This is a genomic window from Paenibacillus sp. URB8-2 (assembly GCF_013393385.1).
Taxonomy (GTDB): domain Bacteria; phylum Bacillota; class Bacilli; order Paenibacillales; family Paenibacillaceae; genus Paenibacillus_AQ.
On record NZ_AP023239.1, the window covers coordinates 4,898,943 to 4,956,613 of the forward strand.

General features: G+C 51.7%; 54 protein-coding genes (2 of these 54 cut by a window edge). 11 read left to right on the forward strand and 43 right to left on the reverse strand.

Annotated features, from left to right (window positions below):
- The 9 genes from PUR_RS22665 to PUR_RS22705 form a co-directional block, all read right to left on the reverse strand.
- Positions 1-196, reverse strand: partial view of an ABC transporter ATP-binding protein gene (locus PUR_RS22665; protein ID WP_179037200.1) — the beginning only. The gene continues 581 nt to the left of window position 1, outside the view; only the first 196 of its 777 coding nucleotides appear in the window; its start codon is at positions 194-196; its stop codon lies off the left edge, out of view.
- A 324-nt stretch (positions 197-520) separates the two neighbouring features.
- A complete protein-coding gene (locus PUR_RS22670; RefSeq protein WP_179037201.1) occupies positions 521-1,765 on the reverse strand; it encodes a radical SAM protein in 1,245 nt (414 codons plus the stop codon).
- On the reverse strand, positions 1,716-3,116 hold the full coding sequence (locus PUR_RS22675) for a nitrogenase component 1 (RefSeq protein WP_179037202.1): 1,401 nt from the start codon (positions 3,114-3,116) through the stop codon (positions 1,716-1,718). Before PUR_RS22675 ends, PUR_RS22670 begins: the two co-directional genes overlap by 50 nt.
- Before the next feature lies 1 nt (position 3,117).
- Positions 3,118-4,521, reverse strand: a complete 1,404-nt coding sequence (locus PUR_RS22680) for a nitrogenase component 1 (RefSeq protein WP_179037203.1) — start codon at positions 4,519-4,521, stop codon at positions 3,118-3,120.
- Between the two features lie 11 nt (positions 4,522-4,532).
- Positions 4,533-5,399, reverse strand: a complete 867-nt coding sequence (locus tag PUR_RS22685) for a nucleotide-binding protein (RefSeq protein ID WP_179037204.1) — start codon at positions 5,397-5,399, stop codon at positions 4,533-4,535.
- 67 nt (positions 5,400-5,466) lie between these two features.
- Positions 5,467-6,693, reverse strand: coding sequence for a methionine adenosyltransferase (gene metK / locus PUR_RS22690; protein ID WP_179037205.1), 1,227 nt, complete (start codon positions 6,691-6,693; stop codon positions 5,467-5,469).
- 336 nt (positions 6,694-7,029) lie between these two features.
- A complete protein-coding gene (locus PUR_RS22695) occupies positions 7,030-7,974 on the reverse strand; it encodes a phosphotransferase family protein (RefSeq protein WP_179037206.1) in 945 nt (314 codons plus the stop codon).
- 220 nt (positions 7,975-8,194) lie between these two features.
- Positions 8,195-9,058 (reverse strand): fumarylacetoacetate hydrolase family protein, encoded by an 864-nt coding sequence (locus tag PUR_RS22700; protein ID WP_179037207.1) that lies wholly within the window; start codon positions 9,056-9,058, stop codon positions 8,195-8,197.
- Positions 9,059-9,090: 32 nt separating this feature from the next.
- On the reverse strand, positions 9,091-9,864 hold the full coding sequence (locus tag PUR_RS22705; protein ID WP_179037208.1) for a Cof-type HAD-IIB family hydrolase: 774 nt from the start codon (positions 9,862-9,864) through the stop codon (positions 9,091-9,093).
- Between the two features lie 180 nt (positions 9,865-10,044).
- On the opposite strand from PUR_RS22705, the gene PUR_RS22710 reads away from it, so the two are divergent.
- Both PUR_RS22710 and PUR_RS22715 read left to right on the forward strand, forming a co-directional pair.
- Positions 10,045-11,139 carry an LLM class flavin-dependent oxidoreductase gene (locus PUR_RS22710; RefSeq protein WP_179037209.1) on the forward strand — a complete coding sequence of 365 codons (1,095 nt, stop codon included), beginning with the start codon at positions 10,045-10,047 and terminating at the stop codon, positions 11,137-11,139.
- 333 nt (positions 11,140-11,472) lie between these two features.
- Positions 11,473-12,702 (forward strand): N-acetylmuramoyl-L-alanine amidase family protein, encoded by a 1,230-nt coding sequence (locus PUR_RS22715; RefSeq protein ID WP_179037210.1) that lies wholly within the window; start codon positions 11,473-11,475, stop codon positions 12,700-12,702.
- Between the two features lie 104 nt (positions 12,703-12,806).
- Here the strand turns inward: PUR_RS22715 and PUR_RS22720 are convergent, their stop codons facing one another.
- From PUR_RS22720 to PUR_RS22730, 3 genes are all read right to left on the reverse strand, one after another.
- Positions 12,807-13,838 (reverse strand): NADH:flavin oxidoreductase/NADH oxidase, encoded by a 1,032-nt coding sequence (locus PUR_RS22720; RefSeq protein ID WP_179037211.1) that lies wholly within the window; start codon positions 13,836-13,838, stop codon positions 12,807-12,809.
- 157 nt (positions 13,839-13,995) lie between these two features.
- Positions 13,996-15,132, reverse strand: coding sequence for a Ger(x)C family spore germination protein (locus PUR_RS22725; protein ID WP_232101609.1), 1,137 nt, complete (start codon positions 15,130-15,132; stop codon positions 13,996-13,998).
- A complete protein-coding gene (locus tag PUR_RS22730) occupies positions 15,129-16,532 on the reverse strand; it encodes a spore germination protein (protein WP_179037213.1) in 1,404 nt (467 codons plus the stop codon). The genes PUR_RS22725 and PUR_RS22730 overlap by 4 nt, the downstream gene beginning before the upstream one ends.
- Positions 16,533-16,649: 117 nt before the next feature.
- Between PUR_RS22730 and PUR_RS22735 the strand changes: the two genes are divergently transcribed.
- Complete coding sequence (locus PUR_RS22735; protein WP_232101610.1) at positions 16,650-17,750, forward strand: GerAB/ArcD/ProY family transporter; 1,101 nt, start codon at positions 16,650-16,652, stop codon at positions 17,748-17,750.
- Between the two features lie 158 nt (positions 17,751-17,908).
- On the opposite strand, the gene PUR_RS22740 is transcribed toward PUR_RS22735, so the two are convergent.
- The 15 genes from PUR_RS22740 to PUR_RS22810 all read right to left on the reverse strand — a co-directional run bounded on the left by PUR_RS22740 (position 17,909) and on the right by PUR_RS22810 (position 33,491).
- Positions 17,909-21,151 (reverse strand): cellobiose phosphorylase, encoded by a 3,243-nt coding sequence (locus PUR_RS22740; protein ID WP_179037215.1) that lies wholly within the window; start codon positions 21,149-21,151, stop codon positions 17,909-17,911.
- A 222-nt stretch (positions 21,152-21,373) separates the two neighbouring features.
- A complete protein-coding gene (locus PUR_RS22745) occupies positions 21,374-22,381 on the reverse strand; it encodes a LacI family DNA-binding transcriptional regulator (RefSeq protein ID WP_179037216.1) in 1,008 nt (335 codons plus the stop codon).
- Positions 22,382-22,567: 186 nt separating this feature from the next.
- On the reverse strand, positions 22,568-23,185 hold the full coding sequence (locus tag PUR_RS22750; protein WP_179037217.1) for a hypothetical protein: 618 nt from the start codon (positions 23,183-23,185) through the stop codon (positions 22,568-22,570).
- 114 nt (positions 23,186-23,299) lie between these two features.
- On the reverse strand, positions 23,300-23,647 hold the full coding sequence (locus PUR_RS22755; RefSeq protein ID WP_179037218.1) for a hypothetical protein: 348 nt from the start codon (positions 23,645-23,647) through the stop codon (positions 23,300-23,302).
- A 127-nt stretch (positions 23,648-23,774) separates the two neighbouring features.
- Positions 23,775-23,996, reverse strand: a complete 222-nt coding sequence (locus PUR_RS22760) for a hypothetical protein (RefSeq protein ID WP_179037219.1) — start codon at positions 23,994-23,996, stop codon at positions 23,775-23,777.
- Positions 23,997-24,208: 212 nt separating this feature from the next.
- Positions 24,209-25,108, reverse strand: a complete 900-nt coding sequence (locus PUR_RS22765; protein ID WP_197970108.1) for a dihydrodipicolinate synthase family protein — start codon at positions 25,106-25,108, stop codon at positions 24,209-24,211.
- Positions 25,109-25,148: 40 nt separating this feature from the next.
- On the reverse strand, positions 25,149-26,351 hold the full coding sequence (locus tag PUR_RS22770; RefSeq protein ID WP_179037220.1) for a pyridoxal phosphate-dependent aminotransferase: 1,203 nt from the start codon (positions 26,349-26,351) through the stop codon (positions 25,149-25,151).
- Positions 26,352-26,377: 26 nt separating this feature from the next.
- Entirely contained in the window at positions 26,378-27,553 is a 1,176-nt protein-coding gene (locus tag PUR_RS22775; protein WP_179037221.1) for a M20 family metallopeptidase, read from the reverse strand.
- On the reverse strand, positions 27,550-28,335 hold the full coding sequence (locus PUR_RS22780; protein WP_179037222.1) for an SDR family oxidoreductase: 786 nt from the start codon (positions 28,333-28,335) through the stop codon (positions 27,550-27,552). The genes PUR_RS22775 and PUR_RS22780 overlap by 4 nt, the downstream gene beginning before the upstream one ends.
- Positions 28,332-29,507, reverse strand: a complete 1,176-nt coding sequence (locus tag PUR_RS22785) for a M24 family metallopeptidase (protein WP_197970109.1) — start codon at positions 29,505-29,507, stop codon at positions 28,332-28,334. Before PUR_RS22785 ends, PUR_RS22780 begins: the two co-directional genes overlap by 4 nt.
- Before the next feature lie 32 nt (positions 29,508-29,539).
- A complete protein-coding gene (locus PUR_RS22790; RefSeq protein WP_179037223.1) occupies positions 29,540-30,343 on the reverse strand; it encodes a nitrilase-related carbon-nitrogen hydrolase in 804 nt (267 codons plus the stop codon).
- Between the two features lie 22 nt (positions 30,344-30,365).
- Positions 30,366-31,082 carry an amino acid ABC transporter ATP-binding protein gene (locus PUR_RS22795; RefSeq protein WP_179037224.1) on the reverse strand — a complete coding sequence of 239 codons (717 nt, stop codon included), beginning with the start codon at positions 31,080-31,082 and terminating at the stop codon, positions 30,366-30,368.
- Between the two features lie 29 nt (positions 31,083-31,111).
- A complete protein-coding gene (locus tag PUR_RS22800; protein WP_124697114.1) occupies positions 31,112-31,828 on the reverse strand; it encodes an amino acid ABC transporter permease in 717 nt (238 codons plus the stop codon).
- Between the two features lie 95 nt (positions 31,829-31,923).
- Positions 31,924-32,805: an ABC transporter substrate-binding protein gene (locus PUR_RS22805; RefSeq protein ID WP_197970110.1), complete on the reverse strand. Its 882-nt coding sequence runs from the start codon at positions 32,803-32,805 to the stop codon at positions 31,924-31,926.
- Positions 32,806-32,810: 5 nt separating this feature from the next.
- A complete protein-coding gene (locus PUR_RS22810; RefSeq protein WP_179037225.1) occupies positions 32,811-33,491 on the reverse strand; it encodes a GntR family transcriptional regulator in 681 nt (226 codons plus the stop codon).
- 510 nt (positions 33,492-34,001) lie between these two features.
- Here PUR_RS22810 and PUR_RS22815 point away from each other — a divergent pair.
- From PUR_RS22815 to PUR_RS22830, 4 genes are read left to right on the forward strand one after another with little or no spacing between them, the layout of a single operon-like run.
- Entirely contained in the window at positions 34,002-35,135 is a 1,134-nt protein-coding gene (locus PUR_RS22815; RefSeq protein ID WP_179037226.1) for a mandelate racemase/muconate lactonizing enzyme family protein, read from the forward strand.
- A gap of 7 nt (positions 35,136-35,142) precedes the next feature.
- Positions 35,143-36,081: a hypothetical protein gene (locus tag PUR_RS22820; protein WP_332107919.1), complete on the forward strand. Its 939-nt coding sequence runs from the start codon at positions 35,143-35,145 to the stop codon at positions 36,079-36,081.
- A 13-nt stretch (positions 36,082-36,094) separates the two neighbouring features.
- Positions 36,095-37,783: a vWA domain-containing protein gene (locus tag PUR_RS22825; protein WP_179037227.1), complete on the forward strand. Its 1,689-nt coding sequence runs from the start codon at positions 36,095-36,097 to the stop codon at positions 37,781-37,783.
- 24 nt (positions 37,784-37,807) lie between these two features.
- Positions 37,808-38,950 carry a toxic anion resistance protein gene (locus PUR_RS22830; protein ID WP_179037228.1) on the forward strand — a complete coding sequence of 381 codons (1,143 nt, stop codon included), beginning with the start codon at positions 37,808-37,810 and terminating at the stop codon, positions 38,948-38,950.
- Positions 38,951-39,130: 180 nt separating this feature from the next.
- Here the strand turns inward: PUR_RS22830 and PUR_RS22835 are convergent, their stop codons facing one another.
- The 14 genes from PUR_RS22835 to PUR_RS22895 form a co-directional block, all read right to left on the reverse strand.
- Positions 39,131-39,607 carry a VOC family protein gene (locus tag PUR_RS22835; protein WP_179037229.1) on the reverse strand — a complete coding sequence of 159 codons (477 nt, stop codon included), beginning with the start codon at positions 39,605-39,607 and terminating at the stop codon, positions 39,131-39,133.
- A 166-nt stretch (positions 39,608-39,773) separates the two neighbouring features.
- Complete coding sequence (locus tag PUR_RS22840) at positions 39,774-40,499, reverse strand: hypothetical protein (protein WP_179037230.1); 726 nt, start codon at positions 40,497-40,499, stop codon at positions 39,774-39,776.
- Entirely contained in the window at positions 40,496-41,209 is a 714-nt protein-coding gene (locus PUR_RS22845; RefSeq protein ID WP_179037231.1) for a fluoroquinolone export ABC transporter permease subunit, read from the reverse strand. The genes PUR_RS22840 and PUR_RS22845 overlap by 4 nt, the downstream gene beginning before the upstream one ends.
- Positions 41,206-42,060 carry an ABC transporter ATP-binding protein gene (locus PUR_RS22850; protein WP_179037232.1) on the reverse strand — a complete coding sequence of 285 codons (855 nt, stop codon included), beginning with the start codon at positions 42,058-42,060 and terminating at the stop codon, positions 41,206-41,208. Before PUR_RS22850 ends, PUR_RS22845 begins: the two co-directional genes overlap by 4 nt.
- A 34-nt stretch (positions 42,061-42,094) precedes the next feature.
- Positions 42,095-42,259 (reverse strand): hypothetical protein, encoded by a 165-nt coding sequence (locus tag PUR_RS26335; protein WP_269474684.1) that lies wholly within the window; start codon positions 42,257-42,259, stop codon positions 42,095-42,097.
- 28 nt (positions 42,260-42,287) lie between these two features.
- Positions 42,288-43,454, reverse strand: coding sequence for a TrkH family potassium uptake protein (locus tag PUR_RS22855; RefSeq protein ID WP_269474685.1), 1,167 nt, complete (start codon positions 43,452-43,454; stop codon positions 42,288-42,290).
- A gap of 26 nt (positions 43,455-43,480) precedes the next feature.
- On the reverse strand, positions 43,481-43,849 hold the full coding sequence (gene mnhG, locus PUR_RS22860) for a monovalent cation/H(+) antiporter subunit G (protein WP_179038040.1): 369 nt from the start codon (positions 43,847-43,849) through the stop codon (positions 43,481-43,483).
- The gene (locus tag PUR_RS22865; RefSeq protein ID WP_179037233.1) at positions 43,833-44,126 is read right to left on the reverse strand and encodes a Na(+)/H(+) antiporter subunit F1; all 294 of its coding nucleotides are present in this window, start codon (positions 44,124-44,126) and stop codon (positions 43,833-43,835) included. Before PUR_RS22865 ends, mnhG begins: the two co-directional genes overlap by 17 nt.
- Positions 44,126-44,602: a Na+/H+ antiporter subunit E gene (locus PUR_RS22870; RefSeq protein ID WP_179037234.1), complete on the reverse strand. Its 477-nt coding sequence runs from the start codon at positions 44,600-44,602 to the stop codon at positions 44,126-44,128. The genes PUR_RS22865 and PUR_RS22870 overlap by 1 nt, the downstream gene beginning before the upstream one ends.
- A gap of 7 nt (positions 44,603-44,609) precedes the next feature.
- On the reverse strand, positions 44,610-46,085 hold the full coding sequence (locus PUR_RS22875) for a Na+/H+ antiporter subunit D (RefSeq protein ID WP_179037235.1): 1,476 nt from the start codon (positions 46,083-46,085) through the stop codon (positions 44,610-44,612).
- Positions 46,082-46,417: a Na(+)/H(+) antiporter subunit C gene (locus PUR_RS22880; protein ID WP_179037236.1), complete on the reverse strand. Its 336-nt coding sequence runs from the start codon at positions 46,415-46,417 to the stop codon at positions 46,082-46,084. The genes PUR_RS22875 and PUR_RS22880 overlap by 4 nt, the downstream gene beginning before the upstream one ends.
- A 1-nt stretch (position 46,418) precedes the next feature.
- Entirely contained in the window at positions 46,419-49,274 is a 2,856-nt protein-coding gene (locus tag PUR_RS22885) for a Na+/H+ antiporter subunit A (RefSeq protein ID WP_179037237.1), read from the reverse strand.
- 44 nt (positions 49,275-49,318) lie between these two features.
- Positions 49,319-49,957 (reverse strand): universal stress protein, encoded by a 639-nt coding sequence (locus PUR_RS22890; protein WP_179037238.1) that lies wholly within the window; start codon positions 49,955-49,957, stop codon positions 49,319-49,321.
- A 498-nt stretch (positions 49,958-50,455) separates the two neighbouring features.
- Positions 50,456-51,613, reverse strand: coding sequence for an acyltransferase (locus tag PUR_RS22895; protein ID WP_232101611.1), 1,158 nt, complete (start codon positions 51,611-51,613; stop codon positions 50,456-50,458).
- Between the two features lie 243 nt (positions 51,614-51,856).
- Here PUR_RS22895 and PUR_RS22900 point away from each other — a divergent pair, with 243 nt between their 5' ends.
- The 3 genes from PUR_RS22900 (at position 51,857) to PUR_RS22910 (ending at position 55,880) form a co-directional block, all read left to right on the forward strand.
- On the forward strand, positions 51,857-53,674 hold the full coding sequence (locus PUR_RS22900) for a LysM peptidoglycan-binding domain-containing protein (protein ID WP_179037240.1): 1,818 nt from the start codon (positions 51,857-51,859) through the stop codon (positions 53,672-53,674).
- Between the two features lie 89 nt (positions 53,675-53,763).
- A complete protein-coding gene (locus tag PUR_RS22905) occupies positions 53,764-54,663 on the forward strand; it encodes a radical SAM protein (RefSeq protein WP_179037241.1) in 900 nt (299 codons plus the stop codon).
- A 29-nt stretch (positions 54,664-54,692) separates the two neighbouring features.
- Positions 54,693-55,880, forward strand: a complete 1,188-nt coding sequence (locus tag PUR_RS22910; RefSeq protein WP_179037242.1) for a pyridoxal phosphate-dependent aminotransferase — start codon at positions 54,693-54,695, stop codon at positions 55,878-55,880.
- A 147-nt stretch (positions 55,881-56,027) separates the two neighbouring features.
- Here PUR_RS22910 and PUR_RS22915 read toward each other — a convergent pair whose 3' ends face one another.
- The gene (locus PUR_RS22915; protein WP_179037243.1) at positions 56,028-56,519 is read right to left on the reverse strand and encodes an LURP-one-related family protein; all 492 of its coding nucleotides are present in this window, start codon (positions 56,517-56,519) and stop codon (positions 56,028-56,030) included.
- Between the two features lie 156 nt (positions 56,520-56,675).
- Between PUR_RS22915 and PUR_RS22920 the strand changes: the two genes are divergently transcribed.
- Entirely contained in the window at positions 56,676-57,131 is a 456-nt protein-coding gene (locus PUR_RS22920; protein WP_179037244.1) for an AraC family transcriptional regulator, read from the forward strand.
- Positions 57,132-57,642: 511 nt separating this feature from the next.
- On the opposite strand, the gene PUR_RS22930 is transcribed toward PUR_RS22920, so the two are convergent.
- Positions 57,643-57,671, reverse strand: partial view of a class I SAM-dependent methyltransferase gene (locus PUR_RS22930; RefSeq protein ID WP_179037246.1) — the 3' end only. It continues 262 nt past the right edge of the window; the window shows 29 of its 291 coding nt (coding positions 263-291); its start codon lies off the right edge, out of view; it ends in the stop codon at positions 57,643-57,645.

Genomic DNA, 57,671 nt, shown 5'->3' on the forward strand with positions numbered 1-57,671 from the left:
CCGTCCCGCTGTATCCGCCGTCCAGACCGGCGACGATGCGCAGCAGCGTGCTTTTGCCGCAGCCGCTCGGGCCGATCACCGTAATGAATTCCCCTTCCTCCACATGGAGCTCGACATTGTGCAGCGCCTGCACCGGACCGCCCGCGGTTTCGAAAGATTTGTTCAGATTGGAAATGTCCAGCAGCGTTTCTCCCATACCCGTTCCTCCTTTTCACTCAAGCCGCAGCTTATCCATCTTGCACAAAAAAACAGAGGTATCGCGTCTTCAAAGCGCAACACCTCTGTCTGAACAGTCGGTATACTGTGATTTAATTCATAGTATTTTTATGTGAATTGTGATTATTAAAATATCACCGATTTGCAAGGCTGTCAACGAAAAAATAAAATTCGCAGCGACGGCTTCCTCTGTTGCAAGAAGAAACATCAGATTAAGGATAAACGCGAAGCTTATACTTTCTGATATTTGGAAAAAGACCGCCCGATTTCGATCAGGCAGTCCTTTTCGTTCAGCAGTTAACCGCTATGCTATCCGATCGCTCTCTTTCGCATTCTCTCCGGCAACCTCGCCGAACGCGGGAACAATCTCCTCGTCGATCGCAAACAAATCGTGAATCAGGAAATTCGGGCTTGGCGCAATATCGAAGTAGTCCTTGTAAGAGAACCCGTACTTCTTAAAGATCTCATGGCATTTATAGGCCATGTCCAGATGCCATTCCGCATGCGGCGTCCGGTGGCCTTCCAGCGCCGATCCCGGGTTCGGCGTCCAGGCCCCGGTCAGGGACAGCACGCCGATGGAAGCGAAGTACTCTACACCCTCAAGCGTCGCCTTCTTCGGTTCGATACCCGCAACAAAGCCCGATCTCACCTTGCCTTTGCCGAACACCTTGGCCGCGTACTCGATCGCTTTGATCCAGTGCTCCCGGCCGCCGCATTCTGCCACCTTGCCCGGAAGAATCGCCGCGTAAAAGTTCGGGTCCCACATCTCCAGGTTCATTGCCAGAGTCCGAAAGCCCGCTTCCTTGTAGCGGTCGATAATCTCCAGATCCAGCGGCGCTCCAATAACCGCGGTACCGTTGAAATCCCGGAGTCCGGTGCTCTCCTGAATCGCCTCGGCGACGTCGATGTAATAGTCGACCTCCCGCCGCTCAGGAACAAACCCTCCGGTCAGGTTCGTGTGCGTCACCCCGTCGAGCCGGTAAGCGGCGGCTACCGCCTCCCCGATCTGCTTCGGATTTTTCCATTTGATGCCCTGAATTTCCGAGTACGTGTCCTTGGTCGCGTTAATATTGCAGAACAGGCAATCCTGCCCCTTTTCTTTCAGCGAGCATTCATTGCTGTAGGCGATGGAAACCGTTCCTCCCCCCGTATACCCGGGAGCGTACCCGGCAATCCGCGAGAATGGCGTGCCATCGGAAGCGCTTAGCGCATAATATTTGGGCCGCTTGTCGAACGATACGGGAAACAGCTCTTTGCCTTTATGCGTCAGCACGTACTCGCCGCCGTCATATACAATCCGGAAGTCCGATCTGCTGTCCCAGTGGAAGGCGAACCGCAGACCTCCGGGTGTGGTGTAGCCGGTGGGCAGGTCGAAGCCCTCGTGGGTCTCGTGGTCCATTTCAAAGCATAAATGAACCTGCTCCTGAACCGCTCCTCCCAGATCAAGATGCCGGAATATGGCCGGATCAGCCGCCACTCCCTCGATATTCACTTCATTTTTAATTTTCAATTCCTGATAAAGCCGGCTTTTGATCTGCTCCCTGCTCATTCTTCTCACTCCCCGCATCCGTTTGATATAGTAAATGCGCTGAATCCACACTCAAAATGCCGCTCCCCAAATCCTCCAGCAGCGTGAACGCGCCGTCAAAGCCGGCGTACCCTTTCGTAAGTACGATTCGGTCCGCAACCGGAAAAGATACGGGAATGAACGGAATTCCTTTGCGCTCCGCCGCGCGTCGCTCAATCGAGCTTCCGAGCAGCAGCTCAATATCCTCCGATATCACCAGTTCCTCAATGGCCTTGGCGTCACTCTCAAATACAATTCTGGCTTCCGATCCCGGCTGCCGTTCATTCCACTGACGGACAATAGCGCTGCGGGCCGGCTGCGGAATGTCGTCGGTGGAGACAATCAGAGAAGGCAACAGGCCAAGCGGATCGGTCAGGAAGCGGGCCGTACCGAGCACGGCTGCGCTGTCGCCGACCAGGGCGAATTTTTTCTGAAAGCCGTACTTGTAGTATGCGTCCAGAAACTGCACAATGTAGTACCGCTCTTTTTGTTCTTTGAGACCGATCCATGCCTCAACCTTTTCCTGATCCAGATCCAGCTGTTTCCCGATGCACCGCAGCCATTCTCCTGTCTGCAGAGCGCCAACCGGATACCCGTCGAAGTGAACATAGGGGATACCGGCGTTTCTTTCCAGCCACTCACAGATCGGAAGGCTGTGCGAGGAGAAAGAGACATTCAAAGCCGCATTAAAAAGGGTTGTCCATTCTCCCTTATCCGCATCCGGCCCAAACAGCACATTCACGTCCGCGCCAATACCCTCCAGGCTGTCCTTGAGACCCTTCAGATTTCCGCGCCAGTACACATCCTGCTCCGGAATAATGCCGAACAGATTCACAAGACGGCTGTTCTTCACGCTAGCGGGCACGGCCAGCTTATCGAATTGACGCAGTATCCCGGTCACCGCCGCCGTATATCCGTTATGGACGCTTCCTTTAAAGCCGGGAGTACTGACGTGAATCGCTTTAAACTGCTGCTCCTGCAGCTCCTTGGTCATCGCCGGCACATCGTCGCCGACAAGCTCGGGCGTGCACCCGGTCAGCACCACGTAGAAGTCGCCTTCCTTAATCTTCACTGTATTTTTGAGCTGCTCCCTGAGCCTTGAGCTTCCCCCGAACACAACCTGTCTTTCCAGAAAATTGGTTGACGGAAGGCCGAGGCCGCCCGTATAACCGGAACCTCCGCCTCCGCTAAGGCTGCTGATTCCGGCATACTGCTGTACGCCGCAGCCCAAGGTGGAATGGATGATCGGCACAGCGCCTTCAATCGACTTAATCGTCTGAACCGCTCCATGCAGCATACAGCTGTTCCGGTTTCCCGCCGTCGTGTTTCCCATCCTATTTCACCTCCTGCTTGATATGCCAGTTGACGCTTTTGCTCAGCCAGCCCGCCCGGTAAGAGGTGCTTCCGGGGCTTAAATAGCGGCTAAGCGACGGGTTGCGCAGCGCTTTGGCAAAAAGCGGGGCAAGTTCTTGAACGCCACCGAAACCGTACACATCCACGGAATCGACAGCCGCAGCCGCGATCCCCGCTCTGGCCGCCCATACGGCCGCTTCTCCAAGCCCGATATACAGTCCGGGTTTTAATTTCCCCAGTGCGTTGATCTTCTCGAAAGGCTGCCCCGGTTGGATAAGTACCTGCGGATTACTCCGGCCAGCCCATTCCCTGAGTCTGGAGACATGCGAACTGTCGGCGTGGGTCAAACTTAAAGCCGCCACTTCTCCCCCCAGCTCTTCCACGAATTCCGCTATTCCGAACGCTTGTTCCGGAGGAAGGTCGATAAAGACGGAGACGCCATCCAGCCGCAGCTGCTTAAGGCCTATCGCCGCCGCAGCCCGTTTCTCTTCAATATAAGCCCGCGCCTGTTCGGTGGAGCCGCTGGCTCCGGCGGCGGCAAGCAGCCACCGCTCCGTCCCGGCAAGGCCGATCGGCGCCGTCTCCTGTAAGTGGACGACACCGTGCGCCTCTTCCAGCCAATCCAGCAGGTAACGGGAATCATCCTTATCAATGGCAATGGAGGCTAAGGCGTTCAGTGATTGCTGTAATGCAGCAATCGTTAATCCCTCCGCTACGTTGTTATACGAAATCCCCGCTCCATTCAAGTCTTTGACAATATGGTTCGTTCTCGTTCCGGCTGTGCCAATCACGTTAACGGCCGGGAGGGGGAGCGCATCGGGGTCTTCTTTCAATACGTATTTGGCCAACGCATGAAATACCAGATCATACCCGTACACGGCGGTTTTGGAGCGAAAGCCCGAGGCAAATACCGGGACTACGGGAATACCGTACTGATCTTCCTTCTCCGTCGCAGCGGACTGGATATCGTCATTGTTAATGGCGACGACCGGCGTTGATAGAATAAAAACAATCTCGGGACGCCATGTCCGGTACGCCCGATCGACCGCTTCCCTCAGCTTGTCGTCTGCGCCCAGAATTGAATCGTTTTCTTCAATATTAGTGATCAGCCAGGGACTGCCTCCCGCCCTGAGCTCATCCTCAAGCTTGATCGCGCCGCAGCCCGGCGGACTGTGAATAATGGTGACGCTGCCGCGAATGCGGCCCAGAAGCCGAATCGCGCCAATCACTTCGTCGTCGCCAGTTTCCGAATAGGTGCGGATTCTTTGTCTCGGCTCTTCCTTCTCCAGTTCATCCGCTAAAGAAGCGCTGTCGCCGTAGAAAGCGGTCAGCGCCCCCTTTCGCTTTTCCCTCGTCCGGGGAAGCCTTTGTCTGATTTCGTTCATGGTTCGTCTCCTTAGCGCGCAGCGGCGGAGAAGGAAGCCGCCTCCTGGTTGATAGCATCTCCCCAGCTTCTGGCCCAATCGCGAAGATCGGTAACATTCAGCGGATTCGGAATGGTTAAGTTCTCATTGTTTGCAACATGCGCGGCCAACTTCCGGTACACATCGGCCTGTTCCGAGCCGGGGCTGGCTTCAATCACTGTTTTGCCGTACAGTTCACTCTGGGCGACTACCGGCGAACGGGGGACAAAACCAGCTACGGCAGTACCTGTTCGGCTCGTGAAATCCGTAATCAGCGACTCGGGATACCCGGGCAAAATACTGTTTCCGATGACGCCGCCGAGCTTCGCTCCTCCGGATGGCGCGTATTTGCCGATCGCCTTGAACAGATTGTTGGCTGCGTAGATCGCCATGAAGTCTGAGGAGCTGACCACATAAGCTCTGTCGGTAATTCCGTCGCGGATCGGTACGGCGAAGCCTCCGCACACCACGTCTCCCAATACATCATACAGCACGTAATCGGCTTCGTATTCTTCGAAGACATTCAGCTCTTGCAGCAGACCGACGGCTGCGTTGATGCCGCGCCCCGCGCAGCCGACGCCCGGCACAGGGCCGCCCGCTTCGATGCAGAGCACGCCCTTAAAGCCAACTGCAGACACATCCTGCAGTTTCACATTGGCGCTGTCTCTCAGGCTGTCAATTACCGTCGGCAAATAGTCGCCGCCCCTAAGTGTGTTGGTGGAATCGCTCTTGGGGTCACATCCGATCTGGATCACCCGGTAGCCCGCTTCTGCGAGAGCGGCGCTGATATTGGACGTGGTTGTCGATTTGCCAATGCCGCCCTTGCCGTAGATTGCAATATGCTTTGCCGTTTTTGCCATTCTTTATTTCCTCCTGTCTGCATATCCTCTTGGTCTGCCGGTTGTTACTCCGGCTTTAGCTTAGTGATTATTTGGCGGAAGACGATTCGGCCGCCCGGTCAACCTGTTCAGCGGCTGCGGTTTTTAATGCCTCCGCCTTATCCGTGCGCTCCCACGGCAAATTCAGATCGTTTCTTCCAAAATGTCCGTAGGCCGCCGTCTGTCTGTAGATCGGCCGTTTGAGATCTAGCGCCTTGATGATGGCTCCTGGTCTCAGGTCAAACGTCGCCTTCACGATTTCCGAGATCCGGTCATCGGGGACGATTCCGGTGCCGAAGCTGTTCACTGTTACGGAAACCGGGCTTGCCACTCCGATCGCGTAGGCGAGCTGGATTTCAGCTCTGCGCGCCAAACCGGCTGCCACAATGTTTTTAGCAACATAACGAGCGGCGTAAGCGGCGCTTCTGTCCACCTTCGTCGGGTCCTTCCCGCTGAACGCGCCCCCGCCATGCCGGGCATAGCCGCCGTAAGTATCCACGATGATCTTTCTTCCGGTCAGCCCCGCGTCACCGTTCGGCCCGCCCACGACGAACCGTCCTGTCGGATTTATATAATATTTGGTATTCTCGTCCAGCAGGTCTTCCGGAACCGTCGGCTCCACTACGTGCTGAACAATATCCTTCCAGATCTGATCCAGACCGATTTCCGGGTCATGCTGAGTCGAAACGACAATGGTATCGACCCGGACGGCCCGATCCCCGTCATATTCCACCGTCACCTGCGTCTTGCCGTCCGGCCGCAGATAAGGCAGCAGACCGCTCTTTCTTGCTTCTGTCAGTCTTCTCGCCAGGCGATGGGCAAGGGAAATCGGCAGCGGGAACAGTTCCGGCGTTTCATCCGTCGCATAGCCGAACATCAATCCCTGATCGCCCGCTCCAATCTCGCCGTCGTTCTCTTCGGCGTTCTCAAGCTGTCTGGTTTCCAGCGCGTTGTCCACGCCTCTGGCGATATCGGCCGATTGTTCGTCAAGCGAACTGAGAATGCCGCAGGTGTTGCCGTCGAAGCCGAGAGCGGAATTGTCGTAGCCGATCTGCACGATCGTCTCTCTGGCGATCGCGGGAATATTAACGTTCGCCGAGGTCGAGATTTCTCCGGCAATCAGTACGAGACCCGTAGTTACCGCCACCTCGCAGGCCACTCTTCCGTCGGGGTCCTGCTCCAGGATCGAGTCCAATATGGCGTCCGAGATTTGGTCGCAAATTTTATCCGGATGCCCTTCCGTTACGGACTCCGATGTAAACAGATATTTTGTCATTGCTTCAACCTCATTTCATTGTGATATAATTCACACTCAAGGGCAGCAGTCTCACTTCGGACATGGATCAAACAAATAAAGGCTCTGAAGATTACAGCAGCAGTACCCAAGAGTACAGCGCCGTGTCTACAGAGCCTCCGGTGATCCGGTCAACTTTTCCAACTAAGCTTATAGGATTAATCCATATATTAAGTGCGTCCGGTAAAGTTTGTCAATAAGATTATTTACACCCCGGATTCACTTTCAGGTTGTCCGGACCAACAATAAAAGCCCTCCCCTGTCCGTCAGGGAAAGGCTTGCGGCAGCTGAGGATGGCATATCCTCCATACTTCCTTCTCATTCCTGTTGTCCACCCAATCGCTTCATCAGGCTAGCTTGATAACGCTCAATCCGCTCCGTCACGATCCGGTCGGTCAAACCGGTCATCCCGAAAGCCGCCCAGCCCCCATACACCTGCGGAGGACCATCGCACAATCCGTCGAACAGGGACAGCAAATCCCAGTAAGGATGATAGGTGAATGAGGCGCCCGCATGATCAATATAAGCCTGCAAAAAAGCGTCTGCCGCCTCCACGCCGTACAGCTGCGCCAAATTCAGCCGGCAGTGGCCCACGTCGGCTCCCGCCGGCCCCCGGCATGCGTTCGGCCAATCTACGATCCCGCTGACGGCGTCTCCCAGCCACAGCACGTTGGCCGGATGGTAATCACGGTGAATAAACCGCGGCTCGTACTGCGGCCAGCTATTTTTGACGAAGCTTACCGCTTTCCCCCAACTGTCCGTCCGCGACGTCCAAACGGGAGGCTCCAGAGCGTCGATATCGGTATACGAGAAATGAGTCCAGGGAAAATCACCGGCCGGAACGGCATGCACCTCCGCCAGCGCTTCCGCCAGTCCCCCCAGCCAGCTGTGCATATCCTGCGGCTTCAGAATCACCTCTCCGGGCAGCATCGTCATGAGCACGGCCGGCAGCCCGCAAGCTCTGCCGTCATTATCGACACCCAGAAGCTTTGGTGAAGACACCCGCCCCAAGCCGGACCGGATAAGCGCTTCCGACTCATGGGCAGCGAGATCGGGTTCCTGGCTCAACCATCGCTCATTGTCGTACAGACGGACTACCGCATCTTGTGACTGCGCGCCGTCTTCCAGCCTGACTTGATATAATGAACAAGACGTGCTGCCCGGAAGACGCCGGATTTCCCGGACGTGAACGGGCTGGCCCCCCAACCCGGCAATCCATTTCAGCACGCGCTCCGGCAGGCTGCCCGAGTGTCCCTTCTCCATTGTCTCCATCCTTTCTTCATGCGGCAGGCCCGAATCTCAAACCGCCTGCATTCAGGCCGTTTAATTTTAACGCCGTTAAAGCTTCACTCCGTTAGTAGCACATAAGAGAACCACTCCCGGCTGCGAATCCGCCGCCTCCGCAGATGGAGCATGAATATCCGCGTCCGAGGCAGCGAAGATGCAGCATAGATACCATTTCACCGATTACCGTTACTCACAATTACTCAAGCCGGTTCTCCAGCGTGCCCAGTCCTTCGATTGTAACCGCCAGTTCGTCCCCGGACCGCAGCCACGTCCGCTCTCCCTCCGGCTTGCCGAGAATCACGCCCTCCGGCGTACCGGTAAAGATCAAATCTCCGGGTTCAAGCGTCATGTATCCCGAAATATAGCTGACCAGCTCCGCGCAGCCGAAGATCATGTCCCGCGTGTTCGCCGACTGGCGCAGTTCCCCGTTCGCCCGGCACTCGATGTTCAGGCTGGCGGGATCTACTTCATCAGAAGTAACCACGTAGGGGCCAACCGGAGCAAAACCATCCAGCGATTTGCCGAGCAGCCACTGGCTTGTGCGGAACTGCAAATCTCTCGCAGACAGATCATTGCCGACTGTATAGCCGAACACGCTGGAAAGAGCCTCCTCCTTCGTCACCCGGGATGTCCGCTTTCCGATGACCAGCACAAGCTCCGCTTCATAATCAAACTGCGACGTGCCGTCCGGCAGGGCAATCGTCTCCCGGTGAGCAGCAAGACTATTGTTAAATTTACTGAACAGCACCGGAACAGAGGGCGTTTCAAGCCCCGATTCCTCCGCATGGCTCCTGTAGTTCAATCCGACACAAATGATTTTTTGAGGACGCGTAACGCAAGGCGCATACACGATCTCCTCTTCCCTCAGCCACTGCGAATTGCCGCGAACAAGTTCTTGAAGCAGGGGGATTGCCACGGCGCTGTCCCTGATCACTTCCTCCATAAAAAAAGGAACCTCCAGCCCGCTGCCGCGGGCCGTTAATTCCACGTCCATAACTCCGTTTGCAGTCTTCACGCCAAGTCTTGCCTGTCCGTCCTTCATGAACTGAAGCAGCTTCATTGCAAACCCTCCCTCGTTTATGTATCGGCCAGCTAAATTAAACCCGCTTTGACCAATCCGTTATAAATGCCGCCTTCGTCCACATGGTCAGTTACGTAATCCGCATAGGGAATGAGTTCTTCATGCGCGTTCCCCATGGCGATGCCCAAACCGGCCGACTCCAGCATCTCCTTATCGTTCAAGCCGTCGCCGAATGCTACCGACTCCTCGCGGCTTATGCCCAGCCTGTTCAGCATCGCTTCCATGCCCTTGGCTTTGGAGCTTCCCGGCGGGAGCACATCCATTGCGAGCGGATGCCAGCGGATCAGCCGAAGCCGGGACAGCAGTTCTTCATACAAGGCTTCCTCATGGCTCTCACAATGGAGGAACATCTGGTAAATGTCGTTGCTTTTCCAAAAGTCGGGGTCGCAGCCCGGATGGTCCACCTTAAGCGTATTCACGGATTCGGTTACATAAGGATGGCCCTCGCTGTCCGCGAAATAGGTATGTTCGCCCTGGAACACCAGGGAATGCTTGTGCCGGGCCGCCAGCGCGATCAGCGCCTCAATCGTTCCCTTGTCCAGGGGCTGCTTGTGCAGCGTCTTGCCTTTGTACACGGCATAGGCCCCGTTCAGGCATACATAGGATTCGATGCCCAGCGCTTCCGCCAAAGGTTTGATAAAATAAGGCGCGCGGCCCGTGGCAATTACCGGCTCCACGCCATTTTCCTTTAACCTGGAAACGGCCTCTAGCGTATCCGCCGGAATCTCCTTCTCCTCGTTGACCAGCGTTCCGTCGATATCGAAAAACACAATTTTATAAGCCATCTGTTCCTGCTCCTATCGTTTCGCCGTACTATATTCCCGGCGTTTTTTTCCGCTTCTTTCACCTCCTAAACTTATCACGATTTATTTGCAGCGGGCAAGAAACTTGAGGCGTTTCGCACGGAAACTGGTATAATAATCAAAACTATTCATGTTCACAGACCGTTAAAAGGAGCCTTTTTCATGACCAATCCAAACCATGAACCGACGCTGCCCGGCGGCAGCTTTGAATTCGGGGTATATACGCTCGGAGATATTGTTGCCGATCCCGTATCGGGACAAGCCGTAAGCCAGCACCGCCGGCTTCAGGATATTGTAGCCGCCGCCAAGCTGGCGGACGAGGCTGGACTCGACGTATTCGGCGTAGGGGAGCATCACCGGCTGGATTTTGCCGTCTCCTCAGTCCCCGTCGTGCTTGCCGCGATTTCCCAGGTAACGAGCCGGATCAAGCTCTCCAGCACAACCATGGTGCTCGGCACTCTCGATCCTGTGCGGCTGTTCGAGGATTTCGCCACTTTGGACCTTCTGTCGGATGGGCGCGCGGAAATTATGGCCGGACGCGGCGCGTTTACGGAATCCTTTCCTCTATTCGGTTATGACCTGAACGACTACCAGCAGCTGTTCGCCGAGAACCTCACTCTCCTTCGGCAGCTTGGCGAGCAGGAAATCGTGAACTGGCAGGGCGCCTTCCGCCCGCCGCTGAAGGACGCCGAAATTTCGCCCCGTCCCCTGCAGCCGAAGCTTCCGCTCTGGATCGGCGTCGGTGGCACTCCGGCAAGCGCGGAAAGAGCCGGAGTGCTTGGAACCGGAATGGCAATCGCCATCCTTTCCGGCAGTCCGGACCGGTTCCGGCACTTGGCCGACCTTTACCGCCAGGCGGGAGCCCAATCCGGCCATTCGCCAAAATCCCTAAAGTTAGCCGTAACCAGCCACGGATATGTCGCCAAGACCTCCAAGCAGGCGCTTGACGATTTTTACCCTTATTATCTGAACTATCTGAACGGCTTCATGGCCCAGGCGGGAAACGAGTTCCAATTCACACGCGAAGATTTCGAGGCGTACACCCGGCCGGGCGAAGCGCTGGCCGTAGGAAGTCCGCAGCAGATCATCGAGAAGATTCTGTACCAGCATGAGCTGTTCGGGCATACCCGCTTCATGGCCCAAATGGATGTCGGCGGTATGCCTTTTTCCAAAGTCGCCTCGGCCATTGAGCTGCTTGCGGCGGAAGTGGCCCCCGTCGTCCGCCGGGAGATCGCCCGCAAGAACGGTACTTCTTGATCTTCGTTCGTTCATACGGAAAATCATCCCGTTAGCAGCGCTGGTGTACAGGCCTTCATCCATCTCCGTCACCGACCTGAAATCGGCGGAAACGAGAGTGAAGGCCTGCTTTATTCCCACCGTCTCCGAAGTCGCAAATAAATGCTCCCTCACCGCAGCAGGCCGAGCTAAATCAAAAAAGAAAGAGTTTCGGCTGCAGGATATCGCTAATCCCTAAGGCCCGCTTTTTTAAGACGCAGGCATCAATTTGACACACTACGGGTTTTCTTTTGCCCCGGGACGGGTAAAGGGTGAAGGATCAACAGGAATTTCATCATAAAGCGAGGCCTAAATATGAATAAGCACATACATAGTATTCCCGGGCCTGGCCCGGTTAAGCGGAATAAAGGCAGGCACTCGGAAAGGCACAGCGGGTTCGCGGCGCTCAAGCCGCTGGCCTGGCTGGCCGCCGGCGTGTCCGTAACCGTCCTCAGCCTTGCACTGACCTCGTTCACGGTCCGGGCGGACGGCTACACCGCCAAGGTATACGCCACCTCTCTTAAGGTGCGCAGCGAGCCGGCGAGCGAAGCGGCGGTCAAGGGATCGGTCAAAGGCGGATCGATCGTAACCGTGACCGAGGAGCAGCATGGCTGGTCCAAGATTTCAGCCGGAAATATGACCGGCTGGGTCGCGGGATATTACCTTAAGAAGGCCGGCGGAGCAGCGGCTTCGGACCCAATATCCCGCACCGCAGCGAACGCGCATACGGCCGGCAGCCGTTCCACGGCGACGGTTACGGCAGACTCGCTGCGCATCCGCAGCGGCCCCGGAACCGGCTATGATGCCGTCGGATCGCTTAAGGCCCGCGATATCGTTACGGTTCTCTCCCGCCGGTCCGGTTGGCTGAACATACGGACCGCAAGTGGAGCCGCCGGCTGGGTCGCGGAGCCGTATGTTACCGCCGGATCATCGGCATCCTTTGCTGTCGGCGTAAGTCTGACGAGCGGCGACAGTACTGGCAGCAGACCTGCTTCAGCCAGCCTTCGCGGGAAGCGGATTGTCGTCGATCCGGGCCATGGCGGAACCGATCCGGGGATGATTGGCACAACCTACGGCACGATGGAAAAGGACCTGAATCTGCAGACGGCGCTTTACTTACGGGATTACCTGACAGCGGCGGGCGCGCGGGTGACTATGACGCGAACCCGCGACGCTCAGCGGCCTACGCTGTCCAGCCGGGCGCGGCTGGCCCCGGCGGTCTCGGCGGACGCTTTTATCAGCGTGCATTACAATTCTTCCCCGAAAAAGATATCGGGCACGCTGACGTTCTTTTATTCGGAATCCGATGACCTGAAGCTGGCCCGCGCCATCGAGCAGCGGCTGGGCCGAGGCGTCGGCCTGAAAAGCAACGGTTTATCCTTCGGCGATTACCACATCTTGAGGGAAAACGAAACGCCGGCTGCCCTGGTCGAACTGGGCTTTCTGACCAGCCCGACGGATGAATCCATCGTCCGCAAGACGTCGTACCAGAAAAAAGCGGCGAAGGCCATCGCGAACGGCATCGCCGACTACTTTTCAAATTAGGCCCTTATCCTTACACACAAAAACCCCGTTTCAAGACGATGGTCTTGAAACGGGGTTTTTGCTAAGCAAGCTGCCTGGATCGGCGGCTTACGGGGCCGAACGCATTAGATAATGGCAAAGCCGCGCTCATACTGTCTTGGGATCGCCGTCTCTTTACGCAGCTCAACAGCCGCCGTCAGAGGCCAGTAAGGGTTCTTCAGCATGCCGCGTCCGACGGCAATCAGATCCGCTTCTCCATTGCCGATAACCGCATTGGCGAGCGCGGAATCGTCCAGACGGCCAACCGCGATGACCGGAACGTTCAGTCCCTCTTTGATTGCCCTTGCAAGCGGCACCTGGTAAGCGGCATGCGTACCCGGGCGGCCGGCAGCAGCGATCGGCCCTTCCCCTCCGGCGCTGATATGGAATATGTCTACACCGGCTTCTTTAAATGCCTTGCTGAATTCCAGGCTGTGCTCGATGCCGTAACCGCCTTCGACGTACTCCTGGGCGGAAATACGCAGAATGAGCGGCATGTCTTCCGGCATTTCGCCCTTAACCGCGGCGATGACTTCATAGCCGAACTTCGTCAGGTCCTTCCCGTACTCGTCATTTCTCCGGTTGGTAAGCGGCGAGGTGAACTGGTGGATCAAATACCCGTGAGCGCCATGCAGCTCGATGGTGTCAAATCCCGCCTGCACCGCCCGGCGCGCCGCCAGCCGGAACTTCTCTACCATCTCTTTCACTTCACCGGTCGACAGCTCGCGCGGCGTCTTCGACTCCCCGTTGAACGGAACCGGCGAAGACGAGACGGGAACCGGCGCGTCCTCGGCCTTCCGGCCGGCATGTGCAATTTGGATGCCGACCTTCGCGCCATACCGGTGGCAGTCCTCCACAATTCGGGCAAGTGCCGGAATTTGTTCATCGGACCACAGCCCCAGATCATAATCCGTAATCCGGCCGTCCGGCTCCACATCGGTCATTTCAATAATAATCAATCCCGTCCCGCCAACGGCCCGGCTGACATAATGGGTATGATGCCACTCATTGGCAATCCCATCTTTGTTCGTTACCGAATACTGGCACATCGGAGGCAAAACAATCCGGTTCTTGAGTTCCAGTCCTTTAAGTTTGTACGGAGTAAATAAATCGGTCAATGGAATCTCTCCTTATTATGCAAAATGCATGTTCATGCATATAATATCGCATGAAGATAGCGAAAGTCAACTCGCCTTCCGTCAGTCTTCTTCCGCATGAACCAGGCGGCGACAGATCAGCGTTGATTAACGGGCGCTGCGGCTGCAACGTCTTCCTTTAGGTGGCATCCCTTACCGCAGATGTCCCGTTAATTTTCACCTCAAAATCGATTTGCAGTTCCGTATTTTCAAGAATGTTCTTCCTGTCGTCCGAAGGATATTTCCTTTCAAATTTCTCCTGGACACCAAAAATATCAATTTTTTTATCCTTCCATTCCTGAAACATCTTCTGGCAGTTCCGCTCCAGCTTCTCCTCCATGGTTTCCTCCATTTTCGCAACCGTTTCGCCCGTCAGTTCTAGCTTGCCTTGGACAGCGGATATGTCTGTGCTGAGCTTTATTTTGATGATTAGCTTCAAGACTTCATTTTCAAGCTTCACCTCAGATTTATAGCGCTTGTTGTTTTGCAGCATCATAGATACCGTCTTCGTCTCGTCTTCGGGATTTCTGGTGTTGATGTTGCCGGAAACCTCTTTGCCCACCAAAAAGTTATAGTAACCGGTCTCCTCGCTGTTTAGTTTGCCAATGAGCTTATATTCCTGGATCAGCCCCAGACCATCAAGATAATACTGCCCCTCTGTTACCTCATCTTTGGACACATTGACAATCGGGACGGAGTTGATGCGGCTCCCAATGTATTTTTGGCTCATGAATTCCTTAATATTGATCTTGACCCCATTCGATGTCACAGATTGCATATCGCCCAGCATGTCATACAGATACAGTCCTGTCATCGTTTCTTCCTGATGGTTTGGCTTAACATAGAAATCGGTATCCCCCACGAAAATCCCCAGCAGGGTGCGTGCGCTGGAGTCCTGCCATCTCTCGAACAGCTCAAAGGCCTGGTCGACTCCGCCGCTTGCAAATCTTTCCGTAAACAACAGCACTTTATTGTGGGCCAGGGTGACAGGCGCGCTCGTATGCGATTCAAGCTCGTTGATTGCATCGCCCGGGTTCTGGATTCCGATTTTGTAAATAATTCTCTTCTCCTGGTTCGCTTCCATTGAAGAACTGCGGATAGAGTTAAGGGTTTCAAAATAAAATACGATATTATTCTCTTCATCCCGATCAAGCAGAATGGAGGTTACAAACACGACATGATCCAAATCCCTGTATCCCAGGCAGGAGGTCAGCAAGCACGACGGGATCGATAGAATGAGCAGGAGCACCGTTATTTTTTTGAAGTGCTTCATCATTTTCTGCCCCTGACAACAAAGGATTTGGATATCTTTCTCAGAGGTCCCCGTACAAAAACATCCTTGTTCGCAGCGCGAAATGACTTCTCGGTGCCAAGCGGGAATAAATAGGGATAGTCACAGCTTCTAAGCGAAGCCAGATGAGCGACCAGCAGAATGAAACCCAGATAAAATCCGTGCAGTCCGAAGCAAGCCGATATAATGATCGAGAAAATCGACCACACAGACACCGGGGCTGTAAATCTCGGGTTAATAAAAGAGGTTATGGCATAAACTCCGGTGACCACAACGGTAGTTTGCGAGGTGAGCCCCGCGCCTACGGCGGCATCCCCAAGAATCAACGCGCCGACAATACTGAGCGACTGTCCAATTTGACTCGGAAGCCGCCGTCCGGCTTCTCTTGAAAGCTCGAAGAACAGAAACATCAAAATTACCTCAACGACGGTCGGAAAAGGAACCCCTGAGCGGGAGACCGCAAGCTTAAAGACAAAGGCCGAGGGAATAAGAGAAAAATGATGGGTGGTCAGCGCGACATAAAACCCCGGGAGCAGCAGCGAAATCATAACGGATCCCAGTCTTACAAAACGAAGCAAAGAGGCAAAGAGCATGTTCGTGGAGTAGTCATCCTGAGCCTGAAGATTTTCAAAAAAAAAGCATGGCGCGGTCAGCGCAAAAGCAGTGCCGTTCACCAAAACTGAAATTCTTCCCTCAAAAAGCTTGGAGACCACAGAGTCCGGCTTATCGGTAAAACCGATCGTGTCAAACAAAGTCCCCCCCGGGCTTAACGTTTCCGCCACATAGTGAATATCCAGCACAAACTCATTGTCCATATTTTGCAGCTTTTTTCTTACCGTTTCCACAAGATCATCGGGCGCAGCCCCTTCAACATACAACAGCACCGCCTGCGTCTTCGATTGCTTGCCCAGAAGATAGCCTTCCAGCTTGAGCGTTTCTGTGTTCATTCTTTTTCTTATCAAGCTGATGTTGTCGACCAATAACTCGTTGAAGCTTTCATTTGATCCCACAAGGGAAGGTTCAAATTGTGATTTTTCGATGGCCCTGGTTTCAATTTTTTTGGCGTCACAGTATATGGCATAATTCATGGCTTCAAAAATTACCACCGGGCTCCCTGACAGAAGACTCTCAAATGCCTGTTTGGCATCCGATACTTCGTCGAATTTAGAGACGAGAATGGCCGTGGTGATATCTTCTTTGGTCGAAGGGTACTCCTGCAATTGAGCTAAAGGATCGATGATATATTGGCTGATATAGGTTGAATCGCAGATAGTCTCGATATAGAAGAGGATGATCCTGCTCTGTTTAACATAGATTTCTCTCTTTATAAAATCGAAACAACCGTTCAGCTTGGCTGTTATTTCGGCCTCTTGTACCGCCATCATCCTCTCCCGCCCTTCTCTACCTTTTGCTGTAGTATGCCAAGGCTCCGGAATAATATTCCTGATAGTTGACGATACTGCTGACGAGATGTATCTCTTTTCCGAAAGAAGGCGTTCGATGTGGGAAGCTTGAATTCAAAACATTTATTTTTTATTATCACCAGTCTGGCCGTTGTAACGTTGAAGACATTTCCTACGGCTTTTATCAAGCTTGGCGGAAGAGACACCTGGATTGCGATGATTCTGGCGTCTCTGATAATCCTTCTGTATGTTTGGCTAATTCTGATGATCCATAAGAAAACAGGGCACTATAATCTGCTGGATATTTATTCAAAGGCGCTGGGGAAATGGGTCGGGGCTTTTTTCGCCTGCTTGTTTCTGCTGACCATTCTATTAACTATTTTTGAAAGCGCCGGAGCAGAGGCCATTGTCATTCATACGGGCTTTCAGCTGCTTACTCCGGCATGGGTATATGTCGCCGTTACTGCCCTGTCCGGGGTTTATATTGTAAAAAAGGGAATTGCCTCCGTGACCATAACGACGATCATTGTCATCTTTTTCATCAGCATATCCGGCATTATACTGGGTTTCCTTACACATAAGTATAAAGAAACAAAGCATATCTTTCCCATTCTGGAGCATGGAATGACCGCCGGCTTTTTTCTGTCCACCATAAAAATTCTGGGCGCGCTCAGCTGCGTCATTATTTTCATTCCCTATCTTGACAGTGTCCGGGACAAGACCAAGCTCATCAAGCACAGCACCATCGCTCTTTTATTCATCATCCAGATGCTGATTTTCTCCATGCTGGGGGTGATCATGACCTTTGGCCCGGAGCGGGCGGAAGATCTTCTCTTTCCCAAACTGACCCAGACACAGATTGTCAGCGCGTTCGGATTTCTGGAGGCCGGGGAGCTTTTTGTCATGCTTCAGGTTGTCGCGGGCTGGTTCATACGTTATGTGGTTTGCTTTTTTGCGATTATGGAATTGATCAGACTGTCGGGAGTGACGATCAAATTCAAGGAGTATTATATCTGCTCGCTTACGGTTGTCTTCTCTTACTTTTTTTCTAAAAATCTGTTTAGTATGTTTAAAATGCTTGATTACTTGCTGTATATCCAGTTGATCAATTTCTTTGTGATACCGCTTCTGGTCTATGTCCTGTACTATATCAGGGAAACAAGGCGCGCGCCGTCGTCCTCTCCTTCCGGTGAAAGGTAGATTTCGGGGGATACCACATGGCTCAGCCTGTGTCCTTCTTTCCGATTGGTCTCGAAATCGGTTTCGATCAAGTTGGGCACTCGCGCCTCAATACTTGCAAGCGCGATGACGGCGAGGGACCATTCGGCTGTCCCTCGCCCCCCGCCTCTTCCCCGCGGCTATCCCAGCACGACTTCCAGCTCCGGGTATAAGCCGCTTCGCACATCTTCCGCAAGGGCACCCGCCAGCTCGCTGCCCTCCACTCGGGTCTTGTTGCCCGCCTTATCCCTAAGCGTTATGCTGCTTACGAACACTCCTGTGTCCCCAAACGTATCGGCACGCCGTTCATTATGATAGGTGACAGCCGCCGAGCCGAGAAATCTGAACGACAATTTGCCCTCTTCATTAAACAGCCAGCCGGGCAGAACCGGTTCAAGCCGAAGGATGAGTTCTTCATTATTGCCCAGCCGGAAAGGCTGTTTCCCCGCCATCATAAGCAGCCAAAGGCTTATAAACTCGGCGGTCGACCCGCTTAACCGTGCCACGTACCCTCTGCCGTGAACGCTCGGATCGGGATTGGCTCCGCTTGCCAGGAAGGATGAATTCTCCAATGTGCTGCGCCCGTATATGGCCGGGTCCTGAAACGGGATAAGCGTATTTCTAAATTCATCGAAGAACGGTCCGGTCAGGCCGGTCTTCAGAAGCTCCAGCAAATATTTGTAGGACATATGCAAAAAGATCGATTCGCGCTCCAGCCATCCCGGCGTGAACGCCCGGATTCTGCCAATTTCCTGCGGTTGTCCGTCAAGGCTGACGGATGTTTTGTACATCTTGAGCTTTTCATCGTAGAGGCCGCTTGTCTTCACCGCCTGATAAATCGCTCCCGCCTGCTCGGGACTCTCCACCGTCTTCAGCATGTGAACCGGACCCTCAAGAAATGCCGGCAGCGCTTCGGCGCGGAAACGGCTTACGGTTACAACGGGCAAACCGAATCCGGCGATGACGGGGTTGCCGTTATTGTCCGCCAATGGGACGTATTCCTCCGCCTCATACCGGAAATAGGTGGGGACAAGCCCGCCCCCCAGCTCCACGGCCTTGGCGATGCCTTGATCCAGTCTCTGAAGAAACACCTTGAAAATTGTCAGAAGCGTTGAATAGGATACTGGTCTCTCCCGGCCGGTAATTCCGAAGCGGATCGCCTCCCGGTACCGTTCGCGTGCCGAAGCGGCCTGATCCCAGCATTCGAATTCGGTCAGTCTGTTTTTTATCCGTAAGGACACGATTTCATACACCCGAATTAGCAAGTTGTAGATTTCCTCCGGGAGCACGGCGCTGCGGTCGGCAAAATCCTCATGCTTCCGCACGTCAGATAGCGCTTTCAAAATGAAATCGACCAGCCGCTTCAGCTCAAATGTCTCTCCCATCCCCGAACCGAACAACCCGGGAAGCCCGTTCATGGCGTCGTTCCACCCTGGCTTGTTTCCCTCCATTTCAATCCCCATTCCGAAAGGGTCCAGCGTAGACATTTTGATCAGGGCCAGCGACAGCATTTTGACGAACAGGTTCGTCCGGTATACTTCCCCTCCCCCGTTCCCGGCCTTCAGCCAGCGGGTGTCTTCCAGTCCGGTTCCGAAGCGGTTCAGCTTCTCCTCATCGTGAACGGCCGCTCCATACTGACGGACCTTCCCGTGCTTCAGCACGGTTTTTTCGCTGCGCGGCAGCACCCTTACAGGACTGTCAAAGAAAGGGCAGGTGCCCGGCGAGAACAGCAGCTCTTCCATTTTGTCCGGAAAAACAGCCCGGTAGCTCTCCACCAAATCCATATTGTAGGTCCAATGGTCGATCCAATAGCCTTCGCCGAAATTCGCTTCGATGTTCTGTTCCGACAGGCTGATCAGCTTCTCCAGAAAATCTCCTTCCCCGGCTTGCAGCCGGACTCCGTTATCCTCTATAAAATGGATGACCCTCCCCGGCGTGTAGGGGCTCGCGACCAGATTTGCAAGCTCGTTTCGGTGACTGCCCGCCGCGCTCTCCAGCCACACGGCCAGCTCCTTCTGCCTTTTCTCCGGCACTTGAAAGGTGCTTCCTTTTACCTGCAGCGGGTTGTACCCATCCGCCTGGATCAGGCTGAAGAACATATAGACGTTAAACGCCCCCGAATCCGGATTGAAAAACACATCGTTTCGTCGGTTCTGATTCATATCCCGGAAGTTGCCGTTGCCCTGGGAATAATATTCCGGAGCGAGGGAGAAGAAATTATAATCCCGTTCCAAATCCCCGTGCTTGCGGGAGAACAAATGATACACCTTGGCCTCTTTGCCTTTGCCGAACAGAATCGGGTAACCGCCTCGCAGCACATTGTCCAAATAGCTCTGTCTGCAGTAAGCGTCGAACAGCGGCGACGAAGTGGAAGTATGCATATCATCCGTGAGGTGTTCCGCCAGCTCGGCGGCCTCTTCGCGTTTCTGACGGAAGTAGTCTGACGAACAGAACCGCCCGGCCCCGGAGTTCATCATCTCGATATCGCTCGTATGTCCGATCAATGTATAAAGGTTCAAGCTTTGGCCCGGAGCCAGCTCCGCAGACTTGCCGGTAAAGCCGCAGGGAACCTTGTTCGCTGTAATCTGCGGCCGGCTCATGAGTTCCGCTATGGAAGCCTTGGCGAATTCCGAAGGATAAGAAAGCGAAGTATTATAGCCAAATATCGTTTCATAATCGACTAATGGGGAAATGAGCCGTTCCTCATCGCTGAACGAGAGATAGAAATGCCCGCCCGCAATCTCGCTGATCTCAGCTTCATCTTTGGTGCTTGAGCGGATTTTGAAGAAGGGAATGGCATGCTCCAGATTGTAGACCTCCATCCAGCTGCGGAGCAGATTGCCCATCGCCTTGTACCCGGCATTATCCACCCCGTAAGGCAAAATTTCGGGAAGGCCGTCCAGCATCTCCAGTGAAAGGGGCGAATCGGCCAAATTCACAATCTCCACATGTCTGGCCAGCGCGGCAAACCCTTCGTTCGGCACGTTGTAATACACAACTTTGACCTGCAGGTTTAGCGTCCGGTTGATTTCCTCAACGGTCAGCTCGTTACTTCCGATTCTCATCGTCCGTACTAACTCGGAATTCTCCCTCATATCCTGAAACGGTTCATATACGGAAGACGCTCCCTTGAGCTTGATAAAGGTGCGGAATCCGCTTAGCGCCACGTTCTTGTAGCTGATGCTTGCCGGAGAGAACTCCATGATCGGGGAGTTTTTGTCCCTAATGCCAAAGCCGGCTATTCCCTGTCCGCGGTTGACATAGAAAGTCCATAAAGGAATCCCCTTCCGTCCGGCCAGGCCAGGAAGAAAGCTTGCGAACGTCTTGGCCTTATCAAACTCCTCAATGACAAAATTCCGATCCTCAAAATAATAGGCTGGCATAATTTAACCTCGCTTTCCGTTATACCATCTGATATCCGTCATACCGTCTGATAATAGAAAGAACCGTTACAGCCAACGCTCGGGCCAGTCCCCCGGCAACCACAGGTACAATTGTATTGGAGCCTATGCAGATCAACAAATTAGAAGCGAAACCGATTTCGAAAAAATCTCGCAGACATCCTTGGGATGTCTTAATAACCGAAATCTTTGTGCCGGTCAACGCTACATGGCCCGGCACGAATCCCGTATTACCAGTTCCACGGGCAAAACGACCGATTCCGGAGCGCACACCGTTTCAATGGAATGGATAAGCATCTGTGCTGCGCGGCTGCCGATCTCTTGCACATTCTGACGAATCGTAGTCAACGCGGGGTTGACCAGTCCGGCAGCCTCGATATCGTCGAACCCGATCACGGAAATATGCTCCGGAACCTGCAAGCCGCGGCTTCGAATCGCTTTGACGGCTCCGAGGGCCAGATTATCTCCGGCAGCCAGCACAGCCGTTGGCGGCTGCTCCAAATCGAGCAGTCGGTTCATCGCCGCATACCCGCTTTCTACCGAAAAAAAGCCTCCGCCTCCGCTAATATACTCTTCTCTCTTCTTTAGCTTCAGCCTGCCCATTGCCATCTCGTAGCCGAGCTGCCGCTGCTGTCCCGCAAACGTATCCGTGCCGCCTGAAATATGGGCGATTTGGCGGTGCCCCAGCTCATAGAGGTATTGCACCGCCAGAAAGCTCCCGTTAATATTGTCGGAGCAGATGGTTCCCGCCTGCGACGACTCGAAATCGAGCAGGAAGCAGGGAATTCCGCTCTCCAGCAGCTCTTGCAGGCCCGGGTCCTTGCGATCGGCCATAATGACGATAACGCCGTCAACGCTTCTGAATCTGCAATGCTCCACATAACTGCTGCTCTTGCCGCCAATATTGTCGGAAATGAACATCAGATCATACCCTTCCGCCTCCGCTGTCTTCTTGAAGCTGTCGATTACGCCGTTGAAGAACGGATGGCGTATACCCACACCGGAAGGTTCGTTGAACAATATCCCGATCGTCCACGACTTCTTGGTCATCAATGTCCGCGCATGGGAATTGGGCAAATACCCCATTTCCTTTGCAGCGTCCAAAATTTTACCCCGGGTCTTGACGCTGACGTCGTTGTAATTATTGAACACCTTCGACACGGTGGTCGGAGAATAACCCGTCCGTTTGGCGATGTCATAAATGGTAATCAAGGCTGTTCACCCCCTTATCGAAATGGGTTTCGTTCGAGGAGATTGTAATGGCTTTCATAATAAAAGTCAATAGCTAAAACTTTAGGATGTTTGCTAAACCTGATAAATGGATGGAAGAGAAAACTGAGGGGATAAAGGTATTAAAAAGGGGGATGAGAAAGCCCGAATCCCCCCTTCCTGAGCGCGCTAGTGCGTGCTTTTGCCGGATTGATAATATTTCTGCTTATACTCGTCAAAAGTAATGTTATCCGTTCGGCCCTGGACGAAGGATTCGTGAATAAATTTCCAATACGATACCAAGTCCGCATGTCTTCCCTTGTAGCCCGCCGGAATCTTATATAAGTATTCCAGCGATTTCTCGTCGTCTCCGTCCTGTCCGTAAATATTGTACAGGGCAAGGTTATACATCGCCTTAAGATCTTCGCTTGGATCAGGCACTTTCTCAAAGATCTCTACAACGGAACTGTAGTTCTCACTCTCCAGCGCCTTGTCGACCGCAGCCCAAACTTCTTTGTCTTCATGAGCCGCAGAGCCGCTTGCCCCGCCTGACGCCGATTGGTCAGGAGCCGCCGACACGCTTGCCTCCGGTGATGATGCCGCGCTGGTTGCAGCCGGGCTGGCGTCGGCCGGCGCTCCGCTTGGACCCGCTGTCGGCAGGGAGGCCTCGCTTGATGGAGCCGCCGTTGCCGCCCCCAGAGCCGGGGTCTCTTTTGCCCCTTGTCCCGGGGCTCCAGCTGTCCCGTTCCCGCATCCGGCGGAGGCGAGCAAGATCGCAACAACAGCCATGGTTGTAAGTAATTTCATAGATAATGACCCCTACTTTTTTATCCTATCTTATCACTAGCAAACAAACAAAAACCAGCCATGCACTAGACTGCATCGACCGGTCGCTTGTCCAAAACTTATTTCATGTATTTATTAAAATGCCAATTCTACAGCGCCATCTTCATAAATATCGACCCGCTGTGCGCACAGCAGCATACCCAATCCGTTCGCAAAGCCCTTCTCCCTAATATCTCTTTCTCTGCGTTCCCATCTCTCGCGGTCATGAATAATGTCGTACAGGTAGTAGAATTCCGCTTCGTTAGCCGCTTTCATCTTCTCTACAAAGATGAAGTCGTCCCCGAAAAGCTCCTTGAACCAGCCCGCTGCCTCTTCATGCGTAGAAAATTGGGGAAGATCGGCCTGGAACTGTTTGGACAGAAAATTTTGCTGCAATCTGCCCTTCTTCTCATAATAACTTTCAAGCGTCTCTGCATTAATCATCAAGATGCCTCCTCTGTTAACCTCATCATTCGCCATTTTGGAATCCACCAAAAACCAGCAATTTTTATGAAAATTTTATCGTATTTCTGAAAATCATGATGTGATTTTGCGCATGTGCGGGGAACGCCTAAACAAGATTATCAGAAATATAATTCAGGAAATGATGCAGTAGCGGCCAGATTATTTTTACGATTACGAATTGAACACCCTGGATGAGCAACCAGCCACCGAGAATGGCAGCAGCCACAGTCATAATGAAAATAAGCATACCGACACGAAAACGCTCACGGGACCGGGTCAGCCCAACCTCCTCATCCGATTTCCAATACCAGTCCTTATCCTGCTTCATAAGCCGTCCCCCAAGTGATATTATTCATCCCCGCATAATTTCGGATTAATCAGAGCCAATGGAATGGCCTTTTTATATTGGTCTAATTCCCCTTTATTATAAACGTTTCACGAATCCCCGCATAACTCCCTCAGTCTGAAAAAGGTAACCAATGACAAAAAAACCTCGCCGAAAGCACGAAATGGCTTTCGGCGAGGCTCGCTTGCCGATACTTATGCTATGATGCCGGTCTGCTGCAGGGTGCGTGCGATATCCGCTCTGGCTTCTTCCCCCAGCGTGCGGAAAGGCGCCCGGACCGGCCCCGAAGGCAGGCCGATAATTTCCAGCGCGGCTTTGACCATCGCGGGCTGTCCGTACTTGCGGGCCAGATCGCGAATCGGCTGCCAGCGGTAATACCGCTCCAGGGCGCGAGCATTTTCGCCTTGCTGAAATTCATTGTAGAGCGCGACAAACTCGGAAGTCATGAAGTTGGCGTTCGTGGATGTGCAGCCGGGCAAGCCGGAAGCCAGCCCGCCCAGGATGAGGCCGTCCGAGCCGCACATGACCGAGATGTCTTTGCCGGCGTATGCGACCGTCCTCACCAGCGAATGCAAATCCGTAGCGCCCTGCTTGACACCCGCGACGTTGTCCAGCTTGGCCAGCTCCGCGATTTCTTCCGGCGACAGATGGACGCCGATGCTGGCGCTGTTGTAGATGAGAATCGGCAGTTCGGCCGATTCATTCAGAAGCTGGAAGTGGTGCAGGATGTCTTGCGGCCGCACCTCCGATACATACGGAGGCGTGACCATCACGCCGTCAGCTCCGGCCAGCTTGGCCGCATGCGCCAGCTCACTCGCTTCATCGGTGCCGCTGGCCGCCGTGCAGCACAGCAGCGGAACCCGACCGGCTACCGCGTCAGCGGCAGCAGTGAACAGCTGCTTCCGTTCATCGCTCGTCATACTCGGATACTCCGCGTAGGTGCCCCCCACGATAATGCCGTGAGCGCCCGAGGCAATGTAGTGATCGATATTCTGCCGCAGTGCGGCGGGGTCAAAGGCTTGCGTGTCCGTCATCGGAGTGATGGCCAGCACATAAATCCCTTTAAGCTTGTTCTTCAAATCAGTTGTGGACATGTCTTCCTCCTTAATTACCGCAATCTAGGTATTCTAATGATTATTTGCTGCCAAGAATCGATTCCATGGCCGCGATTCCGCTGTCCATCTCGTCCCGGGAAACGGCATAGGACAGGCGGATATGATATGGGCTGCCGAACCCGGTTCCCGGCATCACCGCGACCCCAGCCTTCGTCAGCAGGATATCGGCCAGGTCGTCGGCGGTGGATATGGTTCGTCCCTCCAAGGTCTGGCCGCACCAGGCGGAGGCGTCCACCCATACATAGAAGGCGCCGTCCGGGACGCTGCACTCCAGTCCCTTGATCCGGCGAACCCCTTCGACCAGAACGCCGCGGCGCGCCGCGTATTCCTGACGAATGTCCTCCAGATCATCCTGGGGGCCGTCAATGGCGGCCAGCGCCGCCTGCTGGGCGATGGATGACGGGTTGCTCGTCGTATGGGACTGCAGGCGAAGCATCGCCCCGGTGACCGCCGCCGGTGCGGCGGAGTAGCCGATTCTCCAGCCGGTCATCCCGTACGACTTGGACACCGCGTTGATCACGACGGTGCGCTCCCGCATGCCGGGAAACGATGCGATGCTCGTATATCCTTCCGGTTTGAACACAAACGCCGAGTATACCTCGTCGCTGATGACCCAAAGATCCCGCTGCCGGCAGAACTCAGCCAGCCTGGACAGCTCCTCCGCGCTGTATACCGCGCCGGAAGGGTTGTTCGGCTGATTGAGAATCAGCAGACGGGTCGAATCATTTACCAAAGGCGCAAGCGTCTCCGGCGTCACTTTATAACCGGAGGTAGCGTCGGTCTGAACGAAGACCGGCTTGGCTCCGGCGAATTTAACCTGCTCGGGAAACGACACCCAAAACGGAATCGGGATCAGCACCTCGTCTCCCGGCCGGCACAGCGTGCAAATCGCGTTGAACAATGCATGCTTGCCCCCGACGGTAACTACAATGTCCCCGGGGTCGTAGCTGAGTCCCATATCCCGGAGAAGCGCCCGGCAGATCGCTTCGCGCAGCGGCAGAATGCCGCTCGTGTCGGTGTATCCTGTGAAATTATCTTGTATCGCCTGAATCGCAGCCGCTTTGGCCCGGTCTGGCGTTGGAAAGTCCGGCTGCCCAAGCCCTAAGCGGTACACGGTTCGGCCTTCCCGCTGATACCTTGCCACTGTGGACTCCAGCAATGCAGTCGGGGAAGGTTGAACACGCTCCACCCAATCCGCCAACTGAATATGTTGGTTCAACAACGTCCATCACCTCTTCTGTTTATCTGTTACGAGCCTGCGACTTCCATTGCAATGGAAGCGTAGATCCGCGATGCCTTCTCCAGCTCGGACACCGTCACCCACTCGTCGATTTTGTGAGCCACGCTGAAATCGCCCGGCCCGTATATCACTGACGGAATTCCCCGTTTGACGAAGTGGGTCATGTCGCAATTGGCCGTAAGGCCCGTTAGTTCGGGTCTGCGTCCGTATACCCGTTCGATCGCCGCGGAAGCGAGCTCGACCATCGGGTGATCAGGAGGGGTCTCCGACGCCACCCCTGTTGTCGGTACGAGCCGGTCGATGGAAACCCGGCCGTCCAGCGCGGGCAGACCGGCAATGATCTGCTCGATCTCCCGCAGAGCGTCATCTTCCGCTTCGCCGGGAATCAGCCGTCGGTCGATCAGCGCCTCGCAGCGGTCAGGAATCATTGACTCCTTGATTCCCCCGTTAATGACCGTGACGGACAGGGTCGACTGCCCCGTCAACGGATGGAGCCGCTTCGTCAGCTCCTGCTCGGCGAAGTCTTCAAGCGCCACAAGCGTACGCGCCATGAGGGACACGGCGTTGACGCCGAGGTGAGGCGTTGACGAATGGGCCGATACACCCTCGGCAGCCAGCACCGGGCGGATGCTGCCCCGGTGTGCGATCGCCAGGCTGCCGTCGGTCGCCTCGCCGATTACCGCCAGATCGCCATGCAGATCGTCCGGCAGCCTGCGGGCTCCGAGGCTCGCCGCCTCTTCATCCACGACCGCCGCAAGCACGATGTCCCCCGGTAGCTGCGCGCCGGATGCGGCAATCGCTTCAACAGCGGCCATCATGGCGGCCAAAGGCCCCTTCGCATCCATTACACCCCGGCCGTAGACCCGGTCGCCCTTGCGGAGCATGGTGAACGGATCGGAACTCCAACCTTCTCCGGCCGGCACGACATCCATATGCGTATTCAGAATAATCGTTCGCCCGCCGCCCGTCCCTCTCAGGCGGGCAATCACATTCGGCCTTCCCGGCTCGATCTCCTGAAGCTCGACTTCGCAGCCGGCTTCCCGCATAACTTTGGCAACATAAGCGGCCGCTTCTGCTTCCGTGCCGCTTGGGTTCACGCTCTGGAAGCGGATCAGATCGGCCAGCAGCTCGATTGTCCGCTCGGGGCGGATCATCGGCTCCATTGTGCGAAGGCCCTCACTCATAGCGATTTCACCATCCCGCCGTCCACCAGCAACGTCTGGCCCGTCACATAGCTCGCACTGTCCGAGCACAGGAACGCCACCACGCGGGCAAATTCATCCGGCTGCCCGTAACGTCCAAGCGGAATCTGCTTCTCGCTCTGGGCCTTTATCGCTTCAGGTTCAACCCCAGCCTTATCCGCCCGGATGCGGTCCAGGGAACGGACCCGGTCCGTGTCGATCCGGCCCGGAGCCACCGTATTCACCCGGATGCCGTACGGGGCAAGCTCCTCCGCCAGCGTCTTGCTGAGTCCAGCCACGCCTGTCCGCATCACATTGGAGAGCGTCAGCCCGGGGATAGGCTGCTTGACCGAGGACGAAGCCAGATTGACGATCGCACCGCCCTGTTCCTTCAAATGCGGAAGCGCATCACGGACGAGACGGACCACGCTCAGTACGTTAAGCTCATAGGCGTACTTCCAGTCTTCCTCTTTAAGCGACTCGAAGTTCCCGGCGGGAGGACCGCCCGCGTTGGTGACCAGAACGTGCAGCCCGCCAAAAGCGGAGACCGTTTCTTCCACGCAGCGGGACAGGTCGGAAGCGGAGCAGACGTCGGCCTGAAGCCCAAGCGCGGGCATTCCCGTTTCGGCGGTAATTTCCGCAGCTACGTCTTTAGCCTCCGCGCCATTTCGGCTGAACAGCGCCACCTTCGCCCCGCCGCGCGCCAATTCGAACGCGGCGGCGCGGCCGAGGCCCTTGCTTGCCGCCGCTACCAGCGCGGTCTTCCCTGCGAATTGTCCGCTCATGCGTTTACCCCCTTCGCTACGGTCAGCTCGCGCGGCAGCTTGGTCAGCACTTCGCAGCCGGTTTCCGTCACCAGAATCGTCTCGCTGAATCCAACGCCGTAGCGGTTCGGAACGCGGAGGGCCGGCGGAATATGGAACACCATGCCCGGCAGCAATACACGAGAGTCGTCCCGCTGGAGGCTCATAATATGGCCTTCTCCCCAGTCCGGCGCAAAAGCGACGCCGATCGAGTAACCGGTTCTTTTGCGGAACTGCTCGTACAGCCCGGCTCTCTCGATGGTTCCCCGGCAGGCTTCGTCCACCTCTCCGGCGGTAACGCCCGGCCGGATGACTTCAAGCGCGGCGTTCAAAGAAGCGATGCACACCTCGGTCACCCGCTTGATCTCATCAGTTGGCGTACCGGTATAGGCAGCCCGCATCAACGCGCCGTGGTACCTGTTGCGGGCGCCGGCCACTTCCAATAGAAGCGTCTCCCCGTCGCCAATGACCTTATGCCCCCATGCGGCATGCATATTTCCCGAACGGTAACCGGAGGAAATGAACGGCTCCATCCCCAAGTATTCGCCCCCGGCCAAAATCATGGCGGAGAACATGGCTGCGGCAGCCTCGTCCTCATTCACCCCGGCCCGGATCGCGTCAAGCCCGGCCTGCATCGAACGGTCCGCCACTGTGCAGGCTTCGCGAATGTAAGCAATTTCCGCCGGAGATTTGATGACTCTGAACGCCTCAACCGTTCCTTGAGCATCCGTAAGATTGAAATCGCCAAGCAGCTTCTCAAGCTTCTGATAGTTGCGGACAGGCAGGAACCAGGAGCCGGTCTCCAGACCGATCGCACCGGGAGCGATACCGATTTCTCTAACCGTATCAGCGGTCAGGGCAACCGGATCATTCGTGTCGTCATACGTTCTGACCTGGCTTTCAGGCAGCCAGCTGTAGGTTTGAACGTTGGAAAGCTCGCCTCTTCGAAGCACGAGCACCGGGTCGCCGGATACCGGAACGACCAGACATTGGTACATATAATAGCCCGGGCTCTGGTAGCCGGTCAGATAAAAAATATTTTCAGGGGTATGAATCAGCATGCCGCTGAGCCCCTTGAGTCCGAGCTCGCGTTGTACATTTTGAAGGCGGGACTGAAATTCATCCCTGGAAAATACCAATGATGTGCTGCTCAATATTGTCTACCTCTCTTCCTGGACTAATATTTTCAAGCCTGATAGCCGTAAGTGTCCATTCTTAAATCCTTTAAATACGGGTAAGAATAATTCCCGAATTCGTCGAGATCGATCTCAAGCACCTGCATGTCTTCGCACTTAAGGTCCCCTTCGAGCACAATCTCGCCAAGAGGGTTTGCTATTTTATTGTTGCCGAACATATACTGCTTGCCTATCGGGCCCGAGCCATTGACAGCAGCTACAAAACAAGTGTTTTCCAGCGCTCTCGACTGAAAATAAATATCCCATCTGTATTTCAGTTCTACGGAAAAGGCTGAAGGAATCACGATCAACTCCGCCCCTTGCAGCGCGAGCGTCCGAGCCGCCTCGGGAAACCCGGCATCGTAACAAATCAGGACGCCGAGTTTGCCGAAATCCATTTCAAACACGGAATATTGATTGCCGGGTTTGAAATACTCTTTCTCCTCTTCCCATAAGTGAACCTTGCTGTATGTTCCCGCGACGGCGCCGCTTCGGTCTATGATCACAGCGCTGTTGCAGAGAAAGTCCCCCTCACTCTGCTTCAAAGCCGTCGGGATCACCATGTTGATGCTGTGAGTGCGGGCGGCTTCCGCAAATGCCTGTACGGCAGATCCGTCAATATGCTGGGCCAGATCATGGTATCGGTGACCGATGACATCGGTATCGCAACCTGTGAGAAACAATTCCGGAAACACGATGAGATCAGCCCCTTGCCGGGCGGCTTCCCGAACAAAACGCAATCCTTTCTCCACATTGGCGGGAACGTCCATCACGACACTCTCAAACTGCACCAATGCAAGTTTAACTTTCCGCAAGATATCACCTCCTTTTGAGGGACTAATACTGGGTAATCTGGTTGAGGAACTGCGCCAGGCGGGGATGCTTGCCGGCTTCTTCCATCTTCGATGAAGGCAGGTCTTCGACAACCTTTCCCTGGTCCATAAAGATGATGCGGTCGCCTACCCGGCGCGCAAATTCCATTTCATGCGTAACGATGACGACGGTCATCCCATCTCTGGCGAGATCCGAGATAACGTCCAAAACCTCGGCCGTCATCTCGGGATCAAGCGCCGAGGTCGGCTCGTCGAACAACATCAGCTTCGGATTCATGGCAAGAGCCCGCGCAATCGCGATGCGCTGCTGCTGCCCTCCGGAAAGCTGTTCGGGATAATGCTCTGCCCGGTCTTTCAGACGTACCCTTTCCAGCAGCTGAGTCGCGCGCGACCGGACCTCCTGCTCTTTTTCGCCCCGCACCACTCTCGGAGCCAGCATAATATTCTGGATCGCGTTCAGATGCTGGAACAGATCGAACGATTGAAAAACCATGCCGATCTCCGCTCTTGCATGCCGCGATCCGCCCACATCCTGTCCGTTGTACAGGATCTGTCCGCCGTCGATGGGCTCAAGTCCCGCCATGCATCTCAGCAGCGTTGACTTGCCGGAACCGGAAGGTCCGATAATAACCACCCGCTCGCCCTCGCGGATATCGAGGGAGACCTCTTTCAGGATCGGATCACCATGGTATTGCTTGGACACCTGCTCGATTTGCAGCACAATATTCGACCTCCTTTCCGTTTTTCAATCTATAGGATTGACTTCCCGCGCTTCATCAGCGAGAACAGCCGGGGTTTGCGGGTCCGCGAACGGGTAATATCCATCCGCCGCTCCAGGTAAGACTGCACGAGCGTGAACAGCGCCGTAAAGGCAAGGTAATAAATGACGGCCGCGATCAGCGTATCCACATAATCGAAGTTGGCGCTGGCGGTCTGCTGAGCGGTTAGCAGCAGATCGGTATAGCCTACGACCGACGCCATCGCCGAGGTCTTCAGCATGCCGATAAACTGGTTGGCCGTCGGCGGCACGATAACGCGAAATGCCTGGGGAAGAACGACGTATCTCATCCGCTGCCAGCTGTTCATTCCGAGGGCGTTGGCGGCGCGATGCTGCCCTTTGCCCACAGAAGCGAGGCCGGAACGCACGATCTCCGCCATGTAAGCCGCCTCGTTAAGCGCGAGTGCGACGAATGCCGACTGGAACCCGGTCAGCCTGATTCCGAACTGGGGCAGCGCGGTGTACACAAAGATCAGCTGCACCAATACGGGAATACCGCGAAAAATCCAAATATACGAGGTTGCCAAGCCCTGCAGAAGCTTCCACTTTGACATTTTGGCAAGCGCAATAATGAATCCAAGAAGAACGGCGACAATCTGCGACACCAGCGTGAGCTTCATCGTATTCACGGCTCCATCCAGAAAAGCACGAGAACCGAGATACGCCCAAACGCCTTCCATAAATTCCATTTTCAAACCTCCTTATTACAGCTTCCGCCGGATTCAGGCGGGGGTAAAATGCGTTTACGTGAATCCAGCGGCTATGTTATACAGAGTGCTATATGTTACTTGAAATAACTCATTTCAGCCGGCAGATGGTACTTTTCCATCAATTGTTTATAGGTACCGTTATCAACGACTTTCTTCAGCGCGGTTTCAATTGCTGTCTTTGTTTCCGTGTCGCCCTTACGAACGGCGATTCCGATCTTCGTATCCGCACCGAAGGAGCCGGCGATTTCGAATACGCCCGGTTTCTCCTCTAGCAGGTAGGCCGCTCCGGGAGAAGAGTGAAGGAACGCGTCGGCGCGGCCCTGTTCGGTCGCAAGAACGGCGTCGTTGGCCGTCGGGAGCGCCAAAATTTTAATTTCCGGCTTGCCGGCCTGCTTCAGCTTAACGTTATGTTCGCGAACATTGATTTCCTCGACGGCTCCGCGTGTGACGGCGACCGTGAGATTGGACAGATCATCCATGCTTTTGACGCCTTTCGGGTTGCCGCTCTTCACAACGATCGAGTCCGCCAGTCCCATGTAAGGGATGAAGTCTACTTGCTCTTCCCGCTCGGGCTTGATATACATTGCGGAATTGATGATGTCTATCCGTTTGCCCTGCAGAGCCGGAATCAGACCGTCGAAGTTCATCGACTGGATCTTCACTTCTACGCCCATTTCCTTCGCAATCGCTTGTCCCAGCTCGATATCGAAGCCGGTGAATTCATTATTCACCATGTATTCGAAAGGAGGAAACGTAGCGGCCGTGCCATAAGTCAGGAACCCTTTTTCAACTAAAAAAGCTGGGGCCGCGGCGGATGCCGTCTCTTGCGGCTTGCTGCTTCCCGCTGGGGATGAGGCCTGCCCTCCGTTTGCACCGTTTGTTCCGGAGCACGCGCTCAGCAAGGCAATTACCGCTACTAACATCGCACAAACAAGCATCTTGGTGTTTTTCATCATTACGTTTATCTCTCCTCACTGTTCTCGTTGTTTTGCATTACACTTAGTACGACTTTCTGGGTCTTCCGATTGTGTTCGACGAGGAAGCGGCTTGCTTCCTCCGCTTGCTTGCGGGTCATGAGCTCCACCAGTCGGCGATGCTCGTTAAGGGAACCGTCAACCATTCCGGGCTGAATTAAAAGAATACGGCGGTAGCGCTCGCTCTGCTCCCATAGCCGTTCAATGATAGACAACAGGACCGGACGCTGCGCGAGATTGTAAATGAACATATGAAACTCGCGGTTGGCGGCCAGGATGGCTTCCGTATCGGGGCTGTGGTGGTTGGCCAGCTCCACCTGTTTTTGAATCATGTTGTTAAGAGAGGTGGCATCCTCCGGCTTAAGCAGCTCTGTCGCAAGCTGTACGGCCAATCCTTCCAGATTACAACGCACGAGATAAATATCTTCGAGATGCTGCGCCGACAATGGGGTAACCGTTGCGCCCCTGTGCGAATGCAGCAGTACCAGGTCCTGGGCCGCCAGCTTGTCCAGGGCGCTGCGGACCGGCATTTTGCTCACCCCGAGGCGGGCGGCGACAGCGTCTTGGTCGATTCGCTCCCCGGGCGCCAATTCGCCGGACAGCACCCACTGCTTCAGAATGGAGTACACATGCTCCGACGCGGTTACAAAGGTTGGAATTCTACTCAATCATTCAGCATCTCCTTTCGTAAAATTTCAAGATCAAAGATTTGATCAAATATCAACGATCAATGATGACCTGTGACATAGGTCACATTGTAAAGGCTGTTTCGACAAACTGTCAATAAAAATATCTCAAATTGTTAATATTTCTGTCATGAGGTCGAAATAACTAACATAGAGTCGAAAATATAGATATTTTGTCGATATTTCAGTTGCAAAATAGACTTTTATGTGACTATAATTACTGTGATCTTTGATCAAATATCAATTTTCCATCCATTTTCGCATCAAAACCTTTAGTTGCGTTAGATTTCATAACATCATTCTCTGCTCAAATCATCATTCTTCTGGTTTCTAGATCGTTCCAATTCCATCATGAGTCCATTCTGCCGAACAAGAAGAAACGGCTGCGCCATCCTCACATGAGGAGGGCATCCGTTTCTCGTAGAAATATAAGACCATTTATTAATGTGAAACTTATAAACCCTTATATTTTGAAAAAACGAGGTGTCAGCTATGCTTATTTCACAAATCGATGTGTTCAGATGCGACCTTACGCTCTCTCCTCCATTCACCCATTCCTCCTCCGGAACCGTCACTCACCTGAAAGAAGTCTATCTGAGGATTACGACCGATTCGGGCGCCACCGGCTGGAGCGAAGTTCGCGGAAACTGCGAATATGTTACTGGCGATACGCCCGAACGGGTGGCAGCCGTTCTTACCCATACACTGGGCCCTGCACTCCTCGGGAAGCCCGTTATGAACAGAAATAGGATCAATGCCCAGCTCGACAGGCTGATTAACGGAAACAGCGCGGCCCGCGCCGCGGTGGACATTGCGCTGCTTGATTTAGCTGGCAAACTGTTGAACGTTTCGGCAGCCGAGCTTCTGGGGGGACGGATGCGTGATTCCATCCCGAGCGACGCCACAATCGCTTTCGGCACACCGGATGAATCCGAGGAGCAGGCAGCCCGGTATTTGCATGACGGCTTTCGGACCATTAAGCTGAGAGTCGGCCCGGACCGTGCCGGGGACTTTGAACGGGTGCGGCGGGCCAGAGCCGTTATTGACTCGCTCGGACTTGGCAGAGAAGTCCTTCTGTGTGTCGATGCCAATCAGGGATGGACGCCCAAGCAAGCGTCCCTTCGCTTAAGGGACTTGGAAGCACTCGGCGTGGAATGGGTGGAGCAGCCCGTGCCCGCTGACGACTTCTCCGGTCTGAAACAGGTCAGGCAGCAGACCCGGGCCGCCGTTGTGGCCGACGAGAGCTGCCGTACCTGCCCGGATGTCGCCCGGATTGCCGCCGAGGGCGCAGCCGATATTGTCCACTTGAAGCTTGTAAAGGCCGGGTCTATTGCAAACCTGCTGCGGATGATGGCGGTCGCCGAATCCTTCGGCCTCCCGTATATGCTCGGGCAAATGGATGAGGGGCGGCTCGCTACCGCCGCCCTGCTGCAAATCGCGGCGGCTTCGCGCGCCAGCCACTTTGAAGTATGGGGATTTCAGCGGGTCCGTCCCGAAGATGATCCCGCCGGCGCGCTTACGGTATCGAACGGGGCTGTATCCGTTCCCGAGGGCTTCGGGCTGGGGGTCGCCGTCGATGAATCCCGCCTGACCCGGATTGTCAGTCTGTCCGCAGAGGCAATATAAAGGCATCTTGAATTGCGAATATAATAATATAGAAGCAAAACAGCAAGCCTTCGATCACCGGAAGCTTGCTGTTTGCTTTTACCTAGAATTGAAAATTATGCATCTATCTGAGTTAACGGGCGTATTCAATGATATACCTTTAACCGAAATCACATCCCTAAATATTGGAAGTAAGTTATCATATATAAAGGAGGTGCGTCTTTTGAACAGCTCAAGATTGATGAAGCTGCTGGGGCTTATTACCGGAGTTGTAATTCTGAATATTCTAATTTTGTCGCCGGGGTTATTGGGGGTGGAAATCGGAGGCGAAAGTGCTCTGGAGACAGCTTCGGGCGTAACCTTACTGGTTATTAGTCTGCTTGTGCTGCTGTACGGGAGCTATGTTTTACTTTTTAAACCTCCGGCCACGACGCCTGTGAAAGACATTAAAACGCATGAGGATTATATTGCCGCGCTTAACCATTACAGAAATTCAAAGGTGTTAAAGAAGGATATGGCTCACGCCCTGGATCAGTTGGATCGACTGGAGAAGAAGAAAACCACCTTGTCAGATATCCTTGGCCAAAGATTTGATCAGGCGGAGCTAAGCTACAAGAAGTTCCTTTCGGTCATTGATGAGGTCGGGCAGCTTTTTTACCTGAATATCAAGGGAATCCTGAATAAGCTTAGCGTATTCGATGCTTCAGAGCTCTCCGCTTTCACCAGTGAGCAGAAGCTCGCGCAGTTTTCTAATAAACTGGTTCAGGAAAAAACAGCTCTGCACAAGGAGTACATAACCTCCGTAACGGGATACCTTAGCGCAAATGAAGAAATTCTGCTGAAGCTAGACAAATTGCTGCTGGAGATCTCTCAATTAGACAGCACAGATTATCAAAATATTGAGAATATGCCGTGCATGCAGGAAATGGATGCATTGATCAAACAGACAAAGTTCTATAAGCAATGAAAGGGAGATGAGCATGGCTAAAAAAGGTAAAGCGTTTGTGGTGTTAGGAGTTATTGCAGCGGCCGTTTTTGTTCTTGTATATTTCGGGATCAGCTTAACCTCCAATTTAGGCAAAAGCCAGACACAGGTAACCTCGGAAGGGGCGGCCAAGCAGCTGGATAAACTGTACAAAAGCATTTCTGTAACCGCCGCGGCACCTTTAAAGGGTCAGATCGACCTTGATCCTGCATCTGTCGGCGACTCCTTGCCCGATATTTCCAAGTTCCCTATATCCGTAGCCAATACAACGGACAGCTTCGTAGAGATTTTCTCTTCTACTGAGAAGTCAGGAACCGGCGTTGATGGGTGGTTGAACGAAGTAGCGACAGATTTTAATAAATCCAACATTGTCGTAAATGGGAAGCCCATTTCTGTCAAAATCCGCAATATTGCTTCGGGAACAGCCGCAGATTACATAAAGTCGGGCAAATATGTTCCGGATGCCTTCACTCCTTCCAATGAGCTGTGGGGCGAAATGGTCAAAGCGCAAGGCATCCAAACCCAGCTTATCTCGAAGCGTCTTGCCGGCAATGTCGCCGGTATTGTAACAACCAAGAAAAAATATGATGAGCTGGTGAATAAGTACGGTGCTTTAAACATCAAGACGGTTACAGACGCTATTGCAAATAACGAGCTGGCTATGGGATACACCGATCCGTTCGCCAGTTCCACGGGCCTCAATTTTCTGGTGACCGCCCTTCAGACTTTTGACAGCTCGGATTTGCTTGGGGAAAAGGCGGTTCAAGGGTTTGAGCGCTTCCAGGCCAACGTCCCTTTTACTGCGTCCACAACTTTACAAATGCGTGATGCGGCTAAGTCCGGGATGCTCGACGCTTTTGTTCTGGAGTACCAAACCTATGTAAATGCACCGGATCTGAAGAGCGGCTACGTGTTCACTCCTTTTGGTGTAAGGCATGACAGTCCGCTGTACGCTTTGGGCAATTTGCCTCAAGATAAACTGGATATGATTAAGAAGTTTGCGGAGTTCGCGAAGCAGGATAAGTATCAGAAATTAGCTGCGGACAAAGGATTCAATGGTCTTCAAGATTACCGCTCCGAGCTTAACGCGGTTGACGGTACCCTCCTCTCCTCCGCACAAAAGCTATGGAAGGAAAAGAAGAATGGGAATAAACCGATCGCAGCGGTATTTGTAGCCGATGTATCCGGAAGTATGGATGGCGAGCCTCTCAACCGGTTAAAAGAGTCGTTATTAAAAGGTCAAAAGTACCTCGGTAGGGACAACAGCATTGGTTTGGTTTCTTACTCCAGTGAAGTTTCGGTCAACCTGCCCATTGGGAAGTACGACGCGAATCAGCAGTCTATGTTTGTCGGAGCGGTTAACAGCCTGCAAGCCGGCGGCGGCACAGCTACTTTTGACGGTATTGTGGTGGCCATGAAAATGCTTCAGGATGAGTTGAAGGTTAACCCTGATGTTAAACCTGTGATCTTTGTCTTAAGCGACGGGGAAACGAATGAAGGGCATTCGCTCGATGAGGTCAGAGGGTTAATTGAAACCTTCAAGATTCCGGTATACACGATTGGCTATAATGCGAACATCCAGGCGCTGCAAAGCATTTCAAGTATTAATGAGGCGGCCAGCATCAACGCGGATACAGATGATGTAGTGTATAAGATCGGTAATTTGCTCAACGTTCAAATGTAACTCTTATTCTTAGGAGGGGTTGCCATGTCATTTACAATGGAAGTCGTCAATCCAGAAAAGATCAAGTCGGCTATTGAAGAGCAGGTTAGGCCTGTGCCGGAGGAAGTCGCCCAGCTAAAGGAGCTGGCGGCAAGCAATGTCTCCACGATTCTCGAGCTGGATATCGATTCATTGGAGAAGCGGAAAGAGATCCTGCAATCCATAGATAGTTTTGGTATAAATACGATGCGGTCATCGTCGGAGAAAAGTTCTCTTTTGCAGGTGTCAGTGGGGAACCTGTCCAGAACAGGCGATGAAGGCGGCCAAGTCGCCAAAGGTTTAACCGAGCTGCAGCTCCAGTTGAAGGATTTGGACCCGAGTGTGGTGGATTTTGCCAAGAGCGGTCTTCTGGGAAAATTCTTTAACCCGCTGCGCAGTTACTTTGCCAAGTATCAGAAGGCGGATGCGGTCATTTCGGACATTATCACTTCTTTGGATAAGGGCAAGTCTGTACTAAAAAATGATAATACGACTTTGGAGTTTGAACAGCAGGCGCTGCGGGAGCTTACCAAAAAGCTGCAAAAGGAAATCCAGCTTGGCGTATTGATGGATGAAGAAATTGAGTCTCAGATTGAAGCGGCAAAATCACGCAATGAGTCGGAGGATAAAATCCGGTTCATTACCGAAGAGGTGCTGTTTCCGCTGCGTCAGCGTGTAATGGACCTGCAGCAAATGCAGGTAGTTAATCAACAGGGCATCATGGCAATCGAAGTTGTAATCCGAAATAACAAAGAGCTGATCCGCGGGGTGGACAGAGCCCGAAATGTAACAATTTCAGCCCTGAAAATCTCGGTTACCGTGGCCAGTGCGCTTTACAATCAACGGATCGTCTTGAAAAAGATTGAGCTTCTAAACCAAACCACCAACAGTCTGATAAGCGGCACCTCCAAAATGCTGAAAGATCAGGGCGCAGCGATCCATAAGCAGTCTCTGGAAACGAGTATTTCTTCGATAGACACTTTAAAACAGGCTTTCACCGACGTGCTGTCGGCTCTGGATTCCATCAGCACTTACAAGCAGGAGGCCCTCCCTAAAATGCGTGAAAGCATTAATCAGTTCAGAGAGCTGGCGGATACCGGAGAACAGCAGATACAGCGTCTGGAGAAAGGCCACAAGTTGGGCTTGTAGCAGACGTCCAAGTTGAGTACACCGAGACCGCCCGTCTAACGGGCGGTCTCGGTGTACTCAACGGGCTTAAGCCCTGAATAAAACAGCAAGCCTCCGTATACCGGAAGCTTGCTGTTTGTATTTTAGTCGCTGGCTGCTTGCCAAATCGTCCATTACAGAGCAAATACAGCGGTTACATTTTTATCTCAAACTTTCACGCATCGCACCCAGCACCAGGGTGTATCCATCAGGGTCTTTAATATATGCGTTCTTGAATTCCCAATTGCCGTGTGTGCCCAAAAAAGGCTCGATGGCAATATTGCCGCCATTTAGGCGCACCTCTTCAACCAAAAGCTCCAGCTCATTCCAATTTACATGGATAAAAGTGTCCCATCCATAATCGGGGCCTTCCCATTCGGTCGGATAATCCGGACGCTTTTGGGAGGGGGCGTTCGGCCGAACATCCTCAGGGGAAGCCGCCTGCTGCAAAATAACGATCATTCCGCCGCGCTCGGCATGCCCCCATTCATCAACCTTACACCCGAGAATATCACGGTAATATTCCTGTGACTTTGCTAGATCCGAAACTAAACGAACTTGAAATGTAAGTCCAAAACCCTCTTTCCGCCGGGCACTCTCGCTTCGCATTGGATTTGCCTCTGCCGTTTGTTCGTTCAAGATCTTTTTCTCCTTTCAAATGACGCTAAGATTGAGAATCCATTCTCATTATAGCCGGAATAACAGCTTCATGACAGGAATCTTTTTCAGCAGCAGTACAATCCATAGGGAAAGAATCAGCACGGCGGCTCCATAGATCTTTAAAATGAACAGGCAAGAATCCTGTTTAATCCACCCTTTTAATAAATATTTTGACCATAACATACAGAAGCGCCAAATGAAGTATAAGCCCAACGCCAAAATCCGCAATAGCAGTATAAGGTCTGCCTTCTTCTATAGCAAAAAACGCTTCAGCCGGCCAATACGTAGGAATCCATGCTCCCAGAAGCTGCCATGCACCTGGTACGAAATAAGCTGCCGCAGGCCCTGCTATAAGTAATCCGCCTATCTTGGCTAAAGCCAAGCCTTCCACCTTATTGGCCGCAAAAGCAGCAAGGAACAAGGCGAAGCAAGACGCTTCAATGGCTAGTAACAGGAGTATGAAGATCATTCCCAAATGAATTTCAGATAGTCCCGAGAAGATCAGATAGGAGGATGAAAGTAAGATACAGAGCACAGATGGTAAAATTAACCTGTACAGCATGTAGCCTCTGCGCATCAGCGGCGTAACTGCATAATAGGAAATGACATTTTCGTCTCGCTCATCAAGCATTAGCAGCCCGGTCATCATGCCGGTCAGCATTGGAATGGTCGACGCTAAGAAAATAGCGGTAAAGCTGCTGTACTTATATATATCAAGCGAATACCTGCTCATTAGCCAAACTGCGACAATCGGGAATAAATATCGCGAAACAACAAGAAGAGCCATGGGAGCAAAGAATCCTGCCATTAGTACGGGGTCCAGACCGGCATGGCGAATATCATGGATAAGAAGTGACCGGTATTTATTCATTCCCCCGCCCCTCCCCTACCCACGCTCATCAGAACATGGTGTTCACAGGACCGCTTTGCCCATATAAAGATTACAACATTCCAACTTAGCAGTATCCATATGGAATACAAATAATCGATGATCGATATAGCTGAAAATGCCCCATTCAGTAATCTTAGCGTCCCTTCGGTCGGCAGCGCCAGAAAGAGCTTGGAGTTCCATATTTTCAAATAACCAAGCAGCGGAAGCACAAACGGCAGCGCATAAGCCTGAGAAAGCAGAAGGAAGCTGTTAATGGTTTGACAGCGAGCCACTACTCCAATTGACAGAAGCGTCATAAAGGACGATGTCAAGACGATTCCAGCAGAGAATGCCAACGGAGATTCCGGAATTCCGCTTGCTGCCACGTGTATACCCCAAGCTGCCAACAAAGACAACACGGATAATGAACCTGCTTTTGAGAGCAAATATTCCCTGACACGAATGGGTGTGACAAATAAAGGATCATGGATACCCTGATCCTTCTCCAGCAGCACAATCCCTCCTGCCAGAATAAGACCGAGTGCACCAGGGTCGCTAAACGTTAACAATACGATTACATTCTCCCTGTATCCATCAGGAATAAAGTGCAGCAGCACCAAATAGAACGCACAGACAACGATATAGACCCAGTAGAAGCCATGGCGCCATTGAAAGCGGATATCAAAGGCAAATGCAGCCCTGAATCTCATGTCAGCTTCCTCCCGGTAACCTCAATGAATATTTGTTCCAGCGAAGCTTCCATTGAATGAATCGTTTCTATGGGATACTCCCGGATAAGCCGCAAAAATTGCTCATTCTCTCCTATACTGTCCAGAGGATATTCCACATGACTTATCCCGTTCAGATGGCGATACTCTATCCGCACACGCTTGTTTCCTTTTAGAAGCTTAAGTTCACGAGGAGAATCAATCAGCTTGATCTGACCGTCTACAATAAAAGCGACCCGGTCGCAGAGTTCCTCCGCGGCTTGCATGTTATGCGTGGTTATGATTACCGTTTTCCCATTTGCTTTCTTTTCCAGGATCAGATCCTTCATCCGCTTCGCATTGACGGGATCAAGCCCGGAAGTCGGTTCGTCCAAAAAGAGGATACTGGGGTCATTCAGGAGTGCTCTGCAGAAATTCAACCTCATCTTCATCCCCTTCGACAGCTGGGAAACCTTCATGTTGGTGGCATCCGCCAGATCGACCTGCTCCAAAAGACACATCGGTTCCTCTGTTCGTCCAGCATAGAGTGACCGAAAAAGCTTCAGGTTTTCCATTGCCGTAAATTTCGAATAGAAATTCGGAAATTCGAAGGCTACTCCAATTTGCTCGAAATATTCCGGCCCGGTATTCCTTATTTCTGTGCCCATAACCCTAACACTGCCCAGATAATTTTTTAAGACTCCAATTAATATCTTTTGCGTTGTGCTTTTGCCCGCCCCTGATGGACCCAGAAATCCAAATACTTCCCCTTGCGGTATCGTGAAGTCAAGTCCGCAAAGTGCAGGCTCCTGCTGGCCGGGATAGGTATAATAAAGGTCCTCTACCTGAATCATGACATCTCCCCCATATCATTTGGGATGAAAATCCTTAACCAATTAGCAGTTTTTCTTCCGGATAGCGATATTTTTGCTTCTTATTTCGCTGTGCCAGCGCAAAAGCCAAGGTTAATGGGCCAAGTCTGCCAATGAACATGGTAATAATAATGACCAATTTACCCAAGGGTGAAAGTTCAGGGGTTAAGCCCATAGACATCCCTACCGTTCCGAATGCGGATGTTGCTTCAAATAGCAGCCACTAAAAAGTCTCTATGCAGTCGATATTCTGTAATCGTTAGGAGAAATGCAGCTCCAATTACTACTCCCACAGAAATAGTCATAACTGTCAGCGCTCTGAAAATCATTTTTTGAGATATGCGTTTTTTTAAAAGCTGCACATCTTCGTTCCCCTTCACTGTTGCCATAATGCTTAAAACCAGTACAGCGAAGGTACTTGTTTTGATGCCTCCACCCGTCGACCCGGAGGATGCACCGATAAACATTAAAAAAATCATGAAAAACTGGGAAGCCGGCATCATACCGGCAATGTCAATCGAATTGAATCCGGCCGTCCGAGTAACTACACCCTGAAAATATCCGGCCCAGAGTCGTTCGGTCCACGATAGCCCGCCAAACGTTCTGGTATTAAAGAGTTCAATTACGAATATTACCAGAAAGCTAACTAAACAAAGGAGTCCGGATGTAATTACAACTACTTTTGAATGAAAGGCAAGGTCTCTCCACCGTCTCTTTCGGTAAAGATCCAGAATCACAGTAAACCCGATGCCCCCGATGATAAATAGAGAAGAGATTACCAGGTTAATTAATGGATCTCCAACATAGCGGCTCAAGCTATCGGGCCACAACGCAAATCCCGCATTATTAAATGCTGAAACAGCATGAAATATCCCGTAGTAGATCGCCCTTGTCAGTCCTAGTTCATCTGCCCATCGAATGGTTAACAATGCGGCTCCAAGAGTCTCAACAATAAAAGCAATAAGGAAGATGCTAAGTGATAAACGGACAACCCCTTGCGTAGTAACTGAGTTCGCAGATTCCTGGATGAGCAGGCGCTCTTTTAATCCAATCCTTCTCCCCATCACAACTGCGATTAGCACACCAAATGTCATAAATCCCAATCCGCCAATTTGAATTAAACATAAGATAGCGATTTGTCCAAAGTTAGAGAAGGCCGTACCCGTATCGAGAACAATCAATCCAGTTACGCATACGGCTGAAGTCGAGGTAAACCATGCGTTCAGCCAACCCACACTATTCCCCGTTGAAGATGATATCGGCAAAGCAAGTAATAAAGCACCTAAAAATATTGGAATAGCAAAACCCAGCAGAATAATCCTTGAGGAAGTCAAGGTGAAATTTCTGAAAAATGGCGGCAAACCTTTTAACAACATATCCATAGCTCCTGTAGATTTCACATTCAATTTTTGGATTGCATTCCTTTGTTTCGCTCCAATACCGGCTTCATATCATCCTGAATACTGTTCTCCCATAGCTTAACACCCGAACGGTAGGCGGCTCTCCCGTTTAAATGTCCTGCTACCGGTGATGTGATGAAGACAAACACAATGGCGATAAGCAGCTTGAAGCTGACAACCTCCACATAGAACATCATGTAAAGAAAGGCCCCCGCCAGAACACAAAGCACGCCGAGGGTCGCACTCTTGGTTGCCGCGTGCGAGCGTAAATATACATCCGGCAGACGGACCAATCCAAACGCGCTTAGCCCGCAGAACAGAGCGCCAAACAGCACCAGAACGGCGATAAGCAGTTCACCGGCCATGTTCATCATCTCCGCGTTCAATCACAACACCTCTTTCGATATATCTGGCCAAAGCCGTTGTTCCTATAAATGCCAGAATGCCTATGACAAGAATAATCTCGATAAAATCCTGTGTCCTCAGCAGCATGCCTATTACCGCAATCATAGCAAGAAGATTAATGCCTATCGTGTCGAGTGCGGCAATCCGGTCGGGACGGGTCGGGCCTTTGATCAAGCGGTATGTGCAGGCTAATATGGCTAATGAGAGAATGACCAGCGCAGCCGTCAGAAGGGCTGAAACCATTACCGCGTCACCTCCCTGATCGCTTTTTCAAATGTGCCTCTAATTTGCTCGGAGAGCAGGTCCGCGTCCTCTATATCCATTGCATGGATATAGAGGGTCTGCCCGCTCCCGGATACTTCGAGGGTCAGCGTTCCCGGTGTCAGACAAATCAGGCATGAGAGAAGGGTGATCTCCCAATCCGATGCAAGGCTGGTCTGATATGCAAAGATTCCAGGACGAATGGTCAGCTTCGGACGAAGAATATGCCTCATGACCGTAAAGCTGGATACGGTTAACTCCCGCATGAACAGCAGGAGCAATTTCAGAATGGCCCACACCCGCTTAAGGTAGAAGGGTTCGAACCAAAACCTCCGCAGCAGCAGCAGTACGGCAGCGCCCAGCAGCAATCCCATCGTGAAACGGGAACCAGACCAATCATTATTAAGCAGCATCCACAGGAAGGCAATCATCAGGTTGAGTACAAATTGCAAGGCCATCTTCAATCTACTCCTTCATTACGGCTTCGATGTAAAGCTCGGGATGGATCAGCACGTCGCCGGCCTTCGACACATAGGAATAGACCCATTCCGCCTGAGTGCCCATCACGATGACCAGAACGAGCAGTGCCGCCGAGATGGCGGCCGCGCCCTTCAGATTAACCCTTGAACGCTCTCCCTCGGGCTCGTCTCCCCAAAAAGCCAGTCTGAATATTTTGATTAACGAGTACAAGACCAGAAAGCTGGACCCAAGACCGATCAGAGATAGTGTGAGCATGCCGGCATCAAGCCCGCCGCGGATAAGCAGAACTTTACCAGCAAAGCCGCTGAAAGGCGGAATCCCCACAATCGCCAGCGCCAGCACAAAGAACATCCAGCCGATCAGGGGGTACCGCTTGATCAGACCCCCCATGTCTTTCAACCGACCCGTCCCCCCTATTGTGATCATCATCCCTCCGAGTATAAACAATAATCCCTTGGACAGCATATCGTGAAGCAGATAGAAGACCGCTCCGTTCAGCGCATCCCCGTTAGCCGCTGCAAGGCCGAAAGCCACAAAGCCCACACTGATAATCACGTTGTAGTTAAGAATACGCGGAATATCGTTATAAGCGACCGCTCCCAGTCCGCCCAGAATCATGGCAGCCGCTGCCATCCAGGCAATCCACATATGCGTTACTCCCGGATCTTGAATAAATATCAGTGTAAACGTCCGAAGAACCGCATAGAGCCCCACTTTTGTCAGGAGCGCCCCGAACAACGATCTTACGGCCGACGGCGGCGCACTGTATGATCCCGGCAGCCAGAAGAACAGGAACAAGCCGGCCTTTAAAGAGAATACAATCAGGAATAGAACAGCAATCACACCCAGTACACCGCCTTGTCCCGCCTCGGCAACACGCTGTGACAAATGAGCCATATTGAGTGTGCCGGTTGCAGCGTACAGGTAAGCCACAGCCGCTACGAAGAGTGTAGACGATACGATGTTAATCAGAAGATATTTCAAAGACTCCCGAAGCTGAAGCCTCGTTCCGCCAAGGGAGATCAAAGCATACGACGATATTAGCAAGACCTCAAAAAAGACAAACAGATTAAAAATATCCCCTGTAAGAAAAGAGCCGTATACGCCAACAAGCAGAAAATGGAAGAGGACGTAGTAATAAGCCTTCTCCCTCTCGGTCTCAATTCTGCCGAAGGAATAGAGAAGAATCCCGAAGCTTGTCACCGCCGCAGTCAGCACAAGCAGAGCGGCAAACATATCCCCCACAAAAACAATGCCGTACGGCGGCGCCCAGCCTCCCATATGCAGGGTTTGAATTCCGTCCGCATGAACGCGGGAAACCAGAACGATTGCAACCGCGATATTGAACAGGGCGCTTACTGTACTGATGATACGCTGAAGCAGAACCTTCTCCTTCAGGATAATCAATAAAACAGCGGTGCACAGAGGGATTAAAATCGGAAATACCAACAGGTTGCTCATGATTCATCCCCCTTTATGCTGTCCATATCATCCGTTCCCAACGTTTGGTGCGCCCGGTAAGCAAGGACGAGGAAAAAGGCGGTAACTCCAAAGCTGATTACGATCGAGGTTAGAATCAACGCCTGCGGCAAGGGATCAACATAGGATTCCGCTTTATCGCCCAGCACCGGCGCTGCGCCTGTCTTAAGTCCGGCCATCGTCATGAGAAGCAGATGGACACCATGGGTAAGCAAGGAAGTACCCAATATAATCCGCAGAAGACTCTTTGACAGAATCAGATATACTCCAATCATAAATAAAATCCCGATCGCCACGGCCATCATCCATTCCATTTCACTCATCCCCTCCTATTGTAAAAATAATGCTCATGGTCACCCCGAGCACAGCCAGATAAACGCCAAGATCAAACAGCACGGCTGTAGCCAGCTCGGTGTCGCCCATAATCGGCAAATGGAAATGGCCAAAGGAATGACTTAGAAAAGGGACTCCGAAAGCGAACGATCCCGCTGCGGTAAGAATGGCAATGAACAGCCCCGCCGCCGTTACCATCCGGTAGTTCACTGGAAGCGCCTTACGGACTGTATCCATCCCGAAGGCGATGGCGAGCAGAATAAGAGCGGCCGAAGCCATAAGCGCAGCGATAAAGCCTCCTCCGGGATTATTATGTCCGGCAAAGAACAGATAAATAGAAAAGGTGATAATGATGATCACGATGACCTTGGACATCGTTTGCAGGATAACATCATTGCTCCTGACAGGATAAGCCGGTCTTCCCGGGTTGGCTCTGACTCCGGCCGAATTTCCGGGCTCCCTTCCAACGTTGATCAGGCCATAGATCCCGAGGGATGCAATGCCAAGCACCATGATTTCGAATAAGGTATCGAAGCCCCGGAAGTCAACCAGAATAACGTTGACCACATTCTTGCCTCCTGCCAGGGTATAGCTTTCTTTAAGAAAGAACTCCGAGATGGGAGCAAACGGACTGCTTCCCATAGCTGCCAGCGCGATAAAGGTCATTGTAATGCCGACGCCGGCGGCAATGATGAGATTCGGCAATTGAAAGCGCATCGGGCTTTTCATCTTGCTTAACTTCGGAAGATGCCTGAAACAAAGAAGGAATAGAATGACTGAAACAGTCTCCACAATCATCTGCGTTAAAGCGAGATCCGGCGCGCGGAAGATGACGAACAGCAGCGTCACCATGTAGCCGACAGCACCGGTGAACAGAACCGCATTGACCCTTGATCTGGCAAAAGGTACAGCAACCGCCGCCAGAACCATAACAGCAACGACGGCCATTTCATAGAAGGACATCGGAGCATAATGCTTCATGCCAAGTGTTATGCCCTTTGCGCCGAGCATAACACTCCCCAAGACAATGATGAAAAAGCTGAAGATATAGAGCAGATAGTGCCGGCCTGAGCCGGTCATATACAGATCAGTGAAGCGGCGTGACCCGCCCTCCAGCAATCGAAGTGAACCGTCATACATACGGTTCAGCAAATTCCGCGCGTGCCATTCACGGTCCAGCATCCGTAGTTGACTGTAACCTCTGAACAGCAGCGTGCCTGCGGCAATTACGCCCAGCGTCATGAAGACCTCCGGTGTCCAGCCGTGCCAGAAATGGATCGAGACGCTGAACGTTTCCTCAGGCTTAAGTAATCCGTTATGGACGGCGGCCATGGCCGGTTCGATTAACGAATAAGACAGCAGGCCTGGAAAGAAGCCGAATACCACAGCCAATGAAACCAGAACCACCGGGGAAATCAGCAGGCCAAGCGGCGCTTCATGCGGTATTTTATCCAATTGGTCTTCCTTAAGCTTTCCGGTAAATGTCTTAAAGACCAGGATCATGCTGTAAACAAAGGTGAAGATGCTCGCGACCCAGGCAACGGCTGGAAACAGGGTCATCCACGACTGACCATTCTGGATATCGAACTCCCGTATGTTTAATACGGCTGTAAAGAACATTTCTTTGCTTAAGAATCCGCTGAATGGAGGCAATCCCGCCATGGAGAACGCCCCGATCACCGCTACGGAAAACGTGATTGGCATCAGGGACATTAATCCGCCAAGCTTGCGCAGATCTCTTGTATTCGTTTCATGGTCGACAATACCTACAACCATAAACAGAGATCCTTTAAACACAGCATGGTTGATCAGATGAAAAATAGCTGCTGCGGTCGCCGAAGCGTAAAGCAGTGATTCCCCTGCGCCGGAAGCAAGCGAAGACGCGGAACCGAGTCCAAGAAGGCACATGATCAGTCCGAGCTGGCTGACGGTGGAATAAGCAAGCATAGCCTTCAGATCGGTTTGTTTAATCGCTTTAAACGATCCATATAAGAGTGTTGTTAGGCCCGAGAGTGCGACAAGCCACAACCACAGGGACTGTCCGGCGAAAATCGGGCTAAGCCGCGCAACCAGATACAGCCCCGCCTTAACCATCGTGGCCGAATGCAGATACGCACTGACCGGAGTCGGCGCCTCCATCGCATCAGGCAGCCAGATATGAAACGGGAATTGAGCCGATTTCGTAAAGGCTCCCAGTAAAATCAGCAGCATCGCCGGAATAAACAGCGGCTCCTGGACCAGAATATGAACCTGGCCGATAATCTCGCGAATACTGTACGTTCCGCTCATCACATAGAGCAAATTAAACCCGGCGAACATGCCCAGCCCGCCAAAGACGGTGATAAGCATTGACTTCAGCGCGCCGTAACGGGATCTTTCCCGGCGGTGCCAAAAGGCGATCAGAAGAAAAGACGTAATGCTGGTTAACTCCCAAAATCCGTAGAACACCATTAGATTATCCGACAAAACGACACCAAGCATTGCTCCCATAAACATGAGCAGATAGGTGTAGAAGTGGCGGATCGCTTCCGTTCGTTTGTTTAGATAATAAATAGAATACAAGATCACAAGAGAACCGATACCGGTAATCAGCAAGGCAAATAAAAGACTGAGACCATCCAGATATAGCGTAAGATCAATACCCAGCGAGGGCATCCAGCGCATGGTCTGCAGCGTGTTATTTCCTGCCTGAATGTCAGAAATCCTCGACAGAAAATACAAGAATAGAGCAGCCGGGACAGGAAGAACCATCCAGCCCGCATGAAAGCGCGATAGACGCTTGGTAAATGGAATCAAGGCAGCAAGCAGAAATGGAATCAAAATGGCAACATGCAGCACAGACGAGCACTCCCCCTATACAGATTTTTTTGGTTTACCGGATACTAATTGGGCTTTATCCATTCACTTTGCACAATTCGTAAATACTGCGTTTCGCCATTCGTTACAATTTTGAACAGCCCGTTATTAAAATCAGTGTGTAATTCACGGAAAAATATACCCTTTATCGTCTCCATCCCTTCATCCAGGTCACTAAGCACATAGCTCCCCCCCTGCTTCACCAGATATGCGGGAACCCCCGCCTCATGGGTTTCCTCCAACATATCGGGATAGCGCTGAACGGCTACGATATGAAGGTCAATAGCACCAAGCTGCTCAATCAATTCGTTAACAAAGCTGCCGCGGGTAATCTCCTGCCACAAGGTCTGGCCGGATTGTCCAATAATGATTTGTGTGATTCCTCTCTCCCGGGCCGTTTCCACAATCACATCAGCCGTCTTTCTTCCAGGGCATTTACGGATCAGAAATTCTCCGCCGACCTCCCTGGTCAGCTTCTCCCATGCCGATAGGTATTGTTCCTTATCCATGTTGTACTCATTTCCCTTGGATGAATCCACCGTAAGTACGGTAAAAGGGGCTCCAAGCAACAGGGATAACTCGCTTCCTCTTTGAATCAAACGCTGTCCATGTGGGCCGTAATGAACACAAACCATAATGCTTTCATTGTTCTGTTGTATAGTCACTTTCTATGCCTCCTGCTTCTATTTTCCAGAAAAAACGCAAAAAGAGCCCGCTGTTGGCAGGCTCCTCCGGATAAACAAGTATACAATTAATTTAAATTATATCGATCGCTGAGGGGGTTGTAAAGAGATACCCGAGAAAATAACCGTATGCCCGATCTTCTAACAGGGAATCCTTCGTACAAAGGAGTGATTTCCATGTTCATACGCAAAGTTACGATATGCTCTTGCTTCTTTATCCTCTTGCTTGCGCTGGGATGGAGGCTTGAACAAACCATGAATGCGTTAAGGATACAAGGCCTTACTTCAGGCACTGCACAAGAAAACTATAGATCCCGCTCCGCAGCTTACGCTGAACCCGCTCCTATCAACATGCCCTTTCTTCCGCGTGAATATGTACGGATTGTTCGCAAGACGATTTTAGATCCTCGCCCGCTTTCCGAGTAAGCGTCCGAATCCATTCATGCTCAAGTTGATCCTGCCAATGCCGCCGGCTGTGTGTCACAGCCGAAATAACAGCTTCACGACAGGAACCTTTTTCAGCAGCACTACAATCAGAAGAGAAAGAAACAGGACGGCCACGCCATACATAAGGTTAGCAAGCAAATTCATACTAAACGGCAGCAGTTTATAATAAGGCAGCGTAGACCAGCCGACAATCACATGAATGAAATAAATTCCCAGCGTATTCGAGCCGATAACTTTAATTCCCTGCGACAGCCGGGGATATTTGCCCTGATTATAGCGGGAGGACAATATAAAAAGACCTGCGGTAACGATAAGCGTCATCATGGTATCGTATCCGTCAAAAACCGTATCGAACACTTCCCCGTTCGACAAACTCATGATTAGCCCATATACGAGCAGCGCAATCGATGCGGACAGGATCATCCCCGTTAACACCGGAATGCCCGGCCTGCGGAAACGGTTCTTTTGCAGCTTGAACTGAAGCCAACCGCCTAAGATAAAGTATACGATCGAAAAGGCATAAAAGCCGTTGAATACATTGAACTTATTGAAAAAGTTATAGTTCTTCTCCAAATAATTGACCTTCATTACCCATTCGGCTGCATTGACGATATTGCTGAGGAGAACGTTCCCGAAAGTGAGCAGAAAAGCCATACCGAAGAAAAAGTACAGCGGCCCCTTATCTTTTTTGTCATATACCTCTTTGATCAAGGGAAACAGGATATACAGACAGACGAGCGTCTGCAGGAACCATAAATGGAATATTCTAAATTGCTTCCATTCCACCAAGGCTTTGGCAAATTGTATTGCTGTATAGCTGTCGCCTTTAATCGGAATTAGAATGGCCAGGGTGAGAATGCCCCAAACGACCGTAAGAATGCAGATCGCGATGATTTTTCGTACATGCTTGCGGAGATTATAGCTCCTGTTCAGCATCAGGGCACCGTTTACCATAAAGAACAGCGGAACCCCGGCACTGGCCAAGCCTTCTATTCCATAATTTAAATAGTTGAAAAATGAAGGGTTGCTCAGGATATCGGTAGGAAGATTATTGAAATGATAAAAACAAACCAGATAAATGGCCACCGTTTTGATCAGATCCAAATAAACCAGCCGCTCCCGGGTCCTGATTTGGGGGATGTCTTCAAGTTGGGCCGTTTGAACAGGTTTGAAAGATGCTCCAGACGCCATCCGCTCCTCACCTCGGCTTCCACAAAGTTTACGGCCTGTCCGCTCCGGCAGGCTGCTTTCCTCCATTATATCAATGGCATCTTTGTGTTAGCATTCTCCTTTTAGCTGTCTTTAAATAACTCTATGTAGGGATGCGTGAAAAGGAACAGTATGTTAAGGGTCACAGCAGCAGCTAATTTCTTCTGCATCATTCCTCTGCTGAATACACTGGGTATCAGAAGATTTAAGGAGGAGGCCAGCCGTATGCAGACATTCTATACCGTGAGACCCGGTGATTCCGTGTCGGCAATCGCCAAGAGGTGGGAAATCCCTGTCACTGCGCTCATCGCAGCGAACAATCTCCCGTCTCCCTATATCATCTACCCCGGCCAGCAGCTCTCGGTTCCGTCCGGCGTGACAACCGTTCAGGTTAAATCCGGAGACTCCATCTACTCCCTTGCCCAAGCTTACGGCGTGCCTATTGCCGTTATTATCGAAGCCAACCGGCTAAGTCCGCCATACACGATCTATATCGATCAAATACTCATAATCCCGCCGGGTGTCCCCTATTATGTGGTGCAGCCCGGGGATACATTATATGGACTTGCCGGCAGATACAACGTCACGACTAGCGGCGTCCGAAGACCGGATCTGATCCGCCAAGCGAACCGGCTGCCTTCCGACTTGATCATCGCGGGCATGCACCTTATCATACCTTACGCTCCTCCGGGCGGAGCCGGCCGGCTGGCCTTTGTTTCGAACGCTGGCGGCGCCTACGATCTCTGGCTGTACGATCCGCGGAGCGGCCGAACGACAGCGGTTGGAAGTCAGCAGGCGGATGCCCATTCCGTGCCCTATTGGTCGCCGGACAATCGCCGGATTGCTTTTATCGGAAAACAAGGGGTCCTCTTCATCCTCGACGTGCTGCAGGGAACCTTGATGCAGATTGATCAGCTTGAGCCCTATACCACCCTCTCTTGGTCCCCGGACAGCAAGCAGATCGCTTATACGAAGCAGAACCGGATCGTGCTCTATGAACTGGCCACTTTCTTCGGCAGAACGCTGTCCGTAACCGGCGCCAAGCATGTGCAGTGGTTTCCCTCCGGCGATAAGCTGTTGTTTGCGGCTCCGGATAACACCGGAACTGATCAGTTGTATGAGATTCGCGTCGACGGTACCGGCCAGCGCCAAATTACGCATGATACGTTCAGCCCTAAGAACGATGTAGAGCTCTCCCCGAACGGCTCCTATGCCCTTTTCACCTCTCCCGGCGCAAGCATTTCCATCATCTATGTCGTTGAAATCAATACAGGGAACATATCCGAGCTCACAGGAGGGCCAATAGCAAAAAATTATTTCCCGGCCTGGGCCCCAAACAGCGCCGCCATCGCCTACAGCGCAACTGATTTCGCCGAACGCAAAGGCTACTTCTCCACCATCCAAACCGAGCGTCCGCAAGGCGGGGGCCAGCAAATTCTGGCCGTCTCCGATTGTTTTGCCACTCCCGTCACCTGGTCCCCAGGCAGTGAAGCCATCGCCTACTTGTCGGGCTGCCGGGGAGCGGGACTCTCCAGCGAGATTTGGATCGTCGATATCCGTCATCCCGCACCGATTCGCGTCATTTCCGGGACCGGAGCCATCTCCTCCGTACAATGGTCCTACGGATCTATTCCAGCAGATAACTACGCCCAGTTCCGCAGCACTGTGTATCGCGTAAGCTTCCCCTACCCCGCGTCCTGGCGAGCGGTGAGCGAGACCCGGTACGAGGGCGCGGACGGTTTCTTCCAAATCTCCGCCTTGGCCAGCGATCTGCCGTTCGCCGAGTTGTGCCGCTCCGAAGCGTATCATCCGCTAATGCCCTATGGCTCTTCCCCTCGGATCGTTCCGGGACGAGTGCAAGGTCAGGAAGCCTGCTACATCTTCCCTTCCCCGGACCAAGCGCCTGAGCTTCGGCGGCAATCCGCGCTCATCGCCGTATATCCGCAGCCTGTTGTGATTAACGGCAGCACGTATCCGTACTTCATTCTCTGGGCGGATCAAGATCATATTCAAGCGATCGTGAACGGATTGCGGTTTCTTTGAGATACGCACTTTAAAGTACGTACTACCTCAAACAGCCGTATGATTGTAAACTTATAGAAATTAGCGCTACGTACAAAGGAGAAGAGAAAATGAAATATACCGGCCCCGTATACCGTCCGCCATTTGAAGCGAACTCACTATTACTGCAAGTTACTGTAGGATGCAGCCATAATGAGTGCAGCTTCTGCACCATGTATAGCGATGTTCCTTTTCAAATCGAAACGATGGAACAAATTGAACAAGATTTATGGGAAGCGAGACGAGTGTATCCTAAAGTAAACCGTATATTTTTAGTCAATGCCGACCCTTTTGCCCTGAGTGCAGACCGGCTTAAATCCATTGCTGTTAAAATCAATGAAATCCTGCCTGAAGTCGAGACTATCGCGATGTATGCCTCCGTTAATAACATAAGAAATAAATCAGATGAAGAGCTTAAAGAATTAAGAGCCTTAAAGATTAATGACCTCAATATTGGCCTGGAATCCGGTATGCCAGAGGTTGTGGAACATTTTAATAAAGGGTTTACCGTGGATGAAGCGAAAGTGCAGTTACAGCGTTTAACCGAGGCCGGAATAGACTTTAGTGTAAATATTATCATTGGAGGAGCCGGCAGCGGAAAATCACATGAAAATGCAATAGCAAACAGCAAACTGCTAAATGAAGTTAAACCCAAGCTGATCTTTATTGCCACTTTACATGTGGATCCCGGCAGCCCGCTTGATGAAGAAGTAAAAGAAGGGCTTTTTATAGAAAATACCTTGCGCCAAAATATTGAAGAGGAAATCGAAACGTTAAAAGGACTGAACCTGGACTATACCTATTTCTTCGGTCTCCATACCTCCAATATAATACCCGTTCACGGAATGCTTCCAGACAAAAAAGATGAAATGATTGCGGCTCTAAAAGAAGGCTTAAACTCAATTGGGGGCGAATATTTAGACGGTCACCTGAAAAAAGGTGTGGAAGGTAGGGTTTCAATACCTAGATAAGTTTTAAGGGTAGCGGAAGGAGATTATTAATGAAAGAATTATCGTCCAAAATTGCAAACATTGAACCGGCTAAAATCAGAAAAATGTACGATATGGCACAAGGTTTGGACAATGTGATTAGTTTTGTAATAGGCGAACCTGAATTTGATACTCCACAGCATATTATTGACGCTGCAAAAAAAGCCATGGATCACGGCCACACTCATTACACACCAAATTCCGGCATTCTTCCTCTACGTGAAGCTGTGAGCACGCATTTTAAAGATTTTGATAAAGTTAGTTACAATCCACTTGATGAAATTATGATTACCGTTGGGGGTATGCAGGGGCTTTACCTATCCCTTTTGGTCCTCACGAATCCCGGTGATGAGGTCATCGTTAGTGATCCTTGTTATACCAATTATTATGGAATGATCGAAATGAATCATGCCATTCCAGTGACGGTACCGGTGTACGAAGAAGAAGGGTTCAACTTTACGGAGAAAGGTTTAAGAGAAGCGCTAACCCCAAGATCCAAAGCCATCCTATTGAACACTCCATCGAATCCAACGGGTGCCGTGGCGGATCGTGAAACGATAGAAATGATAGCACGAATAGCAATAGAAAATGATCTATATGTGATTTTTGATGAGGTATATAAATATCTTACATATGATGAAGAAGCTTTTTTCAATATCGCTCGTATTCCCGGGATGAAAGAAAGAACCATTATTGTAGATTCCGTATCTAAATCTTACGCCATGACCGGGTGGAGAGTTGGATTCTGTCTAGGTCCGGAGCATGTCATCTCCCAAATGCAAAAAATCCAGGAATTTATGTTGTCCTGCGTGAACACTCCGGCACAATATGCAGCGATCGAAGCCCTGACGGGACCCCAAGACGCTCTTACCTACATGAATGAGCAATATAAACAGCGCAGAAAGATTATGGTCGACCGGATCAACAGCATCGATACCTTGTCCTGCCTCATGCCGAAGGGTGCATTTTACATATTCATGAATATCAAAGAAACCGGCCTAACCTCAGAAGAATTTGCAATCGAGCTTCTAAAGGATCAGCATGTCGTTTTGTCTCCTGGAGATTGTTTTGGAGCTATGGGCGAAGGTTACGTGAGACTGTCCTATGCTACCTCAGTGGAGAATATTAATGAAGGATTCGATCGAATCGAGAAGTTTGTGAAAAAATTGAGCGAGAGAAGAGTACCTAATCACCGTTAGTGCACTTGCCGTTACTCTTGCCGATGGTGGAGCTTAAAACACGTTATTCAAGATCAGGCGATATTCAATTTCCTGGTCTTTTATTTTCTCCAATCTGCTGTCCCTATTCAAAAAAGTTGGCTGCTCCCCTCTTCTGCCCAATCGCGATTAAGTTGCACTATTGGCCTCAGCATTTTTCTGAATTTCATTCATGCCCATAATTACCGCCACAAGCTCATAAGTATCCAAATAATCACTCTGATTGTTCAGAACATAAGCGTCTGAAGCAAACCAACCGTTCACTTGTTTAAAATAGGCCACAATCCTCGATTCATCGGACACTTCATATTCCTTGGAAAATGCCGGGGATGTGATGTCGTAACTTCCTCGCCCTTCGGTTTCGTATGTGAATTTCTTCGTGAACCATGCAAATCGGCTTCGCAAAACGCCTAACTGTCCCCCATCTGCATCCGTAACCTCCCATTTGCCTGAAAAAAACGGGAACCTTCCCTTGTACAGCAGCTCTCCATTGTCCCCATAAACATCGATCGCCGAGCCAAAAGCGCTTTTCAAGTCGATCTGACCGATACTTTCTCCCTGTTCATTAAGAATTTCCGTTAAACCCGCATTAAAAAAATTATCTCTAAAATAAAGCTCCATTTATCCATCGCCTCCTGGGAGTAATACGATACAAGGGATTGGGGGTCGCATATATTCACAATATTTCCAATTTTTAAAAAAATGAATGAATCTATTTTTATACCATGATAGCATTCGAAATGAATTGAATATGATTAGAGAAAGGAAGAAGAAAATATGAATATTAAAGTCGAAACTCTTCCAACATATCGCCTCGCATACGTGCGGCAAGTTGGTCCATATGGTCCTGCAAATACTCAAGCAATGGAAAAGTTAAAAAAATGGGCGGAGGAGAAAAATCTGCTCACTGAATCAGCAATAATTCTCGGAATTCCACAAGATAACCCTGAAACAACACTTCCTGAGAACTGTAAATATGATGCATGTATCGTCATTTCAAAGGATTATTCGATGGATGATTCCATTTGCGAAGGCGAACTTTCCGAGGGGCTATACGTTGTTTTCAAAGTCAAACATATAGTGGAAGATATTCAAAAAGCATGGGCGAAAATGTTTCCAGCTTTACAAAACAGCGGATATCAAATGGACAACAAGCCAATTTTGGAAAGATACACGGGTGACATGATTAACCATCATTTTTGCGAAATATGTGTTCCTGTAAAGCCGCTATAGTCATTTGAGGAACTGCAAAAATATTTCACTTCTTTCTTGCCAAGACACAGAGCGTATCGTTATCTTCAGTATAAGGATTGCCGGAGAAGTTATTATAAAACTCCAGGTCAACAAATCCATATTTCAGTAAGATGGAGGATACTCATCCCTTGTATACGTTTTATCCCAGATGTTATACACCTCAAAATGGCTGGTTTCATCAACAATGATATATTGACTTAAATGAGCGCCTGAGTCTTCATACCAATAACTTGAATTTAGACCTAAATGGGGCCCAGGCCTCCAGAATCCTCCAATTTTCAAACTCCATGTTTTTGTTCCTTTATGGTCCATGTACTTTTGCGGGCGGAATATATCAAAAACAAATGCTCCTCCAGGTTTTAAAGTTGCATAGATCTTCGTAAGTAACGTATCCCTGCTCAATTCGTCTATAACGCCAAAATCGCAGTAAATCATTAAAATGATGTCATATGGATTGGGATAGTCATACGAAATATAGTTTTCGCTTAAACTAAGAAATCTCAAAGTTCCCCATGGTTG

Coding starts and splice junctions, on each gene's coding strand:
- PUR_RS22675 (WP_179037202.1), bottom strand. CDS start 3,116: ATGGGAAACACGACGGCGGGAAACCGGAACAGCTGTATGCTGCATGGA.
- PUR_RS22815 (WP_179037226.1), top strand. CDS start 34,002: ATGCTTATTTCACAAATCGATGTGTTCAGATGCGACCTTACGCTCTCT.
- PUR_RS22680 (WP_179037203.1), bottom strand. CDS start 4,521: ATGAACGAAATCAGACAAAGGCTTCCCCGGACGAGGGAAAAGCGAAAG.
- PUR_RS22800 (WP_124697114.1), bottom strand. CDS start 31,828: ATGGAATTTATGGAAGGCGTTTGGGCGTATCTCGGTTCTCGTGCTTTT.
- PUR_RS22730 (WP_179037213.1), bottom strand. CDS start 16,532: ATGATGGCGGTACAAGAGGCCGAAATAACAGCCAAGCTGAACGGTTGT.
- PUR_RS22670 (WP_179037201.1), bottom strand. CDS start 1,765: ATGAGCAGGGAGCAGATCAAAAGCCGGCTTTATCAGGAATTGAAAATT.
- PUR_RS22725 (WP_232101609.1), bottom strand. CDS start 15,132: ATGATGAAGCACTTCAAAAAAATAACGGTGCTCCTGCTCATTCTATCG.
- PUR_RS22865 (WP_179037233.1), bottom strand. CDS start 44,126: ATGGTTTCAGCCCTTCTGACGGCTGCGCTGGTCATTCTCTCATTAGCC.
- PUR_RS22870 (WP_179037234.1), bottom strand. CDS start 44,602: ATGGCCTTGCAATTTGTACTCAACCTGATGATTGCCTTCCTGTGGATG.
- PUR_RS22740 (WP_179037215.1), bottom strand. CDS start 21,151: ATGCCAGCCTATTATTTTGAGGATCGGAATTTTGTCATTGAGGAGTTT.
- PUR_RS22710 (WP_179037209.1), top strand. CDS start 10,045: ATGACCAATCCAAACCATGAACCGACGCTGCCCGGCGGCAGCTTTGAA.
- PUR_RS22685 (WP_179037204.1), bottom strand. CDS start 5,399: ATGGCAAAAACGGCAAAGCATATTGCAATCTACGGCAAGGGCGGCATT.
- PUR_RS22915 (WP_179037243.1), bottom strand. CDS start 56,519: ATGGAGCTTTATTTTAGAGATAATTTTTTTAATGCGGGTTTAACGGAA.
- mnhG (WP_179038040.1), bottom strand. CDS start 43,849: ATGAACATGGCCGGTGAACTGCTTATCGCCGTTCTGGTGCTGTTTGGC.
- PUR_RS22805 (WP_197970110.1), bottom strand. CDS start 32,805: ATGATGAAAAACACCAAGATGCTTGTTTGTGCGATGTTAGTAGCGGTA.
- PUR_RS22830 (WP_179037228.1), top strand. CDS start 37,808: ATGTCATTTACAATGGAAGTCGTCAATCCAGAAAAGATCAAGTCGGCT.
- PUR_RS22840 (WP_179037230.1), bottom strand. CDS start 40,499: ATGAATAAATACCGGTCACTTCTTATCCATGATATTCGCCATGCCGGT.
- PUR_RS22780 (WP_179037222.1), bottom strand. CDS start 28,335: ATGAGCGGACAATTCGCAGGGAAGACCGCGCTGGTAGCGGCGGCAAGC.
- PUR_RS22880 (WP_179037236.1), bottom strand. CDS start 46,417: ATGGAATGGATGATGGCCGTGGCGATCGGGATTTTATTTATGATTGGA.
- PUR_RS22850 (WP_179037232.1), bottom strand. CDS start 42,060: ATGATTCAGGTAGAGGACCTTTATTATACCTATCCCGGCCAGCAGGAG.
- PUR_RS22900 (WP_179037240.1), top strand. CDS start 51,857: ATGCAGACATTCTATACCGTGAGACCCGGTGATTCCGTGTCGGCAATC.
- PUR_RS26335 (WP_269474684.1), bottom strand. CDS start 42,259: ATGTCTATGGGCTTAACCCCTGAACTTTCACCCTTGGGTAAATTGGTC.
- PUR_RS22895 (WP_232101611.1), bottom strand. CDS start 51,613: ATGGCGTCTGGAGCATCTTTCAAACCTGTTCAAACGGCCCAACTTGAA.
- PUR_RS22750 (WP_179037217.1), bottom strand. CDS start 23,185: ATGAAATTACTTACAACCATGGCTGTTGTTGCGATCTTGCTCGCCTCC.
- metK (WP_179037205.1), bottom strand. CDS start 6,693: ATGACAAAATATCTGTTTACATCGGAGTCCGTAACGGAAGGGCATCCG.
- PUR_RS22875 (WP_179037235.1), bottom strand. CDS start 46,085: ATGAGCAACCTGTTGGTATTTCCGATTTTAATCCCTCTGTGCACCGCT.
- PUR_RS22855 (WP_269474685.1), bottom strand. CDS start 43,454: ATGTTGTTAAAAGGTTTGCCGCCATTTTTCAGAAATTTCACCTTGACT.
- PUR_RS22755 (WP_179037218.1), bottom strand. CDS start 23,647: ATGATTAATGCAGAGACGCTTGAAAGTTATTATGAGAAGAAGGGCAGA.
- PUR_RS22775 (WP_179037221.1), bottom strand. CDS start 27,553: ATGAGTGAGGGCCTTCGCACAATGGAGCCGATGATCCGCCCCGAGCGG.
- PUR_RS22765 (WP_197970108.1), bottom strand. CDS start 25,108: ATGTCCACAACTGATTTGAAGAACAAGCTTAAAGGGATTTATGTGCTG.
- PUR_RS22695 (WP_179037206.1), bottom strand. CDS start 7,974: ATGGAGAAGGGACACTCGGGCAGCCTGCCGGAGCGCGTGCTGAAATGG.
- PUR_RS22845 (WP_179037231.1), bottom strand. CDS start 41,209: ATGAGATTCAGGGCTGCATTTGCCTTTGATATCCGCTTTCAATGGCGC.
- PUR_RS22920 (WP_179037244.1), top strand. CDS start 56,676: ATGAATATTAAAGTCGAAACTCTTCCAACATATCGCCTCGCATACGTG.
- PUR_RS22715 (WP_179037210.1), top strand. CDS start 11,473: ATGAATAAGCACATACATAGTATTCCCGGGCCTGGCCCGGTTAAGCGG.
- PUR_RS22700 (WP_179037207.1), bottom strand. CDS start 9,058: ATGAAGCTGCTTCAGTTCATGAAGGACGGACAGGCAAGACTTGGCGTG.
- PUR_RS22760 (WP_179037219.1), bottom strand. CDS start 23,996: ATGAAGCAGGATAAGGACTGGTATTGGAAATCGGATGAGGAGGTTGGG.
- PUR_RS22705 (WP_179037208.1), bottom strand. CDS start 9,864: ATGGCTTATAAAATTGTGTTTTTCGATATCGACGGAACGCTGGTCAAC.
- PUR_RS22905 (WP_179037241.1), top strand. CDS start 53,764: ATGAAATATACCGGCCCCGTATACCGTCCGCCATTTGAAGCGAACTCA.
- PUR_RS22910 (WP_179037242.1), top strand. CDS start 54,693: ATGAAAGAATTATCGTCCAAAATTGCAAACATTGAACCGGCTAAAATC.
- PUR_RS22825 (WP_179037227.1), top strand. CDS start 36,095: ATGGCTAAAAAAGGTAAAGCGTTTGTGGTGTTAGGAGTTATTGCAGCG.